48 protein-coding genes and 2 pseudogenes (1 of these 50 running past the window's edge) are annotated in these 57,671 nt (G+C 68.5%); 23 read left to right on the forward strand and 27 right to left on the reverse strand.

Going from position 1 to position 57,671, the window contains the following annotated elements:
• Positions 1 to 347: 347 nt before the first annotated feature.
• Positions 348 to 500, reverse strand: a complete 153-nt coding sequence (locus E1269_RS32425) for a hypothetical protein (RefSeq protein WP_162606540.1) — start codon at positions 498 to 500, stop codon at positions 348 to 350.
• A 96-nt stretch (positions 501 to 596) separates the two neighbouring features.
• Positions 597 to 1,154 (reverse strand): hypothetical protein, encoded by a 558-nt coding sequence (locus E1269_RS20675; RefSeq protein ID WP_131898045.1) that lies wholly within the window; start codon positions 1,152 to 1,154, stop codon positions 597 to 599.
• A gap of 145 nt (positions 1,155 to 1,299) precedes the next feature.
• Between E1269_RS20675 and E1269_RS32995 the strand changes: the two genes are divergently transcribed.
• Positions 1,300 to 2,658, forward strand: coding sequence for a helix-turn-helix transcriptional regulator (locus tag E1269_RS32995; protein WP_203433932.1), 1,359 nt, complete (start codon positions 1,300 to 1,302; stop codon positions 2,656 to 2,658).
• Positions 2,659 to 2,902: 244 nt separating this feature from the next.
• Here the strand turns inward: E1269_RS32995 and E1269_RS20685 are convergent, their stop codons facing one another.
• From E1269_RS20685 to E1269_RS20710, 6 genes are all read right to left on the reverse strand, one after another.
• Positions 2,903 to 3,577, reverse strand: coding sequence for a hemerythrin domain-containing protein (locus tag E1269_RS20685; protein WP_131898047.1), 675 nt, complete (start codon positions 3,575 to 3,577; stop codon positions 2,903 to 2,905).
• Positions 3,578 to 3,621: 44 nt separating this feature from the next.
• Positions 3,622 to 3,978 (reverse strand): hypothetical protein, encoded by a 357-nt coding sequence (locus E1269_RS20690; protein WP_131898049.1) that lies wholly within the window; start codon positions 3,976 to 3,978, stop codon positions 3,622 to 3,624.
• Entirely contained in the window at positions 3,975 to 4,616 is a 642-nt protein-coding gene (locus tag E1269_RS20695; RefSeq protein WP_131898051.1) for a hypothetical protein, read from the reverse strand. The genes E1269_RS20690 and E1269_RS20695 overlap by 4 nt, the downstream gene beginning before the upstream one ends.
• Positions 4,617 to 5,066: 450 nt before the next feature.
• A complete protein-coding gene (locus tag E1269_RS33875; protein WP_275264613.1) occupies positions 5,067 to 5,195 on the reverse strand; it encodes a hypothetical protein in 129 nt (42 codons plus the stop codon).
• A 141-nt stretch (positions 5,196 to 5,336) separates the two neighbouring features.
• Entirely contained in the window at positions 5,337 to 6,776 is a 1,440-nt protein-coding gene (locus tag E1269_RS20705) for a multicopper oxidase family protein (protein WP_131898055.1), read from the reverse strand.
• Entirely contained in the window at positions 6,763 to 7,206 is a 444-nt protein-coding gene (locus E1269_RS20710) for a hypothetical protein (RefSeq protein WP_203433933.1), read from the reverse strand. Before E1269_RS20710 ends, E1269_RS20705 begins: the two co-directional genes overlap by 14 nt.
• A 140-nt stretch (positions 7,207 to 7,346) precedes the next feature.
• Between E1269_RS20710 and E1269_RS20715 the strand changes: the two genes are divergently transcribed.
• Positions 7,347 to 10,097 carry a helix-turn-helix transcriptional regulator gene (locus E1269_RS20715; protein ID WP_162606541.1) on the forward strand — a complete coding sequence of 917 codons (2,751 nt, stop codon included), beginning with the start codon at positions 7,347 to 7,349 and terminating at the stop codon, positions 10,095 to 10,097.
• Positions 10,098 to 10,186: 89 nt separating this feature from the next.
• Here E1269_RS20715 and E1269_RS20720 read toward each other — a convergent pair.
• Positions 10,187 to 10,355, reverse strand: a pseudogene (locus E1269_RS20720) (IS701 family transposase); the annotation flags it as partial.
• 89 nt (positions 10,356 to 10,444) lie between these two features.
• Here E1269_RS20720 and E1269_RS20725 point away from each other — a divergent pair.
• The gene (locus E1269_RS20725) at positions 10,445 to 11,431 is read left to right on the forward strand and encodes a LacI family DNA-binding transcriptional regulator (protein ID WP_131898061.1); all 987 of its coding nucleotides are present in this window, start codon (positions 10,445 to 10,447) and stop codon (positions 11,429 to 11,431) included.
• Between the two features lie 35 nt (positions 11,432 to 11,466).
• Here E1269_RS20725 and E1269_RS20730 read toward each other — a convergent pair whose 3' ends face one another.
• Positions 11,467 to 12,162, reverse strand: coding sequence for a DUF1961 family protein (locus E1269_RS20730; protein ID WP_131898063.1), 696 nt, complete (start codon positions 12,160 to 12,162; stop codon positions 11,467 to 11,469).
• A 335-nt stretch (positions 12,163 to 12,497) separates the two neighbouring features.
• On the opposite strand from E1269_RS20730, the gene E1269_RS20735 reads away from it, so the two are divergent.
• Genes E1269_RS20735 through E1269_RS20745 form a run of 3 tightly spaced genes read left to right on the forward strand, consistent with a single transcriptional unit; the run spans position 12,498 to position 15,744 of the window.
• The gene (locus E1269_RS20735) at positions 12,498 to 13,307 is read left to right on the forward strand and encodes an SDR family NAD(P)-dependent oxidoreductase (RefSeq protein WP_162606542.1); all 810 of its coding nucleotides are present in this window, start codon (positions 12,498 to 12,500) and stop codon (positions 13,305 to 13,307) included.
• Positions 13,307 to 14,308 carry a Gfo/Idh/MocA family protein gene (locus E1269_RS20740; protein WP_131898067.1) on the forward strand — a complete coding sequence of 334 codons (1,002 nt, stop codon included), beginning with the start codon at positions 13,307 to 13,309 and terminating at the stop codon, positions 14,306 to 14,308. The genes E1269_RS20735 and E1269_RS20740 overlap by 1 nt, the downstream gene beginning before the upstream one ends.
• A gap of 38 nt (positions 14,309 to 14,346) precedes the next feature.
• Positions 14,347 to 15,744: a sulfatase family protein gene (locus tag E1269_RS20745; RefSeq protein ID WP_162606543.1), complete on the forward strand. Its 1,398-nt coding sequence runs from the start codon at positions 14,347 to 14,349 to the stop codon at positions 15,742 to 15,744.
• An 84-nt stretch (positions 15,745 to 15,828) separates the two neighbouring features.
• Here the strand turns inward: E1269_RS20745 and E1269_RS20750 are convergent, their stop codons facing one another.
• The 6 genes from E1269_RS20750 to E1269_RS20775 form a co-directional block, all read right to left on the reverse strand.
• Complete coding sequence (locus E1269_RS20750) at positions 15,829 to 16,869, reverse strand: Gfo/Idh/MocA family protein (protein WP_162606544.1); 1,041 nt, start codon at positions 16,867 to 16,869, stop codon at positions 15,829 to 15,831.
• 52 nt (positions 16,870 to 16,921) lie between these two features.
• On the reverse strand, positions 16,922 to 17,764 hold the full coding sequence (locus E1269_RS20755; RefSeq protein ID WP_131898073.1) for a Gfo/Idh/MocA family protein: 843 nt from the start codon (positions 17,762 to 17,764) through the stop codon (positions 16,922 to 16,924).
• 145 nt (positions 17,765 to 17,909) lie between these two features.
• The gene (locus E1269_RS20760) at positions 17,910 to 19,349 is read right to left on the reverse strand and encodes a sulfatase family protein (protein WP_131898075.1); all 1,440 of its coding nucleotides are present in this window, start codon (positions 19,347 to 19,349) and stop codon (positions 17,910 to 17,912) included.
• A gap of 144 nt (positions 19,350 to 19,493) precedes the next feature.
• On the reverse strand, positions 19,494 to 20,903 hold the full coding sequence (locus E1269_RS20765; protein WP_131898077.1) for an alginate lyase family protein: 1,410 nt from the start codon (positions 20,901 to 20,903) through the stop codon (positions 19,494 to 19,496).
• Positions 20,904 to 21,053: 150 nt separating this feature from the next.
• On the reverse strand, positions 21,054 to 22,490 hold the full coding sequence (locus E1269_RS20770; RefSeq protein ID WP_131898078.1) for an alginate lyase family protein: 1,437 nt from the start codon (positions 22,488 to 22,490) through the stop codon (positions 21,054 to 21,056).
• A 188-nt stretch (positions 22,491 to 22,678) separates the two neighbouring features.
• Complete coding sequence (locus E1269_RS20775) at positions 22,679 to 24,718, reverse strand: ABC transporter substrate-binding protein (protein WP_131898080.1); 2,040 nt, start codon at positions 24,716 to 24,718, stop codon at positions 22,679 to 22,681.
• A 513-nt stretch (positions 24,719 to 25,231) separates the two neighbouring features.
• Between E1269_RS20775 and E1269_RS20780 the strand changes: the two genes are divergently transcribed.
• From E1269_RS20780 to E1269_RS33005, 6 genes are all read left to right on the forward strand, one after another.
• Positions 25,232 to 27,145 carry a heparinase II/III family protein gene (locus tag E1269_RS20780; RefSeq protein WP_131898082.1) on the forward strand — a complete coding sequence of 638 codons (1,914 nt, stop codon included), beginning with the start codon at positions 25,232 to 25,234 and terminating at the stop codon, positions 27,143 to 27,145.
• Between the two features lie 2 nt (positions 27,146 to 27,147).
• Positions 27,148 to 28,605, forward strand: coding sequence for an arylsulfatase (locus E1269_RS20785; protein WP_131898084.1), 1,458 nt, complete (start codon positions 27,148 to 27,150; stop codon positions 28,603 to 28,605).
• A gap of 61 nt (positions 28,606 to 28,666) precedes the next feature.
• Positions 28,667 to 29,659 carry an ABC transporter permease gene (locus E1269_RS20790; RefSeq protein WP_131898086.1) on the forward strand — a complete coding sequence of 331 codons (993 nt, stop codon included), beginning with the start codon at positions 28,667 to 28,669 and terminating at the stop codon, positions 29,657 to 29,659.
• Between the two features lie 17 nt (positions 29,660 to 29,676).
• The gene (locus E1269_RS20795) at positions 29,677 to 30,846 is read left to right on the forward strand and encodes an ABC transporter permease (protein WP_131898088.1); all 1,170 of its coding nucleotides are present in this window, start codon (positions 29,677 to 29,679) and stop codon (positions 30,844 to 30,846) included.
• Positions 30,847 to 30,883: 37 nt separating this feature from the next.
• Complete coding sequence (locus E1269_RS33000; RefSeq protein WP_203433936.1) at positions 30,884 to 31,969, forward strand: ABC transporter ATP-binding protein; 1,086 nt, start codon at positions 30,884 to 30,886, stop codon at positions 31,967 to 31,969.
• A complete protein-coding gene (locus tag E1269_RS33005) occupies positions 31,966 to 33,051 on the forward strand; it encodes an ABC transporter ATP-binding protein (protein WP_239000980.1) in 1,086 nt (361 codons plus the stop codon). The genes E1269_RS33000 and E1269_RS33005 overlap by 4 nt, the downstream gene beginning before the upstream one ends.
• A 2-nt stretch (positions 33,052 to 33,053) precedes the next feature.
• Here the strand turns inward: E1269_RS33005 and E1269_RS20805 are convergent, their stop codons facing one another.
• The 7 genes from E1269_RS20805 to E1269_RS20840 all read right to left on the reverse strand — a co-directional run bounded on the left by E1269_RS20805 (position 33,054) and on the right by E1269_RS20840 (position 41,756).
• Positions 33,054 to 35,153, reverse strand: a complete 2,100-nt coding sequence (locus E1269_RS20805; protein ID WP_162606545.1) for an alginate lyase family protein — start codon at positions 35,151 to 35,153, stop codon at positions 33,054 to 33,056.
• 1,163 nt (positions 35,154 to 36,316) lie between these two features.
• On the reverse strand, positions 36,317 to 36,505 hold the full coding sequence (locus tag E1269_RS20815; RefSeq protein ID WP_131898094.1) for a hypothetical protein: 189 nt from the start codon (positions 36,503 to 36,505) through the stop codon (positions 36,317 to 36,319).
• A 17-nt stretch (positions 36,506 to 36,522) separates the two neighbouring features.
• Positions 36,523 to 37,344: a FadR/GntR family transcriptional regulator gene (locus tag E1269_RS20820; protein WP_131898096.1), complete on the reverse strand. Its 822-nt coding sequence runs from the start codon at positions 37,342 to 37,344 to the stop codon at positions 36,523 to 36,525.
• A 93-nt stretch (positions 37,345 to 37,437) separates the two neighbouring features.
• Entirely contained in the window at positions 37,438 to 38,322 is an 885-nt protein-coding gene (locus tag E1269_RS20825; RefSeq protein WP_131898098.1) for a carbohydrate ABC transporter permease, read from the reverse strand.
• Positions 38,312 to 39,241 carry a carbohydrate ABC transporter permease gene (locus E1269_RS20830; protein WP_131898100.1) on the reverse strand — a complete coding sequence of 310 codons (930 nt, stop codon included), beginning with the start codon at positions 39,239 to 39,241 and terminating at the stop codon, positions 38,312 to 38,314. Before E1269_RS20830 ends, E1269_RS20825 begins: the two co-directional genes overlap by 11 nt.
• Positions 39,238 to 40,515, reverse strand: a complete 1,278-nt coding sequence (locus E1269_RS20835; protein WP_131898102.1) for an ABC transporter substrate-binding protein — start codon at positions 40,513 to 40,515, stop codon at positions 39,238 to 39,240. The genes E1269_RS20830 and E1269_RS20835 overlap by 4 nt, the downstream gene beginning before the upstream one ends.
• Positions 40,516 to 40,562: 47 nt before the next feature.
• A complete protein-coding gene (locus E1269_RS20840) occupies positions 40,563 to 41,756 on the reverse strand; it encodes a mandelate racemase/muconate lactonizing enzyme family protein (protein WP_131898104.1) in 1,194 nt (397 codons plus the stop codon).
• A gap of 201 nt (positions 41,757 to 41,957) precedes the next feature.
• Here E1269_RS20840 and E1269_RS20845 point away from each other — a divergent pair, with 201 nt between their 5' ends.
• From E1269_RS20845 to E1269_RS20865, 5 genes are read left to right on the forward strand one after another with little or no spacing between them, the layout of a single operon-like run.
• Complete coding sequence (locus E1269_RS20845) at positions 41,958 to 42,965, forward strand: hydroxyacid dehydrogenase (protein WP_131898106.1); 1,008 nt, start codon at positions 41,958 to 41,960, stop codon at positions 42,963 to 42,965.
• Complete coding sequence (locus E1269_RS20850; protein WP_131898108.1) at positions 42,962 to 43,714, forward strand: SDR family NAD(P)-dependent oxidoreductase; 753 nt, start codon at positions 42,962 to 42,964, stop codon at positions 43,712 to 43,714. Before E1269_RS20845 ends, E1269_RS20850 begins: the two co-directional genes overlap by 4 nt.
• A 35-nt stretch (positions 43,715 to 43,749) precedes the next feature.
• Entirely contained in the window at positions 43,750 to 44,514 is a 765-nt protein-coding gene (locus tag E1269_RS20855) for a ThuA domain-containing protein (RefSeq protein WP_131898110.1), read from the forward strand.
• A gap of 5 nt (positions 44,515 to 44,519) precedes the next feature.
• Complete coding sequence (locus E1269_RS20860; protein WP_131898112.1) at positions 44,520 to 45,362, forward strand: sugar phosphate isomerase/epimerase family protein; 843 nt, start codon at positions 44,520 to 44,522, stop codon at positions 45,360 to 45,362.
• Positions 45,359 to 46,102, forward strand: a complete 744-nt coding sequence (locus tag E1269_RS20865; RefSeq protein WP_203433937.1) for an SDR family oxidoreductase — start codon at positions 45,359 to 45,361, stop codon at positions 46,100 to 46,102. Before E1269_RS20860 ends, E1269_RS20865 begins: the two co-directional genes overlap by 4 nt.
• Before the next feature lie 34 nt (positions 46,103 to 46,136).
• Here E1269_RS20865 and E1269_RS20870 read toward each other — a convergent pair.
• The 4 genes and pseudogenes from E1269_RS20870 to E1269_RS20885 form a co-directional block, all read right to left on the reverse strand.
• Positions 46,137 to 46,648: pseudogene (locus E1269_RS20870) on the reverse strand (transposase); the annotation flags it as partial.
• 203 nt (positions 46,649 to 46,851) lie between these two features.
• A complete protein-coding gene (locus E1269_RS20875; protein ID WP_131898114.1) occupies positions 46,852 to 47,685 on the reverse strand; it encodes an enoyl-CoA hydratase/isomerase family protein in 834 nt (277 codons plus the stop codon).
• Positions 47,686 to 47,700: 15 nt separating this feature from the next.
• The gene (locus tag E1269_RS20880) at positions 47,701 to 48,492 is read right to left on the reverse strand and encodes an enoyl-CoA hydratase/isomerase family protein (RefSeq protein ID WP_131898116.1); all 792 of its coding nucleotides are present in this window, start codon (positions 48,490 to 48,492) and stop codon (positions 47,701 to 47,703) included.
• A gap of 104 nt (positions 48,493 to 48,596) precedes the next feature.
• On the reverse strand, positions 48,597 to 49,376 hold the full coding sequence (locus tag E1269_RS20885; RefSeq protein WP_131898118.1) for an IclR family transcriptional regulator domain-containing protein: 780 nt from the start codon (positions 49,374 to 49,376) through the stop codon (positions 48,597 to 48,599).
• Between the two features lie 271 nt (positions 49,377 to 49,647).
• Here E1269_RS20885 and E1269_RS20890 point away from each other — a divergent pair, with 271 nt between their 5' ends.
• The 6 genes from E1269_RS20890 to E1269_RS20915 all read left to right on the forward strand — a co-directional run.
• Positions 49,648 to 51,828, forward strand: a complete 2,181-nt coding sequence (locus E1269_RS20890) for an acetate--CoA ligase family protein (protein WP_162606546.1) — start codon at positions 49,648 to 49,650, stop codon at positions 51,826 to 51,828.
• Positions 51,829 to 51,884: 56 nt separating this feature from the next.
• Positions 51,885 to 52,604 carry an SDR family oxidoreductase gene (locus tag E1269_RS20895; RefSeq protein WP_131898122.1) on the forward strand — a complete coding sequence of 240 codons (720 nt, stop codon included), beginning with the start codon at positions 51,885 to 51,887 and terminating at the stop codon, positions 52,602 to 52,604.
• A gap of 3 nt (positions 52,605 to 52,607) precedes the next feature.
• Positions 52,608 to 53,642 carry an ABC transporter substrate-binding protein gene (locus E1269_RS20900; protein WP_131898124.1) on the forward strand — a complete coding sequence of 345 codons (1,035 nt, stop codon included), beginning with the start codon at positions 52,608 to 52,610 and terminating at the stop codon, positions 53,640 to 53,642.
• The gene (locus E1269_RS20905) at positions 53,639 to 54,826 is read left to right on the forward strand and encodes an ABC transporter ATP-binding protein (protein WP_131898126.1); all 1,188 of its coding nucleotides are present in this window, start codon (positions 53,639 to 53,641) and stop codon (positions 54,824 to 54,826) included. Before E1269_RS20900 ends, E1269_RS20905 begins: the two co-directional genes overlap by 4 nt.
• On the forward strand, positions 54,823 to 56,535 hold the full coding sequence (locus E1269_RS20910) for an ABC transporter permease (protein WP_131898128.1): 1,713 nt from the start codon (positions 54,823 to 54,825) through the stop codon (positions 56,533 to 56,535). The genes E1269_RS20905 and E1269_RS20910 overlap by 4 nt, the downstream gene beginning before the upstream one ends.
• Before the next feature lie 82 nt (positions 56,536 to 56,617).
• Positions 56,618 to 57,671, forward strand: the 5' portion of a protein-coding gene (locus E1269_RS20915) for a thiolase family protein (protein WP_131898130.1). It continues 125 nt past the right edge of the window; only the first 1,054 of its 1,179 coding nucleotides appear in the window; it begins with the start codon at positions 56,618 to 56,620; its stop codon lies beyond the right edge, outside the window.

A 57,671-nucleotide genomic window follows, 5' to 3' on the forward strand; every position in this document is an offset into this window, starting at 1 on the left:
GCGTCGCTTCGACATGGCGAAGCGTCCAACGCCCAGCGGTCAGCCTCGCGACGCCATGCCGATGCCCCGAGACACCCCTATTCCGATGTCGTGAGACACCCCATTCCGATGTCCTGCGCCAGGACACCGTCACCCCGACCACGTGAGGGCTCAGGACCTCCCGGACAGCCGGACCTACGAAGTCGTAGGTCCGGTTCTCTGTTTTTTGGGTTGGGGGCCGGGCGGGCGTCCGGTGAGCTGGTAGTGCCGGTAGCGGGCGATGTTCAGCGTCGCTACCGGCGTGCCGCGCAAGCCGATGGGCGTGTGCGGTGAGTGAGACGAAGCAGCGCACCGGAGCCCGGCGGAGGTCAGCGCGGTGGCGAGGTGAGGGAGAGGCCGGCCGTGTGCGCGACCATGCGGGCGACGATGCCGGACCAGCGGCCGACTCCATGGGGGTCGGCATGCGGGAGGACGGGGGTGGAGCAGGAGATGGCCAGCAGCGTGCCGTCTTCGGCCAGCAAGTGGTCGAGGACGTCGGTAGTCGAGAGATCCCGGTGCCGAGCTCCGAACCTCGACAGTCACATCCGGGTTGCCTGCAATTCAGGCAGTTCGGTGCTTCAAACCTTCCCCGTCGCGGCCGGAAGCCGGATCGGCTCACGCGACCCCAGGGCGAGGCTGCCGAGGGCGACGACCAACGCGACGTTGGCGGGGATTGCCACCGCGGCGATGTTGCCGATGTGGGCGATCGGCCAGCAGGCGATCGCGACGAGCAGCAGCACCGCTTGCCAGCGATGATCGAGCTGCCAGAGCGCGACCGCGATGAGGGCGAAGGAGAGAGGGAAGAAAAGTCCGAGCGGCTTGATCAGGTTGGCCGCGCCGGGCTGGTCGACGAGTTGGGTGTCCCCGAGCGACATGTGGATCGACTCGAAGCCGTAGGCGACGTTGCCGGCCATTCCGATCAGGCCGGTCAGCAGCACGGCGGTGGCAAGGCTCGACTCCGGCGAGAGCCAGGAGACGACCTTGAGCACAACGAAGCCGTAGCCGATCGCACCGAGCACGTGCAGGACACCGGCGAGCCCGCTGTCCCAGCCCTGGACGGCGTACGTCGAATCGGCGGCGAGATAGAGGAGCGGCGCGACCAGCAGCGAACCGGTCAACAGACGGGAGATGGTCATTGGATATGTCCTTTCACTGGGGTGCTCCGACGACCATCACGCTCTCCGCCGCAGCACCACCGGCGCCACGGGGACAGCCCTGGAGAGCAGAAATAGGGTTAACCCTTTCGCTGCCGGGCCCGTGCTCTGCCACGCTGGCGCCGTGATGACTCGGCTCCGAACCGTCGTGCCGCTCCTGCTGGTCAGCGTTGTCGTCTGCACAGTGTCAGTCGGGCTGGCCCACGGCATCTGGCTCTCGAACCTTCACAACGGCCTGCTCGCCCTCGCCTTCGGCTTCGTCGGCGGCTACGTCCTCGTGCAGCGGCCCGGTCACCGGGAGGGGGTCCTGTTCGTGGCCACCGGCCTGGTGGAGGCGGTGATGTTCACCGGCCGTCAGATCGGGCATTCGCCGACCTCGGATGCGGACCGGTGGTGGGGCTGGCTCGGCGTGTGGCCACTGGCGATCGCTCTGGCGCTGACCACCCTGTCGGTGCTCTGCTTCCCCAATGGGCGACTACCGTCGCCGGGCTGGCGCTGGGTCGCGGGCGTCGTCGTGGCCATCGCGGTGGTGTGCTCGGGTCTGTCCGCCCTCTGGCCCGTCGAGTACGACGCCACCGGGATGGTCACCCCACACCCGATCAACCCCGCCGATCACGCCGGAGCTGCGCGGGTATGGGACGCTATCGCCCACCCCGCCTACGCTGGCTTCCAGGTGCTGTGGCTGGTGGCGGTGGTGGCACGCTGGAGGGCCTCCGGCGGTCAGGTTCGGCGGCAGTTGACGTGGCTGCTGGGCGCGGCGGGGCTCTCGGTGCTCGCGCTGCTGGTCGGGCTCATCGGGTGGGGCACCCACCTGCCCGGCGTACTCTCCGCGGCGCTGCTGCCGCTGGCGGCGGGGTGGGCGATCCTGCACGGTCAGCAGCTGGCGGCGTACTCCGCGCTGACGTGGCTCTCCCGCACCGACACCACCTCTCCCGACCTGCCTGGCGATTTCGCCAAGGCGCTGGCCGAGGCGTTCTCCGCGCCGGGGGCGACGGTGTGGATGGGCGATGGGACGGCTCTCCACGCCGTCGGGGTGTGGCCGGAGACCTCCGCCGTCATCCCGCAGACGACGGCGGAGAGGCTGGCGGGATCACCGAGCCGTCACGCCCGGCTCGTTGAGCAGGGCGGCGCGGTGATCGGCGCCATCAGCGTCGACCGGGTCAGCACCGACCGGCTTTCCCTGGCCGAGCACCGGCTCTTCGCCGACCTGGTTGCCCAGGCGGCCCTCGTCCTGGACCACGTCAACCTGGCCGAGATCGTGGCCCGGCAGCGTCGGGCGGGCCGTCTCGACGGGCTCACGCAGCGTGAGGTCGAGGTGCTCGAACTGATGGCCCGCGGTCTCTCCAACCAGGCGATCTGCGAGCAGCTTCATCTCAGCGTCAAGACCGTGGAGCCGGCCGTCGGCAGCATCTACACCAAGCTGGGCCTGACCGCCGACGCCAACCGCCGCGTCCTCGCCGTACTGGCCTACCTCCGCGAGGGCTGAACCAACAGAGCACTCGGCCGACGGCCGCACGAGGTGATGCTGAGTTCGGCGCCGAGTACTGCTGTTCGTGAACGGACCAAGCCATACGTTGGGTAGCTACGGCAGGTCCAGACCGAGCCGTGCTCTGCAAAGGCAGCGGGTACCGACTACGCCGGAATCCCGAAACCAAGACCGAGCACCAATGGCAGGGCGGCCGCGACCTTGCTCAGAACTCCGGTGTGCCGCTGAGCGGTGCGGGATTCCATCATCCGTTCCCTCGGATCGGCTTCATATAGTGGCGGTATGCGCGCCGGCCGACGAGCGGCCACAGAATCCGGGCCGGTAGCGGCAGGGTGTTGAACATCATTGCCGCCTCGTCCGGTGTCGCGACCTCGAGCATTTGTCCGAGAGCGATCCAGCGCTGGGACGGGGTGAACTTCTCGAAGCCACGCTTGCCGACCTCCTCCCACTCCGACTTCGTGAGGTGGCGGTCGATCAGCGGCACCACGTCACGCTCCTCCTCGTCCAGGTGGTTCTCGACGACCTCGAGGAACTCGTCCAGGCGGCTCGCCAGAGTGGCCGCGGCCGCGGCCGTTGGCGCCGATGACCACGCTCTGGCCGCGCCTCGCATTCGCGTGACCGCGGTGTCGATGGCGCGGTGCTGCTGCTCCATCCGAGTCGCCATCGGTGCGTCGATCCCCGCGCGCTCCTGGACCAGTGGCCACACGTGGTCGTCTTCAGTGGTGTGGTGGATGTGCAGGCCGTCCAGCATGAATGCCAGGTGATCGGCGATCGCACCCACCTGGATGGTGTCCGACGGCGACGCGTCCGTCACGAGCTGCCGCAACAGGCGGAATTCGTGCCGGAAGATGCGGTGGATCAGCGGCATCTCCCGGGCGGCTGCCCCACCGGTGCCTCTCGTGTCGTCTGTTGCGGTCATCTGTATTTCCGTTTCGTCCGTCAGGTGTGCGTCCGGCGGTGCCGTCAGGTGACCTGTTCGGCTCTGTCTCGCCTGAACTCACGGAGCGTCCCAAGCTGGGCGACTGCCATCAACAGGCCGATCGTGAGGTACCAGACGCCGACTCGAGGCTGGGTGATGAGCGCGACGGAAATGAGGGCGACGACCTCGGCAGTCACCACCCACCATGCCCACAACCGCCGCTCCCGGTACGGCCCCACTAGCACGATTGTCGCCACGACGCCAAGGAGCGCGATCAGCACGAACAGTTCAGGCCGGATATCGTCGCCTGCGAAAACGAACGCTCCCACCGCATGGTTGAGCGCCCACAGGGCCGATAGTGCTGTTAGCAGCACCCAAGCGGCCTTGGTGATGCCCGTCATCGGTCTTCCTTCTCGGCGCCCTGGTCTTGTATCAGCGCTAAGCCGAGTGCCGCGAAGAGCAGCATCCACACCCCGATCGCGAGCCGCGCGACCACGAACGGCGCCATCAGGGCGGGCATCATCGGTACCAACACGTACGCCCCGGTGGCAAGCACGATCCACCGCCGCCAACCGCTCCATACCCCTGCTCGGGCGACGGCGACGCCGGCCGCGATGAGACCGACCGCGATCAAGGTACTTGAGATGGCGTAGAGGGCGTCGAGCGGCGCGGTGCGCGAGCTGGGGTAGGCCGCGTCGGCGGCGCTGATCCCGTACAGCTCGGTCGCGGCGAGCACCAGCATCGCGAACACCGCCACCCCCCAGCCCCAACGTCCGGCCCGGCCGACGCCGAGTACGCCTGTGGACCGCAGCGCGAGCAGCCCGACGGCCAGGCCGAGGTGCTGCGCGAAGAGCACGATCTGGACGACGGCGAACCCGCCGGTCGGCAGCGGGTAGCTGTAGGTGTCCTCGGGCACTTGGCCGGGATACATGATCAGGAAGATCCCGACGGCGGAGCCAAGCATGCCGGCGGCGAGGCAGATGAGCCCGGCACGCCGCACGGCGACCGCTGGAACGGTCCGAATCGCGTTGATGGTCATACGTCGCAGGCTAGGAACGAGCGCGCTCGGAGGAATCAGGTGATTCCCTATCCAGTGCGAACCGCCGTCGCCGCGGAGTCGGCGTTGGCCAGTGGCTTCTCGAGCGTCGGCCGAAGATTTCGCTGCGGCACAGATGCGGCGAGTATGAATGTGGCCAACAAGGCGTCGAACAAGATCGCGGTTCACAGTCCGTGGGGAGTAAAGAGTCCCGGACCAGCACTGCGGTGAACAGGAACGGGGAGAACGTGAGCCAGCGCCAGTGGCGACGGCCACCGGTACGCCGCAGATGCTCCGCCCAGCCGAGCAGCGCACCGATCCCCAAGCCGGGCAGGAGGATGTAGCCGAAGGCGTTGCATGAGACCCCGAAGAGGGCGACCCACGCCCTCGGCGAAGGTGAGCGGGCGCCGCCCGTCCAGCCGATCGCGGCCACCGCTACGACCCCGGTCAGAGCTACGAGCGCACCCGCCGCGCGGGCGAGAACACCAGCCACCGCGGGAGGAACGCACCCGATTCCCGCACGTACGCCGCATAGCCGAGCAGCAACCCGATGACGAGGCTGGGCAGCAGCATCAGCGTCATGGTGTACCAACCGAACGACGGGTCCGGCGGGCCAGCTGCGCCATCTAGCCGCGGAAGCAGGCCGCCCAGGTCAGCCCGCAGAGGCCACCCACCGCCAGATAACGTGCGGCGTACTTGCCGGTTGCGCGCGCATCGATCCCCCTACTCCGGAACGTTGCCGTCACCGATCCGGTATGGCACCGCGACGCCGTGGTACATCAGGTGAGCTACGAGGCCCTCGGCGGCATGGCCGAGGTGGTGGCAGTGGAACATCCACGCACCTGGGTTGTCGGCGACGAACGCCACCTCGTACGTCTCGCCCGGGGCGACATTGAGTGAGTCGACCCACCACGGGCTGCCCGTGGCCGGTTGCCCGTCACGGGACAGCACCACCATCCGGTGACCGTGCAGGTGCATAGGGTGGACGTCGGAGCGGCTGGTGATCGAGACCCGCACCACGTCCTTCTCGGCGACCATGAACATCGGCACGTCCGGGTAGAGGTGCCCGTTGATCGACCACCACAACCCGGGTCGACCGCGCACGAACGCGGGCCGGCGACCGATCGCATAGTCGAACCGTCGATCAGGCCGCTCTGGGTCGAAGCCCAACGGCGCCGGCTCGCCATAGGTCAGCGGATCCAGGCGCGCCTCCGGTCGCCGCTCGGCCGGGCTGTCCGGACCCAGAACCAGGGACGGGCCACTCAGCTCGACCCGGGCGCCGGACGCCGGCACGACCAGCTCCAGGTCCGCGCGTCCTCCGGCCGTGACCTGCACGTGGCGGTCGGTCACGGTCTCCGGCCGGTGCACGTCGCTGGCGTCGATGGCTGCGAGCCGGAACGGAGTACCGCTGACCCACGCCGATATCGGGCCGTTGCCGGTGTTGATCACCCGTACCCGCACCCGGTCGCCGGGTGTCGCGTCGACTGGAATCTCGCCGGTCGCTCCGTTCACGGTCCGGGTGCCGCCGTAGCTGTGCACGAGCGCCACCAGGTCCGTCGTTTCGGAGTCGAGTCCACCGCGGGGCTCCACCACCAGCGCGCCGATGAGGCCGCGCGGCACCTGCTCGTGGGACACCTGGTGGGAGTGGTACCAATAGGTGCCCGCCCGTGGCGGCCGGAAGCGGTAGGTGAACGTACTCCCGACCGGGACGGCGTCCTGCGTGACACCCGCGACACCGTCCATCGCGTTCGGCACCTCGACGCCGTGCCAGTGCAGCGTCGTCCCATCCGTGACCGACTCGTTGAACAGTTCGACCTCGACCAGCTGCCCGACTTCGGCCCGGATCACCGGCCCGGGCGAGGTGCCGTTGAGGGTGAGGCCGTGCATCTCCTGGCCGGAGTCGAGTCGGATCGTGTCGCTCCGGGCGATCAGCCGCACCCGCACATCGGGTGTGCCGTCGCCGGGTTCGGTGAGGTCGGGCACGGCGACACGGTGGTCGGGGTGGGCGTGCGCCGCACCGCCGCCGAGGTCGGGCGTGCCCATCTCGGCAACGGAGTACGAGCGCGGCACCAGGCTGGCCTGCCACATCCAGGCGAGCGGCGCGAGCAGCAGCGCGCAGCCGGTGAGGCCAGCGACGATCCGGCGGCGCCTAGACCCCCACATCGGCGCTCGCGGAGGGCCGCGGCTCGGTGGCCTCGCTCCGCGCCCGGTTGGCCGCCAGCAGCGCTACGGCGAAGATCAGCAGTGCGTTGGCGCCGTGCACCATGGAACTGATCGGCACTCCGCCTCTGGCTGTCATCCCGAGGATCACCTGCAGCACGATCAGGCCGAGCAGCGACGCGGCGATGACCACCCCGCGCGGTACCCGCGCGAAGAAGCTGACGATCAGCAGGATCACTCCCAGAAGCGGAATCAGCACCTGGCCGTTGATGCCGTGCACGATGATGCCGACGAGCTCGGGGAACGGCAGCGGACCGCCCTCCTCCTCCATGGTGGCCTTGTCGAGCACGCCGCCGTCCTGAATCCATCGACCGAGCCCGGAGAACATCCACGCGAGAGCGGCGGCCTGAACGACGACTTCGGCGGCGATCACGTAGGCGAGGACGCGGTAGGCGCTGCGCATAAGTTCCTCCTTGCTCGCGGCGGGGCCTGTTCGACGCTATGTGCACACGGGCCTCGAGGAATCGGGTGTTTCCCTACCTCGGTAACCCGACATTCTGGGACACTGGCGTCGTGCTCCCGGAGATCTTGGGCCGTGACTCCCTGCTGTCGGCCATGCAGCAGCTCCTCGGGCCGAGCGAAGAGCTGTCGGGCCTGCTGGTTCTCATGGGAGACCCGGGAATCGGCAAGACCACGCTGTGGCGGGCGGGACTCGACATCGCAACGGATGCGGGGAGCACGGTGCTGCGCTGTGCCCCCAATGCCGCAGAGGCATCGTTGGCCTACGCGGCATTGGCCGACCTCGCCGCGCAGGTCGACCCGGTCCTCCTGGATGTCCTCCCACCACCCCAGCGCTGGGCGTTCGAACAGGTGTTGCTGCAAGTCGACGAGCCGACGTCGGCCATCGACGCTCGTGCGGTGGGTGCGGCGCTGTTGTCGCTGCTCGAGGAGCTGGGTGACACCGCCCCCGTGCTACTGGCGGTCGACGACTGGCAGTGGATGGACCCCGCCAGCCAGGACGCCGTGGGCTTCGCCCTGCGCCGGGTCAGCACGCCGGTGGCACTGCTGGTCACCGTCCGAACCGGGCATCCGGAGATTCTCGCCCTCATCGAGCACGACCGCATCACGCGGCTGGAGGTGGGACCGCTGGAGCCGGTCGATCTCCACCACGTGCTCGAGTCGCGGCTCGAACGCACCTTCCCGCGCCCCTCCTTGGAACGGATCGCGGCTCTTTCCGGGGGCAACCCATGGTTCGCGCTGGAGCTGGCGCGCGCCTTCGACCCCGAGGACCGCGGCGACCCGGCCGGCCCGCTTCCCGACACGCTGGGACGATTGGTGGGTACACGCCTCGCTGGGGTCGACGAGCCGACCCGGCACGTCCTCCGGGCGGCCGCGGCGCTGGCCGACCCCCGCGTCGATTACATCCGGCCCGTCGTCGACGGCGACGACGTCGAGCTGCGACGTGGACTCGAGCACGCCGAGCGGGCTGGACTGATCGAGCTGCGCGGCAACCGGATCGGGTTTACCCATCCACTGCTCGCGGCCGGGATCTTGGACGACGTCCCCGCCCACGAGCGCCGAGAGCTGCACCGTCGGCTGGCCTCGGTAGTGACCGGCGTGGAGGAGCGGGCGCGCCACCTGGCGCTGGCGTCGATCCGCTCCGAGCCGGACACCCTCGAGGCGCTGGACCGCGCTGCCGTCCACGCGCGAGCCAGGGGCGCACCCGCGGCGGCGGCAGAGTTCCTCGAGCACGCGCTCCGGCTCGGATCGGCGAGCGAGGAGCGTACCCTCGCTCTGATCGGACACTGGTTCGACGCGGGGGACGTGGCGCGAGCCCGGTCACTCGCCGAGAAGGCGGTGGCCACCCTGCCGACGGGCCCGCCCCGGGCCTCGGCGTTGCGTTCGCTGGCCACCATCCGGTTGCACGATGACAGTTACCAGGAGGCGGCGGAGCACCTCGACGAGGCCCTTCAGGAGCCCGGCATCGACGGCCGCCTGCGCGGCGAGATCCTGGTCGAGTACATCTACGTGCTCGCAAACCTGGGCCGCATCCTCGACGCTCGGGCGCGAGCTGCGGAGGCGGTGGCCGAGCTGGAGCCGCTCGAGGCGCCGGGACTGCTGGCCAAGGCCCTGGCGGCAGCGGTGATGACCCGGTACCTCAGCGGCGATGGTCTCGACGAGTCGGCGCGGCTGCGGGCACTGGACTTGGAGCAGCCAGAGGAGTCGGTGCCGGTGATGCTGCGCCCGAGCCTCATCAGCGCGCTGCTCCTGGCGTGGTCTGGGCGGCTCGACGAGGGGCGGGCGGCGTTGCGGTCCGTGCGTCAGCGGTGTCTGGAGCGAGGCGAGGAGAGCGACGTCGTTCACAGCGCCTTCCACCTTGGGATCATCGAGTGCTGGGCGGGTGACCTGAGTGCGGCCCGGCTGGTGGCCGACGATAGCCTCGAGCGGGCGCGCGAGCTCGGCAGCGACATCGCGCGGGGGACGGCACTCGCGACGCAGGCCGTGGTCGCGGCGTATGCGGGTGACGTCGACGAGGGTCGGTCCGGCGCGCAGGAGGCGCTGGTGATCTTCAAGCGCGGGAGCTGTTTGGCCGCCATGGTGTGGCCGACCGTCACCCTCGGGCTGGTCGAGCTCTCGCGAGGTGATCACGCGGCGGCCGCCGAAATCCTGGCACCGATGGTGGCCGGCGCTCGCACCATGGGGTACGGCGAACCCACCGCTGCGCCCTATGCGGCCGACGCAGCGGAGGCCATGATCGGCGCCGGCCGCTACGACGAGGCGCGGGAGCTGGTCGAGCACCTGGAGGGTCAGGGCAGGCGCCTCGACCGGGCATGGGCGCTGGCGTTAGGCGCGCGGTGCCGAGCGCTGCTGCTCGCTGCCAACGGCGAGCTGAGTGCCGCGCTCGCCGCGGTCGAGCTCGCGCTCGAGGAGCACCGACGCCTGCCGATGCCGTTCGAGCGCGCCCGGACCCAGATGGTCTTGGGACAGGTCCAGCGGCGACGCCGCCAGAAGCGCGCCAGCGCCGCGACGTTCGAGCAGGCGCTGGCGACGTTCGAGGCCATGGGCGTGCGCCTGTGGGCCGATCGTGCCCGGAGCGAACTTGAGCGAGCCATGCCCGGCCCTGTCTTGGGCAACGAGCTGTCGCCGTCGGAAAGGCGGGTCGCCGAGCTCGCTGCCACCGGGCTCACCAATCGCGAGGTGGCGCAGACGCTGTGCGTCCATCCGAAGACAGTGGAAGCGCATCTGTCCCGTGTCTACCGCAAGCTCGGCATCGGCTCCCGGGCCGAGCTCGGTCGCAGTATGGCCGTGCCAGGCGCTCAGTGAGCGGTACGCGGACGTCGCATCCCGGGGTGGGCGGAGAGGTCTGGCGAACAGTTGATCACCGGTACTGGGCAACTAGTACTGCGACGGCGGTCGCTGATGGATCGCCGGACCAGCAGCCAGTGCCCGCGGCCGGGCCGCCAGGCGACCCGGACCCGGGACTCGTGCCCAGTCGTACTCGCGGGGGCCGGGTGCGCCGACTCCGACCGACAGCCGCCGCCACGCCCGCTCGGGCAGCTCGGCGATCAGGTCGTCGGCGCGCTCCATCGACGTAGGTGCTGGCCAGCCTCCGGAGTCGCTCACCATTTCGGTTCGGGCAGTAAGCTGCGATAGTGGCTACATCTCCGAACATGATCGCAGTCGCGCAGCACGCCGGCGTTTCGCTGGGCACGGTGTCCAACGTGCTCAACCGACCGGACCTCGTCGCTGAGGCCACCAGGGAGCGCGTGAACGCGGCGATCGCCGAGTTGGGGTTCGTCCGCAACGACACCGCCCGGCAGCTGCGGGTCGGGCGTAGCCGGACGCTGGGACTTGTAGTGCTCGACGTTGCCAACCCGTTCTTCACCGACGTCGCGCGAGGTGTCGAGGACATGGCCAACCAGCACGGCCTGGCGGTCATCCTGTGCAACTCCGACAAGGATGAGGACAAGGAGGCCGCGCACCTTGATCTGCTGGCCGAGATGCGCGTACGGGGCGTTTTGATCAACCCGATCGGCACGTCCGACGGGCGTATCAAGGCGCTGCGCGACCGCGGCACGCCGGTGGTGCTGTTCGACCGGCGCGGCGACTCGTCGGTGGAGTGTTCGGTCGCCGTCGACGACGTTCTCGGCGGCCGGCTCGCGGCCCAGCACGTCATCGACGCCGGACATCGCCGGATCGCGTTCGTCGGCGGGCCGTCGACGCAGCGCCAGGTACAAGAGCGCTACAACGGTGCGATGGAGGCGATCGCGGCGAGCGGGACCAACGCGCAGCTGACGGTCATCGCGGCGCCGGCACCGGACGTCGTCGGCGGGCGGCAGGCCGGCGACCGGATGATCGCCGGCGCCGAGCTGCCGACCGCTGTGCTGTGCGCCAACGACCTGGTCGCTTTGGGTGTGCTGCAGGCGCTGAGTCGGGCCAGCATCCGGGTGCCCCAAGACGTCGCGATCGTGGGCTACGACGACATCGATTTCGCCGCGGCGGCGGGCGTGCCGCTGACCTCGGTGCGCCAGCCGCGGCAGCTGCTTGGCCGGACCGCCGCCGAGCTGCTACTGGCCGAGACTGCGCCGGGCAAGCACGAACACCAGCAGGTGGTGTTCGAGCCGGAGCTAGTGGTGCGCGACTCCAGCGCCACATGACGTCGTCCATGTCGTGAGCGCGGCCAGGTCCAGGTTCATGCCGGCTGCACTCGATGCACCTCCAGGTTGTCGTACTCCGCGAGCAACGGCGCCATCTGCCGGAAGCCGATGCGGCCGCCGCCGAGGCGAGGGCCGTGGCGTTGCCCGTCATCGTGCCAGCTGAAGATCGGCAGGTCGTTGATGGAAAACGAGATGTATGGCCCGCACTTGACCAAGAGCAGCCGGTACGGCGGATCGGCGTCGTCAACGTCGGGAATGGGATCGGCTCCGGTCGCCACCAGATCGAAACCGTAGCTCTTGCGCAGGTTGCAGGCGTGGAAGGCGCGTTCTTCGCGGAGCTTGCGCCGGAAGTACGAGACGTGGAAGGCGTTGATCTGTCCGTGGTGGTATTGGTGGTACTCGCCGGTGCGCTCCTCCAGGCCTGGGTCGAAGATGTCTTCACCATTCCGGCCGGTGGCCGCGAAGAACAGCATGCACAGGCCGGGCTCACGTAACGGCCACACGTTCCAGGAGACCGCGATGTCCTCCGGGAACTCCTCCGGGCACCAGAAGACGAAGTTGGCCCGCTGACCCTCGGCGGGATCGATCACATTGGCCATCCGCATCCTGCCACGAGGGAAGGAAACCTCGGCATGGCCCTCGAGCCGGAAGCCCTCGACGTCGGCGTCCGATGCCAACGGGTTGCGGTAGATCTGATCGGTGATGCGGTACGAGCCCATGGTTCTGTCCATGTCGCCTCCTGGGTGACCACGACGTGCCTGCGTGCCGGCTGACGGTGCTAGTGAATCGCTACCTTTTCGCCTCGTCGCAAGTCGTCGCAGTTGAGCGGTAGGTATTGACACGATGGCCAACCCTCTGGTTAGGTCTCCGAACCCGGATTTGAACGTTTCATTGCCCCCAATGATAGGCCACCCCAGAGGCGGTCGGCACAACGTCGGTGGGCAGATCGACACAGGAGGTGCCATGTCGTCGGAGGATCCACGTTGTCCGTCGCCGAGCCGTGATCGGCGAAGTCGTGGGCCTTGCCGCCGTTGGTCGGCGGTGCTGACGCATGGCGAGGACATCGATGACTGACCTCGAGGGCCTGAGGTTCGTGATCACTGGTGCGGCGCGGGGCATCGGCGCTGCGACCGCACGGCTGGCGGCGCGGCGCGGCGCGTCGGTCATGGTGTCGGACGTGGACGACGGCGACGGCCTGCGCACGGTCGAGGCGATCCGCGCCGCCGGCGGCACCGCGGCCTACGAGCACTGCGACGTGTCCGATCCGGCGCAATTGCAAGGCTTGATGGAGGCGACGGCCGACACGTTCGGCGGCATCGACGTGCTCTACAACAACGCGGGGATCACCGAGCACGCCTTCACCTCAGACACGTCGCTCGAAACGATGAGCGTCGAGACGTTCGACCGGGTCTATGCGATCAACTTGCGCGGACCGTTGCTGGCGACGAAGTACGCGCTACCCCACCTGCGCCGCAGCGACCGAGCGTCGGTCATCAACTGTGGCTCGACCCGGTCGTTCCTGGGCTACCCGGACAATCTGGCGTACGGCTCGACCAAGGGCGGCGTCGCGCTGTTGACCAAGAACCTCGCCGTCGACCTGGCGCCGTACGGCATCCGCGTCAACTGCTGCTGCCCCGGCGGCACCATGACCACTTCGATGCGCAACCGGCTGGAGCACGCGGACGACCGCGAGGAGCTCGAGTGGGACCTGCGCAGCCGTTCGCTCCTGGGACGGGTCGGCGAGGCGCCGGAGATCGCCGAGGTCGTCTGCTTCCTCGCCAGCGACGCCGCCAGCTTTGTCAACGGGGTCGTCTGGCTGGTCGACGGCGGCGCGCTGTCCTGGCGCGACACGATCGACATCCTCGGCATGCGCTGATGACGCAGGTTCGGCTGGGCCTGGTCGGTGCCGGTGACGTCGCTGCCAAGCATCTGCAGGCGGCGGTCGGCCTCGGCGACGTGACGTTCGCCGGAGTCTACGACGTCGTGCCCGATCAAGCCGACGCCCTGGCTCGCGCCTACGACGTCCCCGCCTACGCCAGCTTCGACGCCATGGTCGACGGAGCCGGCCTCGACGCCGTCGTCGTCGCGGTACCCACCCTCGCCCATCCCGACGTGGTCCGGGCAGCCGCCGAGCGGAAGCTGCACGTGCTGGTCGAGAAGCCGATGGCTGTGTCGGTCGCCGACTGCGACGCGATGCTGGCGGTGTGCCGGGAAGCCGGGGTACTGGTCGGCGTCTGCCATGCCATGCAGCGCCAGCACGCCAGGCTGCGGGCGGCCAAGCGCGTCATCGACAGCGGCGAGCTCGGCGACGTCGTGCTGATGAGCGCGCGGCGCACCCTGCACTACCCGGCGGATCGACCGGCCTGGATGCGCCGCAGGTCGGCTGCCGGCGGCGGGGTCCTGTTCAACACCGGCACGTATGCGATCGAGGAGTTCCAGTGGCTCGCCGGGGCACTCATCCGCCGGGTGCTGGCGGCGGCGACCGGACCGCGTGACGCCGACGATGTCGAGACCGACGGCCTGGCTGTCGTGGAACTGGCGAACGGCGTTCATGCCAGCGTCGTCGAGCTCGGGTCGGGCTTCCCGCACACCGAGGAGATGAACGTCGTTCTGGAGAAGGGTGCGCTGCACCTCTCGCATGCGCATGGACTGTGGCGACACTCCGCCGGCGAGGCAATCCAGCTGGTGCCGCGGTCGGCGCCGCCCCAGGCCGACTACTGGCAGGCGCTGGCGTACCAACTGACCGACTTCGGCCGGGCGGTACGCGACCGGCGAACCCCCGAGGTTGATGGAGAGTGGGGACGCTCGGTGGTGGCGGCCGCCGTCGCGATCTACGACTCCGCGCGCTTCGGACGGCCGGTCCGCGTGCCTACATGACGCCAGGTGTGAACCCCTGTGGAGTGAGGAGACGGTCGATGAGCCGGGAGCGTCCGAGTGTGCTGTTCTTGTTCGCCGACCAACTGCGCGGACGCGACCTGGGCTGCATGGGGAATCCGGTGGTGCGCACTCCGTGGATCGACCAATTGGCGCACGAGGGAGTGCTGGCGCGTCGCTGCTACGCCAACTCACCAGTGTGTACGCCTAATCGGGGGACGCTGCTCACGGGCCTGTTCCCGCACGTCCATGGTGCCGTGGCGAACGACGTGCCGATGGCCGCTGATGTGCCGTCGATCGGCCGGGTCATGCGATCGGCCGGCTACCGTACCGGGTACGTCGGCAAGTGGCATCTGGACGGCGTGCCCCGCACGAAGTTCACCCCGCCGGGCAACCGCCGTCACGGCTTCGACTACTGGGCGGCCTACAACTGCGCGCACGACTACTTCCGGCCGACCTACTACCGTGATTCCGCGGAGCCCATTCTCGCCGGAGGCTACGAACCCGTCGTCCAGACCGACCTGGCCGTCGACTTCCTCGGCTCGGTGGCCGACGACGAGGCGTTCGTTCTGTTTGTGTCGTGGGGTCCGCCACACGACCCCTACGACCAGGTGCCCGACGAGTACCGCCAGCGGTACGATCCGCGCGAGCTCACCCTGGCGCCGAACGCGCGGACGGCCATCGACAATCCGCTGGCCCGCGACCTCGACCCGCACGAGACGCTCCGGTCGTACTACGCAGCCGTGTCGGCCATCGACGACCAAGTGGGCCGGTTGCTCGTCGAGCTGGATCGGCGCGGACGGCGGCAGGACACGATCGTGGTGTTCACGTCTGACCATGGCGACATGTTGTGGGCGCACGGGATGATGAAGAAGCAGCTGCCGTACGAGGAAGCGATCCACGTGTCGCTGGTAGTCCGCTGGCCGGAGCAGCTGCCGCCGCACGTACACGAGGCGCCGTGCTCGACCGTCGATCTCGTCCCGACCCTTCTCGACATGACCGGCCTGAGTGCACCGAGCCGGGCGCACGGTACGAGCCTACTGCCGCAGCTGCGCGGCGAGCGCGGTGAGGACCGGCCGGTCCTTATCATGAACCAGTGCCGCTTCGACGAGGCATTGGTGCAGGGGGTGCCCGAGTGGCGCGGACTGCGGACCGTGCGGTGGACCTACGCCGAGACGCTGGGGCGTGAGCCGTGGCTACTGTTCGACAACGATTCGGATCCGTGGCAGCTGGAGAACCTGGCCGGCAACCCGGCGTACCGCGACGTCCAGGACGCGCTGGCCAGTGAACTCGGCACCCGATTGGACGCCGTGGCCGACCCGTTCGCCGACACCCTGCACATGGTCGAGTACTGCCACGCGACCGAGGCGTGGGACGCTCGCGAGGCGTACATGGCAGCGAACGAGGAGGAACAGCGCCGGCTGGGAGTCCTGGACTAGTGACCCCGCGCGACCACGCACCCGTGCGCTCGTGTGGCGGCGTCATGGTGGCGACGATCGACCCGTCCGGTCCCGCCGACAGGGCTAGAGCAGGCCGGTTCGCTGGCGGGCGCGTTCGATGATGTCGATCTGGCGGCGGACGCTCTTTGGGGTGACGAACAGGTCTTCGCCGTCGCGCAACGTTCGGGCGAGGTGCTGGTAGTAGAGGAGGGTCCGTAGCCCGCTGCCCGGCGGCGTCTGAATGGTTTCTTCCTGCCAGGTGATCGTCTCCGGGCTCGGATATGCCCGCTCGGGTGCGGCACCCTCCACCAGCCGTGGCTCGTCGACAGTTGCCGGGTCATACCACGTGATGTGCAGACCACCGGCGACGCTCGCCAGGGTGCCGGTGGTGCCGGCGATGAACCAGGTGTTCTGTGGGGTGGCGATCGTGCAACTGGACTCAAGATCCACCAGCGGGCCGGTCTTCGGTTTGAGGACGAGTTTGACGTGGTCTTCGGCGTCACCGGCGGAAACCGTGTGGCGCAGGTCGGCCAGCAGCTCGATGGGGCCGTCGTCCAGAAGCAGGAGCAGTTGGTCGAGGAAGTGTGATGCCGTGTTCGACAGCTCGCCGCCGCCGAACGCGCGGAGTACTTGCCAGTCCGCGCGGCGGATGTAGCGGTGGATCGAGCGGCGGATGAGGACCAGCTCACCGAGCCGGCCGGAGTCGATGACTTTGCGGACGGCCATGAAAATGGGTTCGAACCGGTTGTTCTGGAAGCAGGTGACGATCCGGTCGGCCTTGTCGGCGGCCGCCATCAGCGTGTCGACGTCGGCCGTGGTCTGGGCCATCGGCTTCTCGACGACGACGTGCTTGCGGGCGTCGAGCGCGGCGAGGCCGAGCGGAACGTGCGTATGCGATGGCGTCGCCACGACGACAAGCTCGACCTGGGGGTCGCCCAGGAGGGCTTCGGGTTCTGAATACGTGGCGCAGGTGAACCTGCTCCTGGCTTCCGCGCGGCGCTCGGGATCCGGGTCGGCGACCGCGACAATCGTGTACTGGTCGAGCTCGGCCAACCCGGCGGCGTGGAGGTCCCACCCGCTGCGGCCGAGGCCGATCAGGCCGACCCGGATTGGTGTGTTGATCATGCGCGCCAGCGCTCCTTCTGTCGGTGGCGGAGGAGAGTTCGGTGGGGGTGGCTCAGATGGCCTCGGCGACCGCCTCCAGCAGCCGCACCGGTGGGATGAGCTGCTCGTACGGCATCGGTGGCTGTTCGCTCTCGACGGCGTGGAGGAAGTGGTCGATTCCGCGGGCGTTGTAGTCGAGCCCGAGAGTGATGTCCGTCGCGACGATGCCGTGTCGACCGGCCGCCGCGATGTGCCAGGGGATCCGGCCGTCGTCATCGGGCCGGACGAATGTCAGCACCAGCTGTGTTCCCGCGGCCTGGGTGGTGACGACGACAGTGTGTTCGATGGTGTCGACGTGGATGTCGCCAACCTCGGGATTGCCCAGCAGCTCCAGAGCGGGCTCGACGACATGCGGGCCGTAGAAGAACAGCCCGGCATGGGGGTCATCGGGATCCGCCGGACCGGTCATCGTCACGACCTGCAGGGCGCCGAGGCGCCCGGCCGCGTGTTTCACCTCGGTGATCTCACGGGCCAGGCGCACGGCTGACCAGGATGCGAGCACGCCCCCGCCCTTGGTGGCGGCGGTGATGATCGCTTCGGTGTCGGCGACGGTGGTGGCCGTGGGCTTGTCGACGAAGACGTGCTTGCCGGCCTCCAGCAAGGGCACCGCATTTTGTCGATGTAGGCCACCATGTCGATCGGCGACGACCGCGGCATCGACCAGGTCGATGAGGTCCTCGGCGGACTCGACAATGTGGTCGATCTGCCCCATGGCAGCCAACGTGCGGTTCTTTTCGGTGTCGCCGCCCGCCAGCGCAACGACGCGGCATCCTTCCCGGCCGTTGTCGACGTTGAGGTGACGGACGAAATAGTCGGTATGCGAGTTCTCGGTGCCGATCAGTCCGATGCGGAGCACGTCTTCCCTCCCGGGATGATGAAGCAGCGACCGTCAACCGGCCGCTGGAGGGAAGTCTCGTCGGAGCGAGCCGGTGGCCTTCGCTCGGCCTACCGGGCGCATTCTGCTGCCGCCACTCCGGACGGTCCGGCGTCGGGGCCGCCACTCACCATGCTGCCTCTCGTTCCTGACTGCGGTCCTCGGTTGCGACCAGGACGTCGAGCAGCTTCTCCTGCAGGCCGGCCCTGGTCGCGTGATGCTCTGGTTCGTCCCAAAGATTGGTCAGCTCGTTCGGGTCGTTCGCCAGGTCGTATAGTTCGCCTGTTCTCGGCCGAGCCGTCGCTGGATCTCCGTGGTGGACGACGATCTTCCACCGGTCGTGCCGAAGCATGGTCGTGTACACGCCCTGCTCGTAGGGTGCTCCACTGTTGCGGTACTCGCTCAATGCCCAGTCGCGCACCCACGGTGCCGTGCGTGTGACGAGGCCGAGCAAGCTGGCGCCTTGGTGCGTGGACCTGACCGCTACGCCGGCTGCCTCGAGGAGTGTCGGCGCGAGATCCACCCACTGGACGAGCTCAGGCCGTCGTTGACCGGGCGGGATGACGCCCGGCCAGCGAAGCAGCAACGGCACGCGGACAGCGACGTCGTACATCATCGGGCCCTTGAGCATGAGCTGGTGGTCGCCCAACATCTCGCCGTGATCACTGGTGAAGATCACGACGGTGTTGTCCGCGAGCCCTTCGTCGTCCAGAGCATTGAGAATGCGCCCGACTTCGTCGTCGACGAGCGTGACCATGGCGTAGTAGGCGGCCTTGGTCTCCTGCAGCTCGTCATCGGTGTAGTCCACGTAGCCCTTGGAGTCCGGGTACGACTCCTTGGACGCCTCGGTGTAGATCGGCGGCTTGGTCTCGAGCTCGTCGGTCGTGGTGACCGGACGCGACAGCGTAGCCGGATCGTACTGGTCCATGTACTCCTTGGGAGCACCGAACCCGGGGTGGGGATCGAAGAAGTTGGCGATGAAACAGAACGGCTTGTCCTTGTCCCGGCTGGACGTCAGATAGTCGATGGTCTCGTTGCCGACCCACCGGCTGTAGTGGGCTTCGGTCGGCATGGTGTCGAAGTCGACGTCGGAATCGGGGTCGAGCGCGGCCTCGTAGAGGTCCGGGCGGCTGGCCTTGAGCCAGCGGTGGTAGGCGTTTTCGGACGATCCTCTGTACGGGTCGTGTGCCCACCGGAACACGCGGAAGCCATCGTCGAGGCGTTGCTCTGTACGTCCGTGCTGACAGGCAGCCAGGTGTAGTTTGCCGACCAGGCCGCAGTCGTACCCCGCCTCGGCAAGGTCTTTCGTGAACAGCCGAGCATGGGCGGGAAGGGCAACTCCATTGGCCCACTCGCCATGCGCGTGGACGTACTGGCCGGTCATCAGGCTGGCGCGAGACGGGCCGCAGACGGGGTTCTGCACGTAGCAGTTCTCGAACAACACACCTTCGCCGGCGAGTCGGTCGAGGTTCGGAGTATTGATCTCAGGGTTGTCGTATGCCCGCAGCGCACTGAAGCGTTGTTGGTCGGTGCAGATCAGCAGGATGTTCGGTGGTGGTGTCTTCATTGCGTTATCGCTCCCGCGCGGTCGGTCACAATCAAGTTGGAGGACGCTGAACACGAAACAGTCAAGGCGGTGGCGGGCGGGGCCCCTGTGGGTGAGCCGGCAGGTGCTGAACCTGTCCGCCGAACAGCACGACGTCGCCGACAATCATTGGTCGTCGAGGTCCGGCCCATGGGTCAGGACCGCGGACCAGCCCCATGTTTCAGCATCGAAAATCACCCGGTCCCATGCCTGGAGTGCTTCCCTGATCTTGCCGTTCTCGGGATAGTGCCGGCCAGCCAGTTCCCACGAGCTCAGCTCGTGATTGTTGATGGCGTTGGCGATGCGATCGAAGCCAGGATTCTCCTGCTCATGGTCGTAGTACGGCGAGTTCACGGCCGAAGCTTGGCCGGTGATCCACCAGGGCGAATAGACGTCGAACGATATTTCGAGGTTCTCGCCGTTCGGGCCGACGTAACCGTAGTAGTCGACGTGGTTGCTTATAGTGCTGCGGGAATTCTTGTTGTTGTGCGTCATCTCAGCCATGAGCATCAACAGGCGAAGGTTGAGCAGGGTGTAGAGCATTCCGCGGTTGCCGTTGGTGCGGTACCTGTCCCAGATCTCACCGGGCAGCGGCGGCGGCATACCCGCGGTGAGGGTCGGGTCTTCCCAGCTGAGGTCGCTCGGCAAGCCGGTGCCGAGGTCGTCGGGCATGAGGATGCAGCCGTCGATGAGCGCCCGCAGGTTGAGCGCATGGTCGCGGCTGTCGATCGCGTACTCGACGAGGTCCTTGTTCCGCAGGGTGTAGCCGATCGCGGCGAGCCCGAGAGTCTGGGAAGTCAGGTGATTGTTGAAGTACTGCTCGCCGAAGAACGGGGCCGGGTTGTTGTAGTCGAACTCGGCCCACAGGCGCCGACACTCGAGAGTGGGTGCGATCATCAGCCGCATCCATTCGTCGACGTCCGCTCGCTCGTCCTGCCTCATCTCGTCCCAAACCATGGCGTAAGCGTCGGCGAACTTCGGCATGATCCGGCCTATCCGGAGCCCGGTTCCGTGCGGAAGGTTACTTCCCGGCCACACCTCGGCGGTCGGTGGCGCGACGTACGGACCTCGGTTTCCGGGCAACGTCAGGCGCGGCGGGTCGGGATACGGGTGATCGATCGCGTCGCGAGCCCAGCTGTGCAACAGTTCCTTGAGCTTGTCCAGAAAACGTTGCGCACCGGTGATCCGGTAACTGATCGCCAGGTCGCGGGCGTACCGACTGTGTGCACGGCCACGGGTGGAATAGGTATTCTCATTGGGCCCGTGGTAGCCCGCGAGCGACATGCTGAGCACCGCCTCAGCCTCGCCGAGTATGTTCAACCACGCGCTGTGGAACGGTTCGGTCTTTCGTGCGATCCGGTCTTTTGCGCGGTCCAGCATGTCATCTGTCGTCCAGATGACAGGTCCTGGGTCAGAACTGCTGTTGTTGTTCGACGCCTGCGCCGGAACAGGCACAGACGGTGCGGCCAAAAGGCCGGCAAGGCCGCCCATGACGGCGCGGCGAGATAGGTGGTGCGAGCTGGCATCGTACGACATCAGCGCCTCCAGTCATCTCCGGCGCAGCACCCTGTGCTCCGCCCGTGAACCGGTAAAGGCCCGCATGGAACCTTTCAGATGCGGCTCGGCCTCAGCCCGATACCCCGGCGTTGGCCGAGCTGAGTAGGTAATCTGCTGTGCGTTCGGGGGCTAGTCGCCCAAGTCCGAGCCATGGGTCAGGACGGCGGTCCAGCCCCAGGTGTCCATATCGAACAGCACTCGGTCCCACGATTGGAGTGCTTGCTTGATCTTGCTGTTCCCGGGATACTGCCGAGCGGCGAACTCCCACGAGCTGAGCTCATGAGTGACGCGGTCATTGGCGATACGGTCGAACCCGGGGTCTTCCTGCTCGTGATCGTAGTATGGCGAGTTGACCGACGATGCTTGGCGAGTGATCCACCAGGGTGAATACACTTCGAACGAGATCTCGAGGTTCTCGCCGTTCGGGCCGACGTAGTCGTAATAGTCGCGATATCCCTTGACCGAGCTGTGGGAATGCTTGTTGTTGTGCGTCATCTCTGCCATGAGCATCAAGAAGCGAAGGTTGAGCGTGGTGTAAAGCATTCCGCGGTTGCCGTTGGTGCGGTATCTGTCCCAGATCTCGCCGGGCAGCGGCGGCGGCATACCCGCGATGAGGGTCGGGTCTTCCTTGCTGAGGTCGCTAGGTTCGCCCGTACCGAGGTCGTCGGGCATGAGGATGCATCCATCGATGAGCGCCTGCAGGTTGCGCGGATGCTCTGCGCTGTTGATCGCATACTCGACGAGGTCCTTGTTCCGCAAGGTGTAGCCGATCGCGGCAAGAGCGAGGGTATGAGCAGTGAGATGATTGTTGAAGTACTGCTCGCCGAAGTATGGCGGTAGATTGATAACGCCGTCAGTGTGATGATATTCGAACTCGGCCCACAGGCGCCGGGACTCCAGAGTAGGTGCGATCATCAGCCGCATCCACTCGTCGACGTCAGCCCGCTCGTCCTGGCTCATCTCGTCCCAGACCATGGCGTAGGCGTCGGCGAACTTCGGCATGATCCGGCCGATTCTCAGGCCCGTGCCATGCGGGAGATTGCTGCCCGGGAACACCTCCACAGCCAGCGGGGCGATGTATGGGCCCTGCCCGCCAGGCAACGAAAGGCGCGGTGGCTCGGGGTACGGGTGATCGATCGCGTCGCGTGCCCAGTTGTGCAGCAGTTCCTTGAGCTTGTCGAGAAAGCGCCGCTCACCGGTGATCCGGTAGCAGATCGCCAGGTCGCGCGCGTACATGCTGTGTTCACGACCGCGGACGTAATAGGTGTTCTCATTGGGCCCGTGGTAGCCCGGAAGCGACATGCCGAGCACGTTTTCAGCCTGGCTGAGCGTCTTCAACCACGCGCCGTAGAACGGTTCGGTCTTGCGGGCGACCCGGTCTTTCGCGCGGTCCAGCAGATCGTTGGTCGTCCAGATCACTGGCCCAGGGCCTGGCGTGCTCGTCGTGCTGGTGGTACGGGTCGCGTGCGCGGCGCCGGAAAGGGCTGGAACAGCAAGGGCTGCAGTCAACCCTGCCACCACGGTACGACGAGAAACCTGGTTGTACGTGTTCGCGTCGGGCGGCATGCGTGCCTCCTAAAACATCTCTGTGGCGAAATGTCGTTGGCTCGTGTATTACCGATCAGGTGGAAAGAGGTCGATGTCCTGATGCGAGAACAAGCCCGATCTGAATAGTTCTGCCGAGGCTTCCGTCGAGCCGTGAGCCCCGTATCGACGCCCCCAACCGGGGCCACATGGATGACGATGTGCCGACCTCAGCTATCGGCAATGTAGTATTGCTCGGGTCGGGTGGGACCAGGGGTGGCGTAACGATCCGCGCTGGGCATCGACTCCGGCACATTGTGGAAGCTGTTGGCCACTATGCCGTAACCCTCGGCCGGTACGGCCGTGCCGATCACATAGAACTGTTCCTTCGCGATGGCGATGATCTCTTTGAAGAGTTCCGCGCGCTGGTCGGCGTCGACCTCCGATTGCAGCTGGTCGTAGAGTTCCAGCTGCCGCTTTGCGTGCTCGGGGGGCTCTTCGCCGTCTCGTCCATTCGAGACGTACCACAGCGACCAGAGCATCGCCCACCGCGAGCCCTTCTGATGGAACGGAAGGTAGTAGAAGCCGCTCGAGAGCTCGTCGCCCAGACCCCCGGCGCCGTTCCACACGCACGCGTCGTGGTCGTTGGCTTCTACTTGGGCTGTCCAGATCGTACGGTCTTGGCTGCTGACGTTGATGCGGACGCCGACCTCGGCCCAGTAAGCCTTGACCAGCTCCATGGCGGCCGGCCACGTGGGATTGACCGCGTTGAGCGCCACTTCGACATTGAACAACAGCGGTTGTCCGTCCGGACGCAGTCGGACGCCGCTCCCGTCACGGCCGGTGAGCCCGGCCTGGTCGAGATGCTGGTTGGCCAGGGCGACGTCGTACTCCAGATACTGCGTGCCGAACTCTTCGTCGTAATAGTCCGAGCCCGCCTTCGGCGCGCCCTGCCACGGCTCCCCTTGCTGCTGCCACACGGCCGCGATCATCTCGTCGCGGTTGATGGCGTGGGACAGTCCGATACGGAAGTCCTTGTTCTGGAAGAGTGCCCGCAGGGCGGGGTCCTTGTGGTTGAGATTGAGCATGATGATCATCTCGTTCATGGTCGAGACGACCAGCTCGTAGAAGTCGTAATCGCCCGTCTCTCGGCTCTGGGCCAGCACGGGCCGGTTGGTGGCGACGTTGAAATGACGTCCGTGGAAGTTGAGATCGCCGTTCGCGGCCTGGAGCATCATGACCTCGGTGTCTTCGACGACGTTGAAGACGACCTGGTCGATGTACGGTAGCTGGCTGCCCTCTGGATCGGTCTTCCAGTAGTAGGGGTTTCGAGTGGCGACGACGCGCGACCCGCTGGACAACGGCGTCGTGGCCTGCCAGGCGAAGACGACCGGCAGCTCCGGGCTGTCCCAGGGGTTGCGCTTGCGCTCCATCAGATCGAACCACGACCCCAGGCCCTCTTGGGCGACCAGCTGCTCGACATCGGGGTTGTACTTCGGATGGAACTGCTCGAGATAGTGCCGAGGGCAGGCGGTGATGTGGTAGCCCTCGGGGTCGGCCAGCTCGTCGAGGAAGACACCCTTCGGCTCGGCGAACGTGAACCGCACCGTGTGGTCGTCGACCTTCTCCAAGGTGGCGGGATTGCCCGCGGGGTCGAGGTACGGCTTGAGGCCGGGCACCGACGAGGGGATCTCCTGGTTCGAGAGGATGTCCTCGTAGGCGAAGACCAGGTCGTCAGCGGTGAACGGCTCGCCGTCAGACCACTTCATGCCGGCCCGCAGGACGAACGTGTATACCGTGCCGGTCTCGTCCATCTCGAAGGACTCGGCGATGTTCGGTATCACGCTGTCCCATGGCTGGTCCCAGCGCATCAGGCCGTCGTACCCCACGGTGTTGCGCATCCAGGCGATGTCGCCCGGGCCGGTGATGGCCGATGCCCAGGTTCCGCCGTACACCCCGAGCTCGCTGGTCGGCTCGATCACGAGCGGATTGTCAGGTAGCCGCTCTTCCAGCGGAGGGAGCTCACCAGCTTCGACCCGTTGGGCCAGATCCGGCGCCTCTTTGCCGCCCGGTGCGTCAGTGCCGCCCCGGTCGTCGGAACCCGCGGGGTCGGTGGACAGGTCACACCCGGTGAGCCATGCGGCGGCAAGCCCAGCGCCACCGGCCAACACGCTGCGCCGAGTGAGTTCGAAATTGCCCTTCCTCGTGGTGCCCATGCCAACCTCCGTACTAGTTCGAGTCCAGTGCCGACAGTCGCTGGAAGGTTTCAATTTGGGCGGAGGCTGCGAGCCTGTCTCACGCTCCAGGGCTTGTCAAGACTCCACGGGATATCGGTACGGACCGTTAATCAATGGAGCATGGGCGGCCGTGGGGAGTTCGGGCGGGAAGCGGCGGGCGCCGCCGAGAACCGCCATCGGGGCGACACGGAGCGGCAATATGCCGGCCGGTGCGGATGCCTTGAGGGGCTGAGTCCTGTATCAGATGCTGCGCGGATAGGTCGGCCGGTGGCCGAGGCGACGCTGACGGACTGCACGCCCCGGAACGCGACCTGCGCGAGTGGATCACAGCCCGGGAAGGGCTAACCCCCGAGGCCTCACCTGGACCCAGAGTGCCGACGAGATCCTCGAGCGCCTCGCCACCTAACGTCAACGAATTCCTGGCGCAGTCTGTCCTAGGCGGGTTGACCGACTGTGGGCCTACCCGCATACTGCCGGGAAGCGCGGTTGAAACCTTCCAATGATGTCTGGACTCCGGCTTACCCCGGGGATGGAGACGGAATTGACGTGACGAACACCGACGGAGCGTTGGCGTCCCACCCGCGGTTGTGCTTGGGCCAAGGCCACCCGGCCGGTGGTTCACCGCTCCCGACGTGGTCGCGATCCGCGGCCGAGGTGGCTCGGCGGGCCGAGGCATACCTGGCGGACTCGTCGTACGACGAGCTGCACGCAACCCACAACGCTCACCTGGGCCGGGCCCGGAGGATGCAGGGTCGGATGCTGACCCTCGTCGCGCAGTGGCAGCGGACTAGGGACGCGCGGTTCCGGGATGCCGCCGTGGCCTGCCTGGATGCGATCGATCAGTGGGAGTACTGGTCGTGGATCACCTGGCGCATGAACGACCCCCGCACTGACGCGATCTTCGACCTCAGCTACGGCGAGAACAGCGCGACGCTCGCCTTCGCCTACGATCTGCTTTACCACGACCTGAGCCCCGCCGAGCGAGAGCGTGTGGCTGACATCGCGCAGCGGCGGGCGCTCGGCCCACTCATCCGGATATTCGGGCGCGAGGCGCCATGGTGGTTCGGCAAGCCGGACACCAACTGGAACCCGGTCTGCGCCGGCGGCGCCGGCCTGCTCGCACTCGCGTTCCGCGACGAGTTGCCGGAGGCGAAGCGGGTCCTCGAGCTCACCGAGGAATCGCTCGATCCCTTCTTCAGGGCGCTCGGTGAGACCAACGGCGGCTGCCCGGAGGGCCTCGGATACTGGAACTACGGGATGCGGTACGCGTTCCTGTACCTGATCAGTTCCGAGCGCGCCACCGGTGGCAAACACCGACTGCTGCGGACCGACACGGTTCGGGCGTCGCTCAGCTTTCCGCTGGACTTCTGCCCGCACGGGACAGCGTGCAGCTTCGGCGACGGGAATCACTGGGTGCCGCTTCCCGCGCACCGGGCCGCGGCGGAGCACCTCGGCGCGTGGGAGGTGGCCCGCGTCCTCGACGACCTCTCGGCGGATATCGACCTGACGGTCGACTACCAGAACTGGGCGACGGCCGCGGAGACGGTGTTGTGGGCACCTCAACCGGTGCCGGCCGACGCGAAGCCGGATCACGGGAACCCGCCGCACGCCGAGCCCCTGGTCACGGTCTATGAGGGTTTGGGCTGGGCGCGGGTGGCCGACCGCTGGCCCAGTCCCGACTTCTACCTGTCCATCCGCGGCGGCACCACGGAGGTTCCGCACGGCCACCTGGACCTGCTGAGCTTCCACGCTGTGGTCGGGGATGAACGGCTGATCGAGAACGTGACCCCAGCCGAATACCTGGACACGACATTCGGCCCGCGGCGCTACGAACTGTTCGAGATGCTGCCACAGAGCAAGAACGTGCCACTCGTGAACGGTGTAGGCATTGCCAGGCCGGCCCGCGTCGATCCCGTTCCGGTCCACTGGGCATCAGCGGCCGGCGTGCGCCTTGACGCCACCTCCGCCTTCGGTGGTGGCCGCGACGACGAGCCCCTGCTGGCCTACGGCGGTCGCCTGTTCTTGATGCTCGGTTCGGCCGGGGCGCTGGTCGTCGACCGGCTGGAACTGGCGAACGAGGGCCGGGTGGAGTCTCGGCTGCACACCCGCGCCCGGGTGGAGCGGACCGCCACCGGGGCCCGGCTGGTCGGGGAACGCCACCGGCTCACCGTGGCGCTGGCGGCAAGTCACCCGTTCGGCCTCACCGTCGCCGCCACCGTTCCCACGACGCCGGGCGACGACGCGACCGTCCTGCGCTGGTGCGGTCCGCAGGAGCTCGGCGTGGACTACTGGTCGGCCGCGCTGCTGGTCCCGGGGGACGCCGACACCGCCGTCGAGCTCGAACCCGGTGCGGGTGGCGCGCGGGTGAGCGTCCGGATCGGCGGGCAACGTACGCGCGTCCTGCTGGGTCCCGGCCTCGAGGTCGCCGATGTGTCACCCGTACCCGCCGAGGAGGGCTAGCGATGCCACGTCAGAACAGGCCGAACATCCTGCTGATCACTACCGACCAGCACCGCGGCGACTGCCTCGGCATCGAGGGGCACCCGGTGGCGCAGACGCCGAACCTCGACTGGCTGGCCCGGACCGGTACGCGGTTCAGGCGCGGCTACTCGGAGTGTCCCAGCTGCATTCCGGCGCGGCGGGTGCTGATGAGCGGCCAGGCGCCGGCCGTGAACGGCATGGTGGGGATGACCGCCGTGGAATGGGACCCGCCGTACACCCTGGCCGGCGAGCTGTCGCGGGCGGGGTACCAGACGCAGCTCATCGGCAAGTTGCATTTCATGCCGTACCGCAAGCGGTACGGTTTCGACCACATGGAACTGGCCGATGGCAGCCGCAAGGCGAGCGGGCCGGTGCCGCAGCCGAACGACTACGTCGACTGGCTGGTGGCCAACACGGGAATGGCGACGGTCGACCCCGCTATCGCGCATGGCGTGTCGGCGAACGGCTGGGTGGGTCGGCCCAGCCACCTCCCGGAACACCTGACTCACACGTCCTGGTGCGCGTCCAAGGCGCTGGAGTTCCTTCAGCGGCGCGATCCGGAGGCTCCGTTCTTCCTCAACCTCTCTTTCATCGACCCGCATCCGCCGCTGACCCCGCCGCCGGTCTACTACGAGCGCTACATCAATCAAGACCTGCCCGGCCCGGTCGTGGGCGACTGGGCCCCCGCGTTCGACGGGCCGGAGAAGGGCATCGACATCGACGACTGGCGGATCAGCCTGGACGAGGTGTCGATGAAACAGGCCCGAGCCGGCTACTACGGCCTGATCAACCACGTCGACGATCAGGTGGGCAGGGTCGTGGATGCGCTGCGGCGCCGAGGCCTTCTCGACGACACCGTGATCCTCTTCACCGCCGATCACGGCGAGATGCTCGGCGACCACAACATGTACCGTAAGACGTTCCCCTACGAGGGATCGGCGCGGGTGCCGTTCTTCGTGCGTCCGGCCGCCGGCATGGACTGTCCGGCCGAGGTGGTCAGCCAGGCGCCGGTGGGACTCCAGGACGTGCTGCCGACGCTTCTGGATGCCGCCGGCATCGAGATTCCGCATCAGGTGACCGGCCGCAGCCTCGTGCCGCTGATGCGTGGCGACCCCGACGTTCCCTGGCGTGACGTGCTGCACGGTGAGCACACCGCCCAGTACCGGGCCGCGGAAGGCATGCACTTCCTGACCGACGGCCACTCGAAGTACGTGTGGTACAGCCAGACCGGGCGGGAGCATCTGTTCAACCTGGACGAGGATCCGTACGAGCTGCACGACCTGAGCCTCGACGGCGACGGAAGCCTGATCGAGCCGTGGCGCGAGCGCCTGGCCGGCGAGCTCAAGGACCGCCCCGAAGGCTTCGTCCAAGATGGGCGCCTGGTGGTGGGGCGGCCGCACGACAAGCTGCTGCCGCACTACCGCACGGGTGCCGTGTAGCTCAGCGGCAGGGCCGACGAAAGGAGTGTTCGCCGATGACGTGGCGCTGGATGAGTGACCGATGCTGAGCTTCATCGCTCGCCGCTTGCTGTACATGGTGCCGACGCTGGTGCTGATCTCGATCGTGGCCTTCGCGATCATTCAGCTGCCGCCGGGCGACTTCCTGACCACGTTCATCGCGAGGATGTCGGCCCAGGGCGAGGCGATCGACCAAGCGCAGATCGATTCGCTGCGGGAACGGTATGGGCTGGACGAACCCATCTACGTTCAGTACTTCAAATGGATCGGCGGGATCGTCACCGACCTCGACTTCGGCCAGTCCTTCGAATGGAAACGGTCGGTAGCCGACCTGGTGTGGGACCGTCTTCCGCTGACGGTTCTGCTCGCCGGAGCGACGCTCACGCTGACCTGGATCCTGGCGTTCCCGATCGGCATCTACTCGGCCGTGAAGCAGTACTCGATCGGTGACTATCTGGCGACGACCATCGGCTACCTCGGCCTGGCCATCCCGAATTTCATGATCGCACTGATCCTGCTGTATATAGGCTTCCGGTACTTCGGGCAGAGCGTGGGCGGGCTGTTCTCACCCGAGTACCAGGACGCGGCATGGAATCTCGGCAAGGTCCTCGACCTGCTGAGCCACATCTGGATTCCGTTGATCGTGCTCGGCACCGCCGGCACGGCCGGGCTCATCCGGATTCTGCGTGCGAACCTCTTGGACGAGCTGCGCAAACCCTATGTCGTGGCAGCACGGGCGCGCGGCGTACCGGAGCGCAGGCTGCTGGTCAGGTATCCGCTGCGAGTGGCGATGAACCCGTTCATCTCCACCATCGGCTGGGTGCTGCCGGCGTTGGTGGGCGGCGAGGTGATCGTGGCGAAGGTCCTGTCGCTTCCGACCACGGGCCCGCTGATGCTCAGCGCGTTGACCAGTCAGGACATGTACCTTGCGGGGTCGATCATCATGATCATCAGCGTCCTGACCGTGGTGGGAACGCTGATCTCGGACATCGCACTCGCTTGGCTCGACCCGCGCGTCCGGCTGCGGCGGCACTGATGGGCAGGGGATGAGTGATGCAGGCTAGTATCCCACCGCCGGTACGGGACGTGCCGGAGAGCGCGGCCGACACCGCAGGCCCTGGCGGCGCCGCGGCGACGACGTACACCGCGAAGCAGTCGACGCTGGTATGGCGTGCGTTCAAGAAGCACCGGCTGGCGATGGCCGGAGTGGCGGTCACGATCGCGTTCTACGTGGTAGCGCTCTTCGCGGAGTTCCTGGCGCCCTATTCGGCGAGCCGGTTCGACGCCGAGTCGACGTTCGCTCCGCCGCAGCTGCCGCAGATCGTGGACATCAGCGACGATGGCTGGGACTGGGGACTGCACGTCAACGGCTACACGTCGTCGATGGACCAGGAGACCTACGCCCAGACGTACGAGATCGACGAGTCCACCAAGATCCCGTTGAGGTTCTTCGCCAAGGGCGAGTCCTACGAGTTCTGGGGTCTGTTCGAGACCAACATCCACCTGATCGGGCCGGCTGATCCGGACCAGCCGATGTACCTGCTGGGAACCGATGGCAACGGGCGCGACCTGCTCTCCCGGATCATCCATGCCACCCGGGTGTCGATGTCGATCGGCCTGGTCGGAGTCACAATGACCTTCGTGCTCGGCGTCGTCCTGGGCGGTATCTCCGGATACGTCGGCGGAAAGACCGACTTGGTGATCCAGCGCCTGGTCGAGTTCTTCATGTCCATTCCCACGCTGCCGCTGTGGCTTGGATTGGCCGCCGCACTTCCGGACCAGTGGGGTCCGCTGCGGCGGTACTTCGCGATCACCGTGATCCTGGCCATCATCGGATGGACCAGCCTTGCTCGCGAGACGAGGGGCAAGTTCATGTCGTTGCGGGAGGAGGAGTTCGTCACCTCCGCCCATCTGGACGGCAACAGCCAGCCGCGGGTGATCTTCCGGCATATCCTGCCGTCGTTCACGAGCCACCTCATCGCGTCGTTGAGCCTGTCCATTCCGGCCATGATCCTGGCCGAGACGGCGCTGTCGTTCCTCGGCATGGGGCTCCAAGCGCCGGTGGTGAGCTGGGGAGTGCTGCTGCAGGACGCACAGGACATCCGCACGGTTGCCACGGCCGCCTGGCTGCTGCTGCCCGGCCTGGCCGTGGTCGCCGCCGTGCTGGCACTCAACTTCGTCGGCGACGGACTGCGCGACGCCGCGGATCCGTACAAGCGGTAGGAGCCGACCATGACAGCAGAGAGAAGGTGAGACGACGATGCCGCAGCCTGACGTACTGCTCGAGGTCAAGGGCCTGAAAACACACTTCTTCCTCGATGAGGGTGTGGTGCGAGCCGTCGACGGGGTGAACCTGACCCTGCCGCGCGGCAAGACGGTATGCGTGGTGGGCGAGTCCGGATGCGGCAAGAGCATGACGGCGCGCTCGGTGCTGGGTCTCATCGAACCGCCGGGCAAGGTGGTGGACGGAAACATCTGGTGGAGCCCGTCGGTCGACCGGGCGCCGGCTGCTATGACGGGCAACGGTGCGCCCATCGACCTCGCTGCCCTGGACCGCCGCAGTGAGCGGCTGCGCCAGATCCGCGGCAAGGACATCGCCATGATCTTCCAGGAGCCCATGGCGTCGCTGTCCCCGATGTACACCGTGGGGGACCAGCTGACCGAGACCATCCGCCTGCACCTGCCGATGAACAAGCGCGAAGCCCGGGATCATGGTGTGTCGCTGCTCCGCCGGGTCGGCATCCCGCGCCCTGAGCAGCGCATGGACGCCTACCCCTGGCAGCTGTCGGGCGGGATGTGCCAGCGAGTCATGATCGCCATCGCGTTGTCGTGCGGGCCGAGTCTGCTCATCGCCGACGAGCCGACCACCGCTCTCGACGTCACCACCCAGGCGCGCATCATCGACCTGCTCGCCCAGCTACAGGCTGACACGGGCATGTCGATGATGTTCATCACGCACGATCTGGGCGTGGTGGCGGAGATCGCCGACGAGGTCATCGTCATGTACCTGGGAACCGTTGTCGAGCAGGGCAGCGTGGACCAGATCTTCCACAACCCGAAGCATCCCTACACGCGCGCACTGCTCGCGTCCATCCCGACGATGGGACGTGGAGCCCGCAAGCGCCTGCCCACCATCCGCGGCCAGGTGCCGCCGCCGCTGAACCGCCCGCCCGGTTGCCCGTACCACCCGCGATGCGACCTGGCCGTCGCCGGCCTCTGCGACACGGCGGACCCGCCCACGGTCGAGTTCAGTGATGGCCACCGTACGCGCTGCGTCTTGCACGATCCGCAGACGCTGCGCGAACACGAAGAACGCATGGTGCGGACCGCGCAGGAGGACACGTGACCGAGCAGACAACCGTCACCGACGATCCGGCCAGGCTCGATCAGGACACGCTGCTGCGCGTCGAGAACGTGAGCATGGACTTCCCGATCCGGAGCCGCGGCTTGTTCTCCCGCACCACGGGGCATGTCCACGCGGTCAATGATGTCAGCCTGGAGATCCGATCGGGCGAGGTGCTGGGCCTGGTGGGTGAGTCCGGCTGCGGCAAGACCACCCTGGGCCGCTGCATCGTGGGGACGAACGCGCCCACCGGTGGGAGCATCCTCTACCGCAAGGACACCGGCGACGTGGTCGATCTCGCCGCGATGAGCAAGAAGGACCGCAGCGCCTACCAGAGCGAGATCCGGGTGGTCTTCCAGGACCCGTTCACCTCGCTCAATCCCCGCATGACCATCCTGCAGATCGTGGGCGACCCGCTGAAGAACTTCGCTTCTCTAGGGCGGTCGGAAATCGAGGACAGGGTTGCCCATATGCTGCAGCGGGTGGGCCTGTCGCCGACCCACATGCATCGTTATCCACACGCGTTCTCCGGCGGCGAGCGGCAGCGGGTCAACATCGCCCGGGCGCTGGTCGCCGAACCCCGGCTGGTCATCGCTGACGAGGCGGTGTCCGCACTTGACGTGTCGGTACGGGCCCAGATCCTCAACCTGCTGCGCGACCTGCAGGACGAGTTCAACCTGACCTACCTGTTCATCTCTCACGACCTCTCCGTCGTGGAGAACATCTGTGACCGGGTGGCCGTCATGTATCTCGGCAAGATCGTCGAGATCGCGGAGACCGACGACCTCTACTCCGCTCCGCGCCATCCCTACACTGAAGCGCTGCTGGCCGCCGTGCCCAAGGCCGACCCGCGGCTGCGCGGGACGGGACGGCGCGTCCGGTTGTCCGACGAGTTCCCGGACCCGTCGAACCCGCCGTCGGGATGCTTCTTCCACACTCGCTGCTCCTACGCCGACGATGACCGCTGCGCCCATGAGCGCCCGCTCCTGCGAACCGTCGCCGGTGTGCAGCAGGCCGCGTGCCACTACGCCGACGAGCTCGACCTGGCCGGCGTCGGCACCGAGGCCGGCCAGGTCGAGCCCTGAGGTCAGCGGTAACGGATGACGGCGAGCTCGTCGGCGGCACCGCCGCTGACGTTGCCGGCGAGAGCGCCGTCGAGGATGGTGCCGTGCGTGACGGGGGACGCCACCGGGTCGGCGGCGGAGTTCCCGGACTTTATGGACCAGCTGAGGTCGTTGCCGACCTCGCGGACGCCGGCCAGCGAGTCGATGCCGTCGCCGTTCCAGTCCCCGGCGACGAAGCGGTCCCCGGTCCGGCCGAACGTGAATGACGGCAGGTAGGTCGGATCGGTGTTGTTGTTGGTGCGCAGGAACATCTCTGTGCCGCGGATGAGACCGGGCGCGTCGATGCCGTTGCCGTTCCAGTCCCCGATGACGAGGCGGTCACTGGCGCGGCCACCGGTGTAGACGACGTCGGCGGGACCGGTGTTGTCGTTGGACAGCAGGAAGGTCTTGCCCATGCGGATGCCGATGGTGTCGTCGCCGTCGCCGTCCCAGTCGCCGACGATCGCTTCGCTGCACGCCCGGCCGTAGTCGTAGCTCTGGGGGTTGGCTCCGGATGCCGAGTTGCTGAGATAGAACGTAAGGCCTCTCCGCCAGCCGGGTGTGTCGTCGCCGTCACCGTCCCAATCGCCGAGGAAATGCGAGTCCGCATTGGCGGCCAGCGCGACCGGTGCGGTCGGCGTCGAGCCGGTACTGGCCTGGTACGTCACGGTCGGCCCGCCGGGCGGGTCGAGCAGCTCGCCGTTCAACAGCGGAGAGGTGGCACCGAAAGTCTCGGTGTCGTTGTAGCTGCGGACTGGTTCGCTGCGGATCACCTCCCTGATCGCGGGGTCGTACGGGTACTCCCGGAATGCCACCTCGGTCGCAGCAAGCCAGTTGGCCTTGATGTTCTGGGTGAACGCGCTGTTCTCGTAGTAGCGGCCTCGGCACGCGACGGCGTCGGTCAGATCACGCTCCGGGTTGACCGGAGCGGAGATGAACGGCGCATAGGTGGCGAAGCTGTCGCGCAGGCTCTCGCCGGAGTCGGGGATGTGCCGCCAGTAGTTGGTAGGTGCGTTGTTGTTCCTGGCCAGCTCCGCCGCGACGGCGACGAACTTCTGGCCGAGCGAGGAGTAGATCAAACCCCGGTCGGGCCCGTCCGGGGCGGTCCGGCTGGTCGCCCGGTATCGGTCGTAGGTCTCCGAGCGGAGCGGATCGGGCCAGCGGTCGTCGTCGGCATTGAGGCTGGGGTCGCGTTCTTGCAGCTGTTGGCCTGGCATGACCAGCACGCCGCCGAACACCTCGTGCAGGTCACGCGGGTTGTCGGGGTCGCTGAGCGCGTAGGAGACGAGATTGGCGTTCCCGGTGGCATACCCGATGGCGAGCTGGCCGACGACGTGCGCGGTGAGGTGGTTGTTGTAGTACTGCCGGTTCAGCCACGGTGGTGTCACCGGCGTCGGCTCCGCCGTCGGCGAGGTCTTGACCTCGGTCGCGGTCTCCCAGAGGTGGGTGCTGTGCTGGATGGGCGAACGCATGCTGGCGAACCAGCGCTCGATCTCGGTGCGCTCCGCGGTTGTCAGGTATGGCTGCAGGATCGCGTAGGCGTCGGCGAACACCACGAGCCTCCGCCCGATGTGCAGGCCGGCCGCATGCGCCATGGCCTTCCCGGGGTAGTGAAAGTCTTGCCAACTCGGCGTCGGATCGTCGGGTGGGAGGTCGGCATTGCAGAAGACGGCCCATTCCATCAGGGCGTCGCGGGCCTTGGTCAGGTAGGCGGTGTTCCCGTTCACGCGGTAGGCGACCGCGAGCGCGTGGATCAGGCGTGCCTCGAGACCGGCGTCCTCGGTCCAGATGCGGATGTCGTCGGACTCGTGCGGCATGAAGTCGCGGGCGAGCCCCTGGTTCGCCTGGTTCTGGACCAGGACCCATGACGCGTAGAACGGCGAGCTGGCGTCGGTGCTGCGGGCTTGGGCTCGCACGATCTCCGCCTCGGTCGTGAGCAGGACCGGGCGCTGGGTGGTGTCGACGGCCGCGGTCATGCCGGCCTCGTTCTTCTGGCTGGTGTGTCCCATCGCTGGGTGGGTGGCGGCTAGGCATGCTGCGACCACCAGTCCGGCGACGACGGAGCGCTTCTTCCCGAACAGCATCGGCCGACTCCTTCGCGCTGGTTGACAGGTGGGCCGATTGTACTGAAACGTTACAATTGGCGCTAGTGCCGAATTTGAGGCATATCCGTAATGCGATTGAGAGCCCACCGCCATGCGGACTCGGAACGCCTCTGGACGGAGGCCATGACCTGCGCCGCGTTCGTCCTGGCCCGCGGCTTCGGCGATTCGAGCCGCCGATCGTGAGGGCGGGGCTGGGTGTTGGCCGTCGTCGTTTATCACGGTGAGGGCGTCATCATGGGCGACGACGAACGGTAGCCGATGCGGCACGGCCGGTCCGGTGATCGGCGACGCCACCGTGACGACGCAGTCGGTGGCTCGGGTGCCGCACGGTCTGCACGTCGGCCCCGGCAGGGAAGTGCCACCGCGACGACCACGCTCGGTCAGGGCGCAGCAAGAGCATGGAAGATCTATGGGCCGATCTTGGCTGGACGATGTCGCCTGCATCTCGTCCGCGGCCCTGAGGGGCAAACGTGTCAGTTGGAGGCCGGCACCACCGAACACATCAACGGCGCCTACACCTTCTCCGAGATGTCCGCGGGTGGCGGTCTCGTGGTTGCGTTGTTCGGGACGAAGAGGTCGCAGGTTCAATCCTGTCACCCCGATCACCGTCACCCCGACCGAGGTGAGACGATATGTAGATCTTCTGGCGGATCGTAGGCATCGGGATGCTTCGGCCGGTGGTGCGGGCTCGCGGGATCGCGGTGCTCAGGGAGCTGAAGTAAGAGCTCGCAGAGGATCGGGACAGGCGAGGTCGGGTGCATGGCGCGCCGCGCCGTGAGTGCGGCGTGCCACCGCTCGTGAGGCCGGCCATGAGCACTTGTCGCATGGTTCTCGTGACGTGGGAATAGCGGCCGCCAGCGGGACGGAACGGCGTTCCTCGGAGGCTCGCTTCTTCGGAAGCCACCTCGAGGCCGCCGTTCGAACAGCCAGTCGTCGAACGGACTGCGGCGCCAGTGCGCGCTGCCGTTTCGGCCGGAAAGACATACCGGTTGCCGTGGCACGGCCGGTCCAGTACTGGACGGTCACGGCAACGAACTCGTCATCTCGACCGGCGAGCAGGGCGGCTCGTTCGGCGATCAGCGTGGCGCCGAGCGGGTCTGTCGTGATCTTCTCCGGGGAGCTGTCCACGCCATGGCCGGAAGTCATGGCCGCGGCGTTGGTCCTTGCTGCGCGTCGGCGGACCCGGCCAGCCGGCCCAGCCCGTGTAGCCAGCCGCGCATGCCGGCGTCGCCGTACCGGTCGAACGCCTCGGCCAAGCGGGCGTCGGCGCCGAACACTTCGTACCCGGTGAGCGGCGGCAGCTGGTTGGTGACCTCGTGCGTGGCTGCCACCTGATCACGGTACGTCTTCAGTCGGAACCCCGCCACGACGGTGTCTCGTCGTGCGTGGCCATGAGCTCGGCGTGCCGGCGGGCGACCTCGTCCAGGATGGCGTCGAGGGACACCGTCGGACCCATCTGTCGTTCCAGCTCACGCTGCGCCACGACGTCGACCCGTCGCTCGAAGTCCGCGCCGTACATGTGCCGGGCGAGCTCGATGTGCTCGGACATGGCTGCGGCGGCCTTGTCGGGTTCGTGGTCGCGGATGGCGCGCCAGATCCTGTCATGTAAGGGGGCCCCGATCTGCCGCACCTTGCGGTCGGAGAGGCTACGCAGCATGAGCTCGAAGATGAGGTTGCTGATGGACGCGTAGGTAATCTCGATGACGGTGTTGTGGCTGGCCCGCACGACCAGCGCATGGAAGGCGAGGTCGAGCTGGGCCTCCTCGAGGACGTGCTTCGCGGCATCGAACTCGTCGAGGCACCAACGCAGGGCCCGCACCTCGAGGTCGGTGGCGTTGAGGGCCGCGAGCCGGGCCGCGTATGTCTCGACCATGAGCCGGGCCTCGGTCAGCTCCCGGACGGTGGCGTTGCGGCGTCGGTAGAGGGCGTCCAGGCTCTTCGCGCCATCCATGGTGTCCGCAGCGCGTACGTAGGTTCCGCGCGACGACTGGATGTCGATGAGACCTTGGTCGGCCAGCCCGCGCAGCACCTCGCGCACCATGGGCCGAGACAGGCCGAACCGTTCGGCCAGGGTGCGCTCGGACGGCAGCTTCGTGCCCGGCGAAAGGCGCCCCGAGACGATCTCGTCGCGCAGATGGGCGGACAGGCCTTCTCGCGTGGGTATGGACATCGGTCTCCCATCACCGTCCAGTCCGCGGGATCTCGACACCCGATCGACCTGCAAGTCTATAAGTATGACGATCAACGGCCCCAGGACGGACGTTCACTTGGAGGCCCCGGCAAGCCCGGCGACGAAGTACTTCTGGAATGCCAGGAAGAGCACCACGGGCGGCGCGGCGAAGACCAACGCCGCGGCCATGACTTCCGGCCATGGCGTGGACAGCTCCCCGAAGAAGCTCGCGATGCCCATGCTGCCCACCCAGTCGGTCGACCGCGTGATGATGAGACGCGCGAACATGTACTCGTTCCAACTCGCGATGAACGCGAAGACGCCCGTTGCGACGACGCCCGGCAACGCCAGCGGGAGGGTGATGCGGAAGAGCACGCCGAGTCGGTTGCAGCCGTCCACACGGGCCGCCTCCTCGATCTCCTCGGGGATCGTGTCGAAGATGGACTTGAGCATCCAGGTGGCGACTGGCACCGCAAAGATGAAGTTTGCAACGACCAGGCCGTGTAGTCCGCCGACGAGACCGAGGTCGATGAACGCCTTGAAGATCGGGATCATGAGCACGATGCCGGGCATCATCTGCGTCGCCAGCGTCAGGAAGCCGGCCACACCGACGCCTCGCGTGTGCCAGCGCGACATGGCGTACGCCCCCCACGCGGCGAACACCAGGGTGAGTGCCGCCGAGCAGACAGCGACGACCAGCGTGTTGCGCAACCAGACGACGATCTCGGTGCTCTCCCATATCGCGCTGAACGCGGCGAAAGTGGGCTCCGTGGGCAGCAGCTGGGGCGGGAAGAGGTACCGCTCACCCCGCGGCTGCAGTGACTGGACGACCATCCAGTACAGCGGCCAGAGCGCGAAGAGCGTGATCAGCATGACGAGCAGCCAGGTCTGACCGGCCCGGCCGGCCCGGCGCACCAGGACGGCTCGTCGCCCTGGCGCCGCGGCACGGCGGCGCGCGTGATCGATGTCAAGCATCATGAGCCCTCCTGGTCCGCAGGTAGACGAGCGCAGGGACAGTGGCGAGCACGAGCACGACGGCGCCGAGCGTGGCTGCCCGGCCGAAGTCGTAGCGGTCGAACGCCTCGATGTAGGCAGCGAGCGAGAGCACGCGGGTCTCGCCGGCCGGACCACCACGGGTGGCCAGGAAGATGACCGTCACGTCCGCGCCGAGCGCCCACACGGTCTTCAGCAGGGCGAGGACGGCGATGACCGGTCGCAGGCCGGGAAGCGTCACGTAGCGGAACTGGGCGAAGGCACCCGCGCCGTCGATGGCGGCGGCCTCGTAGAGCTCCTTTCGCACGTTCTGCAGCCCGGCGAGGAACAGGACGGCGGCGAACGGGAAGCTCCGCCAGATCTGGATCACGATGACGACGGGCAGCGCCCATACCGGTGAGTTCAGCCACGCGATGTTGGCATCTATCAGTCCTGCGGTACGCAGAAGGTGGTTGATGACGCCGTACTGGTTGTCCAGCGCCCATCGCCATACGAGGACGGCCGGCACGATCGGCAGCGCCCACGGCACGATGATCAGCATCCGGACCACGCCCCTGCCCCGGAATGCCCGATTGAGCACCAGCGCCGTCCCGAGCCCGAGCGCGAGTCCGCCGATCACGCTGCCAGCAGTGAACAGCAGTGTGACCCACACCGTCGTCCAGAACGCACCGTCGGAGAACAGGTCCGAATAGTTCTGCACACCGACGAACCGACCGTCGACGGCGATGCTGCCCTCGTAGAAGCTTCGGCGCAGCACCTCCAGAATCGGTAGCAGGAAGCCGGCCGCGAGCACCGCGGCCGTCGGGGCCAGGAAGGCGTAGGGCACCCACGCGCGCCGGGGCCGGCGACGGGCCGCTGCACCGGCCATGGCGCTGCGTGGGGTCTGTGTCAGGGAAGCGGTCATGAGCCGAGCAGCGTCGTCAGCTCGTTCTGGATGGACTCGGCCGTCTCCTCGGCCGACAGGTCGTTCGTGAGCATGGCCTGGAAGCCGTCGCCGACAATGTTCATGACGTCGGTCGCCTGCTCGCCCACGCCGCCGGGAGCGTAGGAGACGGCGGTGGTCGCGGCATCCACGACCTCTTGGAGGTAGGGGTGCTCCGCCAGCAGGTCGGCCGGCACGTCGACGGGCATGCCCGGCGGCACGAACTTCTCGCGGATGGTGAGGTCCAAGATCTGGGGGTCGACGGTGTTGAGGATGAAATCTGCGGCCAGGTCCTTGTGTTGCGCGTCGCGCGGCATGGCCATGAAGAGATTGACCGAGACGCTCGGGTTCGGCAGCGGCGCCTGGGCGAGCGACACGTGCTGGGCCACCTCCGGGTTCGCCTCCTGTGTGGCCACCGCGAGGAAGGGCCCGGTGACGACGGATGCGATCTTGCCGGACTGGAAGGCGTCGACGATGTCGGCGCTGCTCGTCCCCGCGGGCACGAGGCCGTCGTTGTAGAGCCCCTTGACGAAGTCGAGCGCCTCGACGACCTCGTCGGAGGTCGCGGTTGGCTCACCGTCGGTCACGAACGCACCGCCGAAGCCGGCGACGATGGGCATGAGGTACTGGTAGATGTCCGCTGGGCTGGCACCGCCGGTGACGAAGGCCGCCCCGAAGACCTCGTTGTCGGTGTCGCGAATGGCCTCGATGGCCGCACGCCAGTCCTCCGGCGTGGTCGGGATTTCGACGCCGGCCTGTTCGAACAGCTGCCGGTTGAACACGAGCAGGCGCGGGTTGGAATGGGCGAGAAGCCCGTAGACCTCCCCGTCGACGACGGCGACCTGTTCAGCCTCGATCATCGCCTCGACGTCGACGCCGGCCTCCTCCAGCCATGGGTTCAGCGGCTCCAGGAGATCCTGCTGGACCCACTGGGTCATCTGCGGGTCGTAGGGAATGACGACGTCGGGCGCCTGCCCGGACACCATCTGGGTGTAGGCCTGCTGGTGGTAGTCGGCGAACGGGATCACCGGTTTGTCGATGGAGGCGCCCGGGTTGTCAGCGACGGTCAGTTCCTCCATCAGCGCCATGTACTCGGCGTCCGCACCGCCTTCCCACAGGTGGCTGGGCACGCTGAGCACCTGGTCCCCGGGGTCGCCGGTCGACGGCTCGTCCGAGCCGCACGAGGCGGCCACCAGAGTTGCGGCGGCGACGATCGCGGACAGTCGCAACAGCCGGGACGTTCGCGAGATACTCATGTTCCCTCCTGATCGACATCGTTGTGGCGGGAGCGGATGGTGAAGCGTCAGAGCCGGGTGACCCGACGGGCGACGTCCGGCGCATTCATCCGGTCGGCGAGGTCGACGCCGAGCCCGGGGCGCCGGCTGAGGCGGACTGTGCCGTCGGCGACCTCGGGCAGACCGTCGACGAGCTCGCCGTACCAGGTGTGCAGAAAGGCGCGGACGGTCTCCTGGATCAGTCCGTTGGGCTGGCTGAGGACGAGGTGGCAGCACGCCGCGAAGGACACCGGCCCGGTACAGTCGTGGGGCGCCAACGGCACGCCGAACGTCTCCGCCAGAGCCGCGACCTTGCGAGCGTGGGTGATTCCGCCGGTCCACTGCGTGTCAACGGTGACGACGTCGATCGCGCCGGTGCGCAGCAGTGGGAGGAAGCCCCGAGTGCCCACGCACGTCTCGCCCGTAGCAACCGGCACGTCGACGTCGGCGGCGAGTCGGGCGAACGCGTCGACCGCGTCGCCCCGCAGCGGATCCTCGACCCAGTAGGGCTCGTACGGTGCCAATGCCTGGCAGATGCGGGTTGCGGCGGGACGGCTCCACAGGCCATGCAGTTCCACCATGATCGCCATGTCCGCGGGGCCGGCCACGGAGCGGATCTGTTCGATGACGCGGAGCCCGTCGGCGAGGTCGATCGGGGTGATCTCGGTACCGCGCGACGCCTCTGCGTAGCTGTCGAACGGCCACACCTTCATGCCGGTGACACCCTGGGCCAGTAGATCCTCGGTCAATTCGGCTGGCCGCGTCAGGAAGGCCCTAAGGTCCTCGTAGCGTCCGGTCGTGCCGAGGCCCCAGTTGCTGCTGTGCTGGCGGGCTGTCTGGCTGACGTAGCCCGGCCCCGCGCAGGTGTTGTAGATGCGAATGTCGTCACGGACAGGTCCGCCCAGCAGTTCGGCCACTGGTAGCTCGGCGCGCTTGCCCAGCAGGTCCCACAGCGCGATGTCGATGGCACCGAGCGCGCGCTTCTCGATCCCTCCGCCCTGGTAGCCGACGTACGGCTCGAGCAGCCCCGCCAGGCGTTCCGGGCCGAGGTCGTCCTGTCCCAGCACCAGCGGGGCCGCGGAGTCGTGCAGGTAGGCCTCCACCGCGGTGGGGGAGAAGTACGCCTCGCCCAGGCCCGTGAGGCCCTCGTCCGTGTGCAGCAGGACCATGCACACGTTGGGCTGGAACGCGGGGCGCAGGGTCTCGAGCGCCACGAGCTTCATCAGGCTCCCCTCCGAGTCGCAGGCAGCTGGACAGACCGGTAAGACCAGTTGCTGAACTATGGAGCATGCAAGGTGTGCACGTCAACCGGCATCGCGGTGCACCTTTCCCTTTACTGGTCTTGCCAGTTTGACCGCGCCTCCTCTACAGTCGCGCACCAAGCCCTGGACCGTCGGGGCACGCGACGAAGCGAGGAGTGAGCCGTGACAGAGCCATCCCCACGTGTGGCAGTGCTGTTGACCGACCGCGCCCGTGCGATGGTCATGAGCGACCGGGCCGCGGAGCGGCTGGACGCGCTCACCGAGGTCACCTGGGCGAGCGGAAACGCCGACGACTGGGACCTCGACAGCCTGCTCGAGGGGGCGGTCGCGGCCGTCACTGGCTGGTTCACCCCCTGGATCGGTGCCGACCTGCTCGAAAGACACCCGCGGCTGCGATTCCTCGCGCACACCGCCGGGTCCGTCCGCGGCCTTCTGCCGCTCGAGCTCGTGGGTGCTCGGCTGCGGGTGAGCCACGCGACACCGCTGTTCGCGCCGGCGGTCTCCGAGTTCACGATCATGCAGATGCTCAGCTGCCTGCGACACCTGCCAGCGCTGGACAAGGGGATGAAGGCCGGAGCCGCCTGGGACTCCTTCGACGGCCGCTACCGCGCGGGCCTGCTGGGCTCGCGAACGGTCGGCGTGATCGGCGCTAGCCGGAGCGGCCGTGCCGTCATCACGCTGCTGCGGGCGTTCGGCGCGACCGTGCTGGTGGTCGACCCGACGGTGTCCGAGGAAGACGTCGCGGCCCTTGGCGCCGAGCGGGTCGAGCTGGACGAACTGCTGCGCCGCTCGGACATCGTGACGCTCCATGCGCCGCTGCTGCCGGAGACGGAGGGCATGCTGGGCGCCCGCGAGCTCTCCCTGATCCGGGACGGCGCCATCCTCGTCAACAGTGCACGCGGCGGGCTGATCGACAGCGCTGCCCTTTATGCGGAGTTCAGCAGTGGCCGGCTGAGCGGCGCTCTGGACGTCTTCCCCGAGGAGCCGCTGCCCGACCAGAGCGCCTGGCGCGAGCTCGACAACGTCATCGTCTCGCCGCACCGCGCCGGATACACCGTCGAGTCGCATCTGCGCAACGGCGACGCGATGGTCGATGAGATCGGGCGCTGGCTGCGCGGCGAGCTTCTGCAGTTCGAGATCCCGCCGCAGCGGGTTGCGGTGGTCGCATGAGCCGCGACCTCGCCGGACGGTCTGCACTGGTCACGGGTGGCGGCACCGGCATAGGGCGCGGTATCGCCCTGGCATTGGCCGCTGCCGGCGCCGACGTCGCCCTGACCTACCACAACCACGACGGCGAGCAGGTGGCTGCGGAGATCCGGTCGGCCGGCCAGCGATCCCGGGCGTTCGCCCTCGACGCCCTGGACAGCCGTGATGTGGACCGTGTCGTCGACGCCGCGGCGGCGGAGCTGGGTCGCCTGGACATCCTCGTGAACAACGTCGGCGGGCTGGTGGCCCGGCAGGACGGTGCCACGATGTCCGATGAGCACTGGCACCGGGTCATCGACATCAACCTGTCCAGCGTCATGTACGCCACCCGCGCCGTGCTGCGCCACCTGCCCGACGGCGGCCGTGTCGTGACCATCTCATCCCTGGCCGCTCACCACGGCGGGGGCGCGGGCGCCGCCGCTTACGCAGCCGCCAAAGCCGGGGTGCACGGTCTGTCGCGCAGCCTGGCCAAGGAGCTGGGTCCGCGCGGGATCACGGTGAACGTCGTGGCCCCTGGACTGATTCTGCAAACCCCCTTCCATGAGACCTTCACGCCCGTCGAGGCCCAGCAAGCCGCGGTCGCGGCAACACCGCTGGCCCGTGCTGGCGTGCCGGCTGATGTGGCCGGCGCGGTGGTGTATCTCGCGTCGGATCGCGCGTCCTTCGTGACCGGCGCCGTCCTGGACGTGAACGGCGGCACGTACTTCGTCTGATCTCCCAAGCGATCCGATCCGAAACGAGGACCCGTATGACCGCGTTGACCGTGACCGTCTGGAACGAGTTCGTCCACGAACGCGAGGAGCCCGAGGTCCAAGCGATCTACCCGAAGGGCATCCACTCCGTCATCGCCGACGCCCTCCAGGCTCGTCTGGGTGGCGCCGTCCACCTGCGGTCCGCGACGCTCGACCAGCCGGAGCACGGCCTGAGCGAGGAGGTGCTCGAGACCACCGATGTGCTGATCTGGTGGTCGCACATCGCCCAGGAGCAGGTGGCCGACGAAGTCGTCGAGCGCGTTCACGACCGGGTTCTGCGCGGCATGGGCATGATCGCGCTACACTCCGCGACCAAGTCGAAGATCTTCCGCAAGCTCATGGGGACGTCCTGCTGTGTGCGCTGGCGTCGCGAGAAGGACCGAGAGTTCGTGTGGACGATCAAGCCCGACCACCCCATCGCCGCCGGGCTGCCCGAGGTCTTCTCCATCCCCCAGCAGGAGATGTTCTGCGAGTTCTTCGACGTCCCGGACCCCGACGAGCTGGTCTTCATCAGCTCCTTCCCAGGTGGCGAGGTGTTGCGCAGCGGTCTGTGTTATCGCCGCGGCTATGGCCGCGTCTTCTATTTCAGCCCCGGCGACCAGGACTTCCCCGTCTATCACCACCCGCTGGTCCAGCAGGTGCTCGCAAACGCCGTGCAATGGGCTCGGCCGGCAGCCGGCGTGCGCACCGACCCCTACCTGAGTCGCAACAGCCCCACCGGGTGGCTGGACGCCGTGCCGCACGGCGTAGCCGGGAAGTGACGCACATGCCGGTCACTGTGCTGTTCACCAAGCTTTTCGGGTCGCTTCCCCTTGAGTCGGTGGGCGAGGCCGCCGCTGATCTGGGGTTCGACGGCATCGACCTGTTGATCCGCCCGGGGTCCAGCGTCGTGCCGGACGAGCCGGCTGGCATCCCTGCAGCAGTCCTCGCCATAGCGAGGGCCGGCCTCCGCGTACCGACCGCGACCACCGACCTCACCAGCGTCGACGTGAGCGGGCTCAAGGAAGGTAGGGGAGCGGCCGAGGCGGTGCTGGGCGCCTGCGCAGAGGCCGGGATCGGCCTGGTGCGGCTGGGGTACTGGTACTACGACGGCACGCGGCCGTACCGGAAGCTGTTCGACGATGCGCGGCGCGACCTCGACGGTTTGGAACGTCTGGCCAGCAGGTTCGGACTCGTTCTAACTGTCCAGCTGCACGGGGGCACGATCCACTCGTCCGGCGCGCTGACCGCCCGCTTGCTCGAGGGACACGACCCAGCGCTTCTCGGCGCCTATATCGATCCGGGTAACCAAGCGGTACAGGATGGCCGAGAGGACTGGCGTCTGACGTTCGACCTGCTGGCGCCTTGGCTGCGTTGTGTCGGAGTGAAGAACGGGGGATGGGCGGCCGCGGGCACGGACCCGTCGGGGCAGCGGCTGTGGAGCTCGGACTGGCTCGGAGTGCCGGACGGCTGCGTGCCGTGGCACGACATCCTCGCCTACCTGACTCGGAGCGCGTACGAGGGGCCGCTGTCCTTCCACGGCCACTACGAGCTGCCGTTCGAGCATGTCCTCGACCAGACCCGTACCGACCTGCGATACGTGCGGCGGCTATTGGAGGCCGACCGGTGAGCGCTTCGTGGGAGTGCCACCGGCTCGCCGGCCAGGTCGTCCTGATCGCCGGGGCCAGCAGCGGCATGGGACGGGCCACCGCCCTCGCCGCCGCCGGCGAGGGCGCCGCGGTGGGCGTGCTGGCCCGTCGGGGCGATGTGGTGGACAGTGTCGTCGGTGAGATCACCGCCGCCGGGGGTGAGGCGGCACCGTGCGTTGCCGATGCTACGTCGGAGACGGAGACCGCAGCGGCGGTGAAGATGCTGACGGAACGGTTCGGGCGGCTGGACGCCCTGGTGAACTGCGTCGGTACGAACATCGCCGAGCGGTCGTTGCGGCTGATCGACGCGGACCACTGGCGGGCTGTGCTCGCGGCCAACCTGGATGCCGGATTCGTCCTGACCCGGTCCGTCCTGCCGACCTTCCGCGCACAGGGCGACGGACTGATCGTGCACGTGTCTTCGTCCGCGGCGAAGCGCGCGGATCTCGCGGGCGTCGCGTACCACGCCGCCAAGGCGGGGATCGCCGGTCTGGCGCACGCGACCATGGAGGAGGAACGTCCCAGTGGCGTCCGGGTGAGCGTGATCTTCCCCGGGTTGACCGATACCCCGCTGGTGGCGAAGCGGCCAGAACCGGTGCCGCCGGAGGTCATGGCGCTGGCCATGCAGCCCGAGGACGTCGCCGCGATGTGTGTCGCCCTGCTGGCGCTGCCGGCGCGGGCGTACGTGCCGGAGTTGCTGCTCTACCCGAGCCGACTGTAGACGGAACAACGGCGGCGCGTCGGAAATGACCAGCTTTGACGCCGGCCAGGCCGCGAGCGACCAGGCCGGCGAAGTACACGTTTCGGTCTCGCTGGTGGCGGCCTCGTCGCCGAGGACCTCGCGGTGCCCGTCGGCGTTGACGCCGGTCACCACGAGTACGACAGTGTTGATTACGCGGCCGCGGCCGCGGACCTTCATGGTCAGCGTGTCGGTCGCGACGAACGTGAACGGCTCGGCATCACCAAGCGGTCGGGTGCGGAATGCCGCGACCTCCTCGTCCGGGTCCGCCGCCATCCGCGAGACCTGCGACCTCGACAACGACGTGATGCCGAGGGTCTGCACGAGCTTGTCCATCCGCCGGGTGGAGCCACCAAGCAGGTAGCAGGCCGCGACCACGCTGATCAGCGCCGCCTCGGCCCGCTTGCGCCGCTCCAGCAGTCACCCCGGGACGTACGTCCCCTGGCGCAGCTTGGGAATCGCCACATCGATCGTGCCCACGCGGGTGTCCAGCTCGCGGTGCCGGTAGCCGTTGCGGAAGTTCACCCGCTCCTGATCAAGGTGGACGAGGCGAGGGCAGGTGGGGGAGGCGGTCGAGGCCAGGGGCGATGTGAAGCCAGCGTGCCGTGGCCCTGCACGACAGCCCAAGAGTCATCGAGCATCGCTGAGGTCCCCGTCGCATCAGCACTGGACGGGAAGCACCGTCCTGCTACCGCTCGTGAGAGCTCTCGGTCAGCGAACGCCATCTAGTGTCAGCGCAGCGTCCAGACCGGCTTCCGCTTCTCGGTGAAAGCGCGCGCTCCTTCGGCGCCGTCGTCGGTCTCGGCGATCTGCTGGTCGAGGTGGCGGGCGTAGCTCTTGAGCGCGGCCGGGAACTCGGCCGTCAGGCGGTAGAGGCGGATCGCGCCCTGCACGGCCAGCGGCGAGCTGCGGCAGATCATCTCGGCCAGCCTCTCGGCCGCGCCGACCACCTCGTCCTTGGGGACCACCTCGTTGACGATGCCCTGGCGCAGGCAGTCCGCGGCGCTGAGGCGGCCGTTGCACAGGGTCAGGTACGCCGCCGCGGTGCGCGGCAGCGCCAGGTACATCTCGTGTGGTGCGCCGAGCCGGCCGACGTTGGTGTGCTGGTCGCCGATCCAGGCGTCGTCGGCCATGACCCGTAGCTGGCACTGCAGCGCGAGGTTGAGGCCGACGCCGACGGCGAAGCCGTTCAGGGCGCAGATGAGGGGCTTCTCCAGCTCGACGTCCTGGGGTTGCCCACCGCCGCCCCAGTGGAAGAGCGGGCTGTTCGGGTCCTCGTGCGGGGTGCGCTCGCCGCGGGCCTGGTACTCGGCCAGGAACTTGACGTCGCGGCCGGCGCAGAACGCGTCGCCGGTGCCGGTGACGATGCCGACGTAGACGTCCGGGTCCAGGGCGATGTCGCGCCAGCACGAGCGTAATTCCTGGTAGGCGTAGGTGTGCAGGGCGTTGCGGACGTGCGGTCGGTTGATCGTGACGTAGGCGACGTGGTCCTTCTTCTCGTAGATGACGTGCTCGAGGTCGCGGGGTGTGGACGACGGATCGTAGGGCGATTCGTACCTGGGCAATCCGGGCTCCCTTGGTTACCTGGACGGTGGTTGCGACGGGCCGAAGACGGCCGCTCGTTTCTCGACGAAGGCCCGCCTCGCCTCGGCGGCGTCGGCGCCGCGGCTGACGTCGGCGGTGATGGTTTGTTCCAGCCGGAACCCGTCGCGCAGCGACAGAGCGTCGACCGTCGTGAACGACGTCCTGATGGCGCGGACGGCGGACGGGCTCTTGGCCGCCAGGACAGCCGCGAGCTGGCCGGCCGCGAGGAGCAGCTCGTTCCGCGGCACGCACTGGGCGACGGCGCCGAGCCGGTACATCTCGGCCGCGGGCACGCGCTCTCCGGTCAGCACCATGCGCCGCACCGTGGCCGGTGGCAGCATCCGATGCAGGAAGCTGGCTCCTCCGGCTTGGCCGACGTCGATCTCGGGCATGCCGAAGAACGCGGTCTCAGCCGCGACGACGACGTCGCAGCAGGCCGTGAGCACCGCGCCGGCACCGAGGGCGGCGCCGTTCACGGCGGCGACCACTGGCTTGGCGCTGTCGAGGACGGCGAAGAAGGTCTCGCGGGTCAGCCGCTCGGCCCGCCGCTGCTCGCCGGCGGCGGCGGCCTGGGCCTGCTTCTCCTTGATGTCCGCGCCGGCGCAGAAGACCGGGCCGTTGGCCGCCAGCACCACCGCGCGCACGTCGTCGCGCTCCTGCAGGGAGTCGAACGCGGTGGTCAGTTGCTCGCGCAGGTGCCCGTTCAGCGCGTTGACCGGCGGTCTGGCCAGCGTCACCGTGGCGACGAATCGATCGTCGACGTCGACGTGCACGCTGCCGGACTGCATGCGCAATGTCCTCCAGAGGCCACTGGATGTTCGCAAAGCGAACGCTCGTACAATAAGCGAACAGGCGCGAAGCTATCTGGTCGTCTCGGGGGATGTCAACGGTGCTACGTGCCGACCGCGAGTAGGTCGGCCTCCACGCGCAGGGCGCATTCCTGCAGGTGGCTGAGGAAGCGCCCGGTCAGTTCGGTCATCTCGCTGCTGTGTGCCGGAACGGAGACGTTCATCGCGGCGATGGTGATGCCCCGGGAGTCGTGGATGGGCACGGCCAGCGCGCGCAGCCCTTGCTCGAGCTCCTGGTCGACGGCGGCCCAGCCCTGTTCGCGCACCACCTCCAGCTGGTCGCGCAGCTCGTCGGGGTCGACGATGGTCTGCTGGGTGTGCTGGACGAAGCCCGTGCGCTTCAGTACGTCGTTGAGCTCGTCGTCGGGCAGCCCGGCCAGCAGCACGCGGCCCATGGACGTGGAGACGGCTGGGAAGCGGGTGCCGACACTGATGTTCACCGACATGATCCGCTTGGTGGGCACCCGGGCGACGTAGACGATCTCGTCGTCGTCGAGCACGGACACCGACGACGACTCGTGGACCTGCGCGACCAGACGCTCCATGTGCGGCAATGCGACCTCGGGCAGGTTGAGCGAGGACAGGTAGGCATAGCCCAGGTCGAGGATCTTCGGGCGCAGCGCGAACAGGCGCCCGCCGGTGCGCACGTAGCCCAGCTCCTCGAGGGTGAGCAGGAAGCGGCGGGCCGCCGCCCGGGTCAGGCCGGTGCGCCGCGCCACGTCGCTGAGCGTTAGCTCGGGGTGCTCCGCGTCGAACGCGCGGATCACCGCCAGGCCGCGTGCCAGCGACTGGACGAAATCAGCGCCCTTGTCGTCAGCGGTCATCGTCACCTCCCGGTCGGGTTGGCCGGGCGTCCGCCCTGATGCCTGAGTCTGCCAGGTCACCGACGCCGGTGGCAGGCATGCGTTCGGCGGGTCCGCGTCGCCCGACTTCGTCGTTGACAGCCAGGTTTCACCATGGTTACATCTTCGCGTTCGCTTGATGTACGGCCGTTCGCATGGCGAACAACTGCCGGCCGCGTTTCCCGGCCGGCCGCGTCGAGGCCGTCTCGCGCCGCCGCACGGCAGGTCACCTCCTGCGAAAGGACGCCGCACTGTGAAAGCCCGACCGCACGCCGGATCGGTCTCCGGCTGCGCCGACTTCGCCGACCTGACGGGCCTCCTGCGGCCCCGCAGCGTCGCCGTCGTCGGCGCCTCCGACCGGCCTGGCAACGTGGGCGGCGCCGCGGTGCGCCGGCTGCGCCGCTTCGGCTTCCCCGGCGCGATCGTCCCGGTGAACCCGCGGCGCGCGGACGTCGACGGCATTCCCTGCGTCCCGAGCGTCGCCGCTTCGCCGGAGCCTCCCGACCTGGCGATCCTCGCGGTGCCCGCGGGCGCAACCCCCGACCTGGTCCGCGAGTGCGCCGCGGCGGGCACCCGGCACGGCATCATCTGGTCGGGCGGGTTCGACGAGGTCGGCCCGGCGGGCGCGGACCTGCAGGAGGCTCTGCGCCGCGCCTGCGCCGAGACCGGGTTCTTCGTGCTCGGCCCGAACTGCATCGGTCTCATCGACAGCCACCGGCCGCTGACCGCGACCTTCGCGTCGTTCCTCAGCCACGTCGACCGGCTGATCCCCGGCGACATCTCGATGGTCAGCCAGAGCGGCGGACTGGCGACGACGGCGCAGGCGCTGGCGCAGCGGGCCGGCTTCGGCTTCCGCTACACCATCAGCAGCGGCAACGAGGCGGTGCTCACCGCCGCGGACCTGCTGCACGCGTTGGTGCACGACGACCAGACCCGCGTGATGCTGGCATACCTGGAGGGGGTTCGCGACGGCGACCGGCTCGCGGCCGCGCTCACCGAGGCCCGCACGTGCGGCAAGCCGGTGATCGTGCTCAAGGGCGGCGCCACCGAAGCCAGTGCGGGTGCCGCGGCCGCGCACACCGGGGCCTTCGCCGGCGCCGACCGCACCTGGACCGCCGTGCTGGAGGAGCTCGGCGTGATCCAGGTCGAGTCGTTCGAGGAGATGCTCGACGTCGCCCTGTTCGTCAGCGGCACCGACCCGGAGCAGCTGCCGGCCGGCGACGGCGTGGCCGTGCTCACGTTCGGCGGCGGCATGGGTGTGCTCTCGGCCGACCAGGCCGTCCGCCGTGGGCTGCGCGTCCCCGAGCTCGCGCCGGCCACGCGCGCGACCCTCGCACCGCTGGTGCCGTCGATCGCGTCGACCCGCAACCCGATCGACCTCACGCCCGAGGCATTCAACAAGCACGCTGCGCTGGAGCGCTTCCCCGCCACGCTCGACGCCATCGCCGCCGACCCAGGCGTCGACATCGTCCTGGCCCAGCTCGGCGCGATGGACAGCGGCGGGCCGGACGTGGCCGAACACCTGGCGGCGTTCCGGCGACGCACCGACGTGACGGTGTCGGTCGCCTGGCCACTCGCGCCGGACGGAGTCGTCGACCGCCTTCGCGACGAGGGGCTCCATGTCTTCGACGAGCACTCGCGCGCCGTGACGGTGGCCGCGCGGCTGGCCGGCCGGCGCCCGGTGGTGCCGCCGGCCGCCGCGTGGTCCCCGGCGGGACCGTCGACGCCGCCGCTGGACTGGTCCGCCGCCGTACCCCGGCCGGGCCCGGGCACCGTCGTGACCGAACCGCGCTGCCACGAGATCCTGGCCACCGCCGGGCTGCCGACCGCTGCCGGCCGGCTGGCCGGCAGCGAGGACGACGCCGTCGCCGCCGCGGGCGCCGTGGGCTTCCCCGTCGTGCTGAAGGGCAGCTCGGCCGCCGTCCTGCACCGCGCCGCCGCCGGGCTGGTCGCTCTGCGGCTGCGGACGGAGGAACAGGTGCGCTCGGCGTACCGGCGGCTGACGGAGCGGGCCGGTTCCCTCGGCGTCGCGCTCGACGGCGTGTACGTGCAGCACCAGCTCGACGGCGGCCGCGAGCTGCTGGTCTCGGCGTTTCGCGATCCCACGTTCGGCGTCATGGTTTCGTGTGGCGCGGGCGGGACCCAGACCGAGCTGATCGACGACGTCCGGCTGCACCGTGCGCCGTTCGGCTCCGCGGCCGCCGCCCGGCTGCTGCGCCGGCTGCGCGTCGTCCCACGCGCCGTCCCGAACGGATGGGACCACCAGGACGGAGACCCCGACGACCTGCACCACATCGCGTCGTTCGTCTCGACGTTCTCGCGGCTCGCCGCGGCCGCACCGTGGAGCGCCTTCACGCTCGAGCTCAACCCCGTGCGATGGGACGCGGGGTTCGCGTGCGCCGTCGACGGCCTGCTGATCGTCGAGGAGCCCTGAGCAGCAGCCACTGAGAACACCTGATCACACCCCGTTCCAGCGAGGAGGAGACGCACATGAACGACATGGCAGGCCGGGTGGTCGCGATCACCGGAGCGAGCTCGGGTATCGGTGCCGCCGCGGCGCGGACGCTGGTGGGCGCCGGTGCCAAGGTCGTGCTGGGCGCCCGCCGCACCGAGCGGATCGCAGACTTGGCCGGCGAGCTCGGTGACAGCGCCCGCGCCGTCACGACGGATGTGCGCGACCCGGCTGACGCGCAACGGCTGGTCGACACCGCCGTCGAGGCGTTCGGCCGGCTGGACGCGCTGATCGCCAACGCCGGCATCGGCATGTACGGCGGCATCATGGACCGCACCGACGACGAGCTGAAGGAGATGCTCGACACCAACGTCGCCGGCACGGTCTGGCCGGTCCGCGCCGCGGTGCCGCGACTGCGCGAGAACGGTGGCGGCGACATCGTGATCGTCAGCTCGGTCGCCGGCCTGCGCGGCAGGGGCGTCGAGGCCGTGTACGCCGCCACGAAGCACGCCCAGATGGGCCTGGCCGGTGGCCTCGACCGCGAGCTGCACCGGGAGGGCATCCGCGTCACCGCACTGTGCCCGGGAGGCGTGGTCACCGAGTTCGCCATGGGCAGGGGGCGCACCGACGAGAGTCCGGAGCTAGCCGACATGATGACCGCCGACGACGTCGCCGAGGCAATCCGCTGGGTGCTCGGCCAGCCGTCCAAGGTGCGGACCCTCGTGTACTCCCTGCGCGGGACGACCGAGGAGGACTGAGCGATGAGAGCACGGACAGGGCTGGCCGCCGCGGCGGTGGTGCTCGGCGTCGTCGCCGGTTGCGGTCAGCCGCCGGAGGAGGCCACGGACGACGTAGCCGACGAGGGCCTGGATGCGCTGGTCGAGGCCGCCCAGGAGGAGGGCCGGCTGGTCCACTACTCCGTCGAGACCGATGAGGTCAACGCGGCGCTGGCGACAGCATTCGAGGCCGAGTACGGCATCGAGGTCGAGACGCTGCGACTGACGACCGGACCGATGCTGGAGCGCTTCGCCGGCGAGCAGCGGGCCGGCGTGACCAACGCCGACGCCATCCAGGTGGTGGACCAGAATGTCTGGGAGGAATACCCGGAGTGGTTCGTCGAGCTATCCGACGACGAGGTGCCCGGCTGGTCCGACTACCCCGAGCAGGCCCGGCACGGCACCTGCGCGGACATGATGTACAGCATCGGCGGCATCACCTACAACTCGAAGGCCGTTCCGCCTGACAAGGTGCCGGACTCCTACGAGGACCTGCTCGACCCGTACTGGCGCGGCAAGCTGCTGCTGACCGATCCGCGGTCGACACCGGCCTACATGGGCTGGGCCTCACTGATGGAGCAGACCTACGGCATCGAGTTCCTCCAGCAGTTGGCCGGGCAGGACCTCTCCCTGGTCGAGAGCGCGTCGCCGGGTGCCCAGCAGGTCGCGGCCGGCGCGTTCCAGGCCAACGTGATGGCCCACTTGAGCAACTCGACGGAGCTGCGCAGCCAGGGGGCGCCGCTGGAGTTCGCGATCGTCGACGACCCGCCGGCGGGCCTGGGCACCTGTGCGGGCATCCCCGCAAACGCGCCGCACCCCAACGCCGCCCGGCTCTTCATGCACTGGCGCCTCACCCCGGAGGCGCACAACGCCGCGTGCGCCGTTGTCGAGATCGGTTCTCCGCTGGCGGAGGCGGACCAGTGCGCGCGGCTGCCGGAGAACTGGGAACCGACGCCGTTGGACGCCGTCGGTGACCCGGAGGCCGAGCGCCGCCTCCTCCAGGCCCTGGGCATCGAATGACCGGCCCCGAACCCGACGCCGCCCCGGTTCGGGTCATCGGCCTCACCAAGCACTTCAAGCGCCAGCGCGGCGAGCAGGTGGTCGCAGTCGACGACGTGTCGCTGGAGGTGGGGCGGGGCGAGATGGTGGTGATCCTGGGCCCGAGCGGCTGTGGCAAGACCACGCTGCTGCGATGCGTCGCCGGGCTCGAGACGCCCACTGGCGGCGAGATCCACAGCAACGGGCGGGTGGTCTCGTCGGCGCGGCAGGGTGTGCAGGTCCCGCCGGAGCGGCGCGGCTTCGGGATGATGTTCCAGTCCTACGCGGTGTGGCCGCACATGTCGGTGCGGCGCAACGTGTCGTACCCACTGGCCGTGCGGCGGGTGCCGAAGGCCGAGCTCACCGAGCGGGTCGAGCGCATCCTGCGGATCGTCGGCATCGCCGGGCTGGCCGAGGAGTACCCCGCCCAGCTCAGCGGCGGGCAACAGCAGCGGGTCGCGCTGGCACGGTGCCTGGTGGCCGACCCGGACGTGATCCTCTTCGACGAGCCGTTGTCCAACGTCGATGCCAAGGTGCGTGAGGAGCTGCGGGTCGAGCTGCTCACCATGCAGCAGCGGATCGGGTTCGCGGGCATCTTCGTCACGCACGACCAGGAGGAGGCCACCGCGATCGCCGACCGCGTCGTGGTGATGTGCGACGGGGCGGTCGAGCAGGTGGGTCCACCTCGCGAGGTGTACCGGGCGCCGCGCACCCGCTTCGTCGCCGGGTTCCTCGGCGTCGTCAACGAGTGGGTCGGCACGGTCCAGGACACGTCTGGGCCGCAGCCGCTCGTGCGGACCCCAATGGGAGAGATCGCCGTCGCGGCGGAGAACGTCCCGTCCGACGTCGGCGCCGGCGACCAGGTTGCCGTCATCGCCAGGCCCGAGGTGGTCGCCGTGTCCTCTGACCGGCCCGACGGCGCCGGGCCCAACGTGTGGCCGGCAACGCTGACGACGGAGACGTTCCGTGGTCCGTACGTCGAGCAGTTCCTGGAGGTGAACGGGCAGCGGGTTCGCGCCCGCGGCGCCGGACGGGAGCACCTGAGCGACGGCCAGCGCGTCTTCGCGGCCGCCGCACCGAGGGACCTGAGGGTGCTGGCCGCCGGCGATGCCGCCGATGATCACGCTCGTGACGCCAGCGGAGCCGCTGCCGGGGCCACGCCGTGATCGCGGCGGCGCGGGCGCGGATCGACACGTTCGGGACCGTCGGCCTGGTCCTGACGCTCTCGGTCATCGGCATCATCGCCTACCCGCTGTCCGCGACGGTGGTCAACGCGTTCGTGCCCGGCTCGGCGGTCGACCTGACCCCGATGCGGCTGGTGCTGACCGACGCCGCACTGCACCGGGCCGCCCGCAACACCGGGGTCGTGCTGGTGACCGCCGGGCCGCTGGCACTGCTGATCGGGTCCGCGTTCGCCTGGCTGAACGAGCGCACCGACGCGAGGCTGCGCTGGCTGGCCGATCTCCTGCCGGTGGTGCCGTTGCTGCTGCCGCCGATCGCGTTGAGCATCGGCTGGGTGTTCCTGGCCGACGAGCGGGCGGGCTACGTGAACAGCGCGATCCGGTCGGCGGCGGGCGCGGTCGGGTTCGACGGGTTCGGGGAACAGGGTCCGCTGGACATCGCGTCGTGGCCCGGGCTGATCTTCGTCTACACCATCTCGCTCGTGCCGTACGTCTACCTGATCGTCGCGTCCGCGCTCAAGAACGCGGACCCGTCGCTGGAAGAGGCCTCGCGGATGTCCGCCGCCGGCGTGGTCACGACGCTGGTCCGGGTGTCCCTGCCCGCCGTGCTGCCGGCGCTGGCGGCGGCAGCGCTGCTGGTCGTGATCGTCGGGTCGTCGCTGTTCTCGATTCCGCGGACCATCGGCACGGCGGCCCGGGTGGACACCATCTCGGTCTACATCGTCCGGCTCACGCAGAGCTTCCCGTCCCGCCTGGACGAGGCCGTGGCGGTCAGCCTCCTCGTGCTGGTGGTCATGGGTGGCGTCTGGCTGCTGCAACGACGGATCGCCGCCCGCGGCCGGCACTCCACCATCTCCGGCAAGGCGGCCACCGCGGCGGTCGTCCGGCTCGGCCCGTGGCGGCGCCCGGCCCGGCTGCTGATGGTCGGGTACCTGCTGTGTGTCTCGGCGCTGCCGTTCCTCGCGCTGGCCCTGGTGGCGCTGCAGCCGTTCTGGTCGGCGACGGTGGACGTGTCGGCGCTGACTCTGGACAACGTCCGCGGCTTCTTCACTGACGGCGGCCGCTCGCTGGACGCGCTGCGCACGAGCCTGACCCTGGGGGTGGTGGGCGCGACGACCGGGATCGCGGTGGTCGCGGTGATCGTCACCTACGGGCGCGACCGCGGCGGGGTGGCGGCCCGGTTCGTCGAGGGCGCCACCAAGACGCCGGGCGCGATCTCGCACATCGTGTTCGGCGTCGCGTTGCTCGTGGCGTTCGCGGGCGCGCCCTTCTACCTCAGCGGCACGCTGCAGATCCTGCTCATGGCCTACGTGATCATCTACCTGCCACAGGCGTCCACCGCTGTCGAGGTCGCCCACGGACAGGTCGGCCGGGAGCTGCTCGAGGCGTCGCGGATGTCCGGGGCGTCCAAGGGCCGGACGTTCCGCAGTGTTCTGTTCCCGCTGATGCGGCCGGGGCTGACGGCGGGCTGGGCGCTGCTGTTCGTGGTCATGGTCGGTGACCTGACGGCGTCGGCGATCCTGGCCGGCACCACGAACCCGGTGGTCGGTTTCGTGTTTCTCGACATCTGGGACCACGGCACGTTCTCGGAACTGGCGGCGCTCGGCACGATCGTCAGCCTGGTGACGAGCGTGGTGGTGCTGCTTGCTCTCACCGTCGGCAGCCGTTCCCGGTACCGACGGGCGGGACGTTGACCGAGCTCAGCACGGGCGAGTACGGTCGTGTCCGTATAAAGAACTAGTGTTCGCTATGAGAACTGGTGGGAGAGGCGTTGCCGTGACGGAGACCTTCGTACTGGACGCGGTCCGGACCCCGATCGGGCGCTACGGCGGCGCGCTGGCCGGCGTGCGTCCCGACGACCTGGCCGCCACCGTCCTCGGCGCGCTGGTCGAGCGCACCAGCGGGCTCGACCCCGCCCGGATCGACGACGTGATCCTGGGCAACGCGAACGGCGCCGGTGAGGAGAACCGCAACGTCGCTCGGATGGCCGTGCTCCTGGCCGGGCTGCCCACGAGCATCCCCGGCACGACGGTCAACCGGCTGTGCGGCTCCGGGCTGGAGGCGGTGATCCAGGCCAGCCGGGCGGTCGCCGTCGGCGACGCCTCGCTGGTGGTGGCCGGCGGCGTGGAGTCCATGAGCCGGGCACCGTGGGTCGTGCCCAAGCCCGAGCGGGCACTCCCGCGCGGCGACGAGATGATGTACTCCACCACGCTCGGCTGGCGCATGGTCAACCCGCGGATGCCGCGGCCCTGGACGATCTCGCTGGGCGAGAGCGCGGAGCTCCTGGCCGCGCGGTACGACATCAGCCGTGCGGCGCAGGACGAGTTCGCCCTGGCCAGCCACCAGAACGCCGCGGCCGCGTGGGACCGGGGCGCCTTCGACGCCGAGGTGGTCACCGTCCCGGGCAGCGACTTGGCCACCGACGAGTCGATCCGGCGCGACACCGACGCGCAGGCGCTGGCCAGGCTCAAGCCGGCGTTCGCCGCCGACGGCACCGTCACCGCCGGCAACTCCTCTCCGCTCAACGACGGCGCTTCCGCGGTCCTGCTGGGCACCGACGAGGCGGCGGCGTCCCTGGGCGTGCGGCCGCTGGCCCGGATCGCCGGGCGTGGCGCCGCCGGCGTCGACCCCGACGTCTTCGGCATCGGGCCGGTGCGGGCCGCCGAGATCGCGCTGCGCCGGGCCGGCATCGACTGGCCGGACCTGTCGGCCGTGGAGGTCAACGAGGCGTTCGCCGCGCAGACCCTGGCGTGCCTTGCCGAGTGGCCGAAGCTGGACCCGTCGCTGGTGAACCGGAGCGGTGGCGCGATCGCGCTGGGCCATCCGCTGG

The organism is Jiangella asiatica, assembly GCF_004349065.1.
Lineage (GTDB): Bacteria > Actinomycetota > Actinomycetes > Jiangellales > Jiangellaceae > Jiangella > Jiangella asiatica.

Bases quoted from the DNA above. Each gene is read 5' to 3' on its own strand.
- E1269_RS20750 (WP_162606544.1), bottom strand. From the start codon at position 16,869: ATGATCAACACACCAATCCGGGTCGGCCTGATCGGCCTCGGCCGCAGC.
- E1269_RS20855 (WP_131898110.1), top strand. From the start codon at position 43,750: ATGACCGCGTTGACCGTGACCGTCTGGAACGAGTTCGTCCACGAACGC.
- E1269_RS20690 (WP_131898049.1), bottom strand. From the start codon at position 3,978: ATGACGGGCATCACCAAGGCCGCTTGGGTGCTGCTAACAGCACTATCG.
- E1269_RS33000 (WP_203433936.1), top strand. From the start codon at position 30,884: ATGCCGCAGCCTGACGTACTGCTCGAGGTCAAGGGCCTGAAAACACAC.
- E1269_RS20825 (WP_131898098.1), bottom strand. From the start codon at position 38,322: ATGATGCTTGACATCGATCACGCGCGCCGCCGTGCCGCGGCGCCAGGG.
- E1269_RS20725 (WP_131898061.1), top strand. From the start codon at position 10,445: ATGATCGCAGTCGCGCAGCACGCCGGCGTTTCGCTGGGCACGGTGTCC.
- E1269_RS20880 (WP_131898116.1), bottom strand. From the start codon at position 48,492: ATGCAGTCCGGCAGCGTGCACGTCGACGTCGACGATCGATTCGTCGCC.
- E1269_RS20765 (WP_131898077.1), bottom strand. From the start codon at position 20,903: ATGTCGTACGATGCCAGCTCGCACCACCTATCTCGCCGCGCCGTCATG.
- E1269_RS33875 (WP_275264613.1), bottom strand. From the start codon at position 5,195: ATGACGCTGATGCTGCTGCCCAGCCTCGTCATCGGGTTGCTGCTCGGC.
- E1269_RS20805 (WP_162606545.1), bottom strand. From the start codon at position 35,153: ATGCTGTTCGGGAAGAAGCGCTCCGTCGTCGCCGGACTGGTGGTCGCA.
- E1269_RS20850 (WP_131898108.1), top strand. From the start codon at position 42,962: ATGAGCCGCGACCTCGCCGGACGGTCTGCACTGGTCACGGGTGGCGGC.
- E1269_RS20685 (WP_131898047.1), bottom strand. From the start codon at position 3,577: ATGACCGCAACAGACGACACGAGAGGCACCGGTGGGGCAGCCGCCCGG.
- E1269_RS20860 (WP_131898112.1), top strand. From the start codon at position 44,520: ATGCCGGTCACTGTGCTGTTCACCAAGCTTTTCGGGTCGCTTCCCCTT.
- E1269_RS20735 (WP_162606542.1), top strand. From the start codon at position 12,498: ATGACTGACCTCGAGGGCCTGAGGTTCGTGATCACTGGTGCGGCGCGG.
- E1269_RS20830 (WP_131898100.1), bottom strand. From the start codon at position 39,241: ATGACCGCTTCCCTGACACAGACCCCACGCAGCGCCATGGCCGGTGCA.
- E1269_RS20885 (WP_131898118.1), bottom strand. From the start codon at position 49,376: ATGACCGCTGACGACAAGGGCGCTGATTTCGTCCAGTCGCTGGCACGC.
- E1269_RS20840 (WP_131898104.1), bottom strand. From the start codon at position 41,756: ATGAAGCTCGTGGCGCTCGAGACCCTGCGCCCCGCGTTCCAGCCCAAC.
- E1269_RS20745 (WP_162606543.1), top strand. From the start codon at position 14,347: ATGAGCCGGGAGCGTCCGAGTGTGCTGTTCTTGTTCGCCGACCAACTG.
- E1269_RS20900 (WP_131898124.1), top strand. From the start codon at position 52,608: ATGAGAGCACGGACAGGGCTGGCCGCCGCGGCGGTGGTGCTCGGCGTC.
- E1269_RS20705 (WP_131898055.1), bottom strand. From the start codon at position 6,776: ATGTGGGGGTCTAGGCGCCGCCGGATCGTCGCTGGCCTCACCGGCTGC.
- E1269_RS20790 (WP_131898086.1), top strand. From the start codon at position 28,667: ATGCTGAGCTTCATCGCTCGCCGCTTGCTGTACATGGTGCCGACGCTG.
- E1269_RS20835 (WP_131898102.1), bottom strand. From the start codon at position 40,515: ATGAGTATCTCGCGAACGTCCCGGCTGTTGCGACTGTCCGCGATCGTC.
- E1269_RS20820 (WP_131898096.1), bottom strand. From the start codon at position 37,344: ATGTCCATACCCACGCGAGAAGGCCTGTCCGCCCATCTGCGCGACGAG.
- E1269_RS20905 (WP_131898126.1), top strand. From the start codon at position 53,639: ATGACCGGCCCCGAACCCGACGCCGCCCCGGTTCGGGTCATCGGCCTC.
- E1269_RS20770 (WP_131898078.1), bottom strand. From the start codon at position 22,490: ATGCCGCCCGACGCGAACACGTACAACCAGGTTTCTCGTCGTACCGTG.
- E1269_RS20795 (WP_131898088.1), top strand. From the start codon at position 29,677: ATGCAGGCTAGTATCCCACCGCCGGTACGGGACGTGCCGGAGAGCGCG.
- E1269_RS20730 (WP_131898063.1), bottom strand. From the start codon at position 12,162: ATGGACAGAACCATGGGCTCGTACCGCATCACCGATCAGATCTACCGC.
- E1269_RS20695 (WP_131898051.1), bottom strand. From the start codon at position 4,616: ATGACCATCAACGCGATTCGGACCGTTCCAGCGGTCGCCGTGCGGCGT.
- E1269_RS20740 (WP_131898067.1), top strand. From the start codon at position 13,307: ATGACGCAGGTTCGGCTGGGCCTGGTCGGTGCCGGTGACGTCGCTGCC.
- E1269_RS20675 (WP_131898045.1), bottom strand. From the start codon at position 1,154: ATGACCATCTCCCGTCTGTTGACCGGTTCGCTGCTGGTCGCGCCGCTC.
- E1269_RS20895 (WP_131898122.1), top strand. From the start codon at position 51,885: ATGAACGACATGGCAGGCCGGGTGGTCGCGATCACCGGAGCGAGCTCG.
- E1269_RS32995 (WP_203433932.1), top strand. From the start codon at position 1,300: ATGACTCGGCTCCGAACCGTCGTGCCGCTCCTGCTGGTCAGCGTTGTC.
- E1269_RS20785 (WP_131898084.1), top strand. From the start codon at position 27,148: ATGCCACGTCAGAACAGGCCGAACATCCTGCTGATCACTACCGACCAG.
- E1269_RS20760 (WP_131898075.1), bottom strand. From the start codon at position 19,349: ATGAAGACACCACCACCGAACATCCTGCTGATCTGCACCGACCAACAA.